This is a genomic window from Hydrogenophaga pseudoflava, assembly GCF_004353865.1.
GTDB classification, from domain to species: Bacteria; Pseudomonadota; Gammaproteobacteria; order Burkholderiales; family Burkholderiaceae_C; genus Hydrogenophaga; species Hydrogenophaga pseudoflava.
The window spans coordinates 2,222,405-2,280,075 of the sequence record NZ_CP037867.1; the positions used below are offsets into that span (position 1 = coordinate 2,222,405).

The 57,671-nt window shown below is 65.6% G+C and carries 43 protein-coding genes and 1 tRNA gene (2 of these 44 running past the window's edge); 22 read left to right on the plus strand and 22 right to left on the minus strand.

Annotated elements, in window-relative coordinates; translation table 11 throughout:
- From HPF_RS10800 to HPF_RS10810, 3 genes are all read right to left on the minus strand, one after another.
- Nucleotides 1-852: the start of an ExeA family protein gene (locus HPF_RS10800; protein ID WP_133156587.1), read on the minus strand. It extends 852 nt beyond the left edge of the window; only the first 852 of its 1,704 coding nucleotides appear in the window; the start codon lies at nucleotides 850-852; its stop codon lies beyond the left edge, outside the window.
- An 86-nt stretch (nucleotides 853-938) separates the two neighbouring features.
- Nucleotides 939-1,484 carry a bactofilin family protein gene (locus HPF_RS10805; protein WP_133156588.1) on the minus strand — a complete coding sequence of 182 codons (546 nt, stop codon included), beginning with the start codon at nucleotides 1,482-1,484 and terminating at the stop codon, nucleotides 939-941.
- 127 nt (nucleotides 1,485-1,611) lie between these two features.
- Nucleotides 1,612-2,508, minus strand: coding sequence for a crotonase/enoyl-CoA hydratase family protein (locus HPF_RS10810; RefSeq protein WP_127806933.1), 897 nt, complete (start codon nucleotides 2,506-2,508; stop codon nucleotides 1,612-1,614).
- A gap of 78 nt (nucleotides 2,509-2,586) precedes the next feature.
- Between HPF_RS10810 and HPF_RS10815 the strand changes: the two genes are divergently transcribed.
- The 5 genes from HPF_RS10815 to HPF_RS10835 all read left to right on the plus strand — a co-directional run bounded on the left by HPF_RS10815 (nucleotide 2,587) and on the right by HPF_RS10835 (nucleotide 8,458).
- The gene (locus HPF_RS10815) at nucleotides 2,587-3,429 is read left to right on the plus strand and encodes a helix-turn-helix transcriptional regulator (protein ID WP_066154096.1); all 843 of its coding nucleotides are present in this window, start codon (nucleotides 2,587-2,589) and stop codon (nucleotides 3,427-3,429) included.
- An 81-nt stretch (nucleotides 3,430-3,510) separates the two neighbouring features.
- A complete protein-coding gene (locus tag HPF_RS10820) occupies nucleotides 3,511-5,220 on the plus strand; it encodes an FAD-dependent monooxygenase (RefSeq protein ID WP_066154093.1) in 1,710 nt (569 codons plus the stop codon).
- Nucleotides 5,217-5,420, plus strand: coding sequence for a hypothetical protein (locus HPF_RS10825; RefSeq protein WP_066154090.1), 204 nt, complete (start codon nucleotides 5,217-5,219; stop codon nucleotides 5,418-5,420). Before HPF_RS10820 ends, HPF_RS10825 begins: the two co-directional genes overlap by 4 nt.
- Nucleotides 5,421-5,480: 60 nt before the next feature.
- Nucleotides 5,481-6,077: a GAF domain-containing protein gene (locus tag HPF_RS10830; protein WP_207959362.1), complete on the plus strand. Its 597-nt coding sequence runs from the start codon at nucleotides 5,481-5,483 to the stop codon at nucleotides 6,075-6,077.
- Nucleotides 6,078-6,172: 95 nt separating this feature from the next.
- The gene (locus tag HPF_RS10835) at nucleotides 6,173-8,458 is read left to right on the plus strand and encodes a YgiQ family radical SAM protein (RefSeq protein ID WP_133156589.1); all 2,286 of its coding nucleotides are present in this window, start codon (nucleotides 6,173-6,175) and stop codon (nucleotides 8,456-8,458) included.
- Nucleotides 8,459-8,561: 103 nt separating this feature from the next.
- Here HPF_RS10835 and HPF_RS10840 read toward each other — a convergent pair whose 3' ends face one another.
- On the minus strand, nucleotides 8,562-10,580 hold the full coding sequence (locus HPF_RS10840; RefSeq protein WP_165961685.1) for a PKD domain-containing protein: 2,019 nt from the start codon (nucleotides 10,578-10,580) through the stop codon (nucleotides 8,562-8,564).
- A gap of 1,115 nt (nucleotides 10,581-11,695) precedes the next feature.
- Here HPF_RS10840 and HPF_RS10850 point away from each other — a divergent pair.
- Entirely contained in the window at nucleotides 11,696-12,208 is a 513-nt protein-coding gene (locus tag HPF_RS10850; protein ID WP_066160971.1) for a bacteriohemerythrin, read from the plus strand.
- A gap of 15 nt (nucleotides 12,209-12,223) precedes the next feature.
- On the opposite strand, the gene HPF_RS10855 is transcribed toward HPF_RS10850, so the two are convergent.
- Both HPF_RS10855 and HPF_RS10860 read right to left on the minus strand, forming a co-directional pair.
- The gene (locus HPF_RS10855; protein WP_133156592.1) at nucleotides 12,224-13,003 is read right to left on the minus strand and encodes a PIG-L family deacetylase; all 780 of its coding nucleotides are present in this window, start codon (nucleotides 13,001-13,003) and stop codon (nucleotides 12,224-12,226) included.
- Nucleotides 13,000-14,178, minus strand: coding sequence for a glycosyltransferase family 4 protein (locus HPF_RS10860; RefSeq protein ID WP_165961686.1), 1,179 nt, complete (start codon nucleotides 14,176-14,178; stop codon nucleotides 13,000-13,002). The genes HPF_RS10855 and HPF_RS10860 overlap by 4 nt, the downstream gene beginning before the upstream one ends.
- 235 nt (nucleotides 14,179-14,413) lie before the next feature.
- Here HPF_RS10860 and HPF_RS10865 point away from each other — a divergent pair, with 235 nt between their 5' ends.
- Nucleotides 14,414-15,490 (plus strand): AI-2E family transporter, encoded by a 1,077-nt coding sequence (locus HPF_RS10865; protein WP_133156594.1) that lies wholly within the window; start codon nucleotides 14,414-14,416, stop codon nucleotides 15,488-15,490.
- Here HPF_RS10865 and HPF_RS10870 read toward each other — a convergent pair.
- A complete protein-coding gene (locus HPF_RS10870) occupies nucleotides 15,478-15,939 on the minus strand; it encodes an Lrp/AsnC family transcriptional regulator (RefSeq protein ID WP_165961763.1) in 462 nt (153 codons plus the stop codon). The two genes, HPF_RS10865 and HPF_RS10870, sit on opposite strands and share 13 nt — an antisense overlap.
- A 125-nt stretch (nucleotides 15,940-16,064) precedes the next feature.
- Here HPF_RS10870 and HPF_RS10875 point away from each other — a divergent pair, with 125 nt between their 5' ends.
- Nucleotides 16,065-16,757, plus strand: a complete 693-nt coding sequence (locus HPF_RS10875; protein ID WP_133156596.1) for an aspartate/glutamate racemase family protein — start codon at nucleotides 16,065-16,067, stop codon at nucleotides 16,755-16,757.
- Between the two features lie 12 nt (nucleotides 16,758-16,769).
- Here the strand turns inward: HPF_RS10875 and HPF_RS10880 are convergent, their stop codons facing one another.
- Together HPF_RS10880 and pobA are read right to left on the minus strand one after the other, a co-directional pair.
- A complete protein-coding gene (locus HPF_RS10880) occupies nucleotides 16,770-17,687 on the minus strand; it encodes a CoA transferase (protein WP_079365085.1) in 918 nt (305 codons plus the stop codon).
- Nucleotides 17,688-17,754: 67 nt separating this feature from the next.
- Nucleotides 17,755-18,927, minus strand: a complete 1,173-nt coding sequence (pobA, locus tag HPF_RS10885) for a 4-hydroxybenzoate 3-monooxygenase (RefSeq protein ID WP_133156597.1) — start codon at nucleotides 18,925-18,927, stop codon at nucleotides 17,755-17,757.
- A gap of 142 nt (nucleotides 18,928-19,069) precedes the next feature.
- Here pobA and HPF_RS10890 point away from each other — a divergent pair, with 142 nt between their 5' ends.
- Nucleotides 19,070-19,837, plus strand: coding sequence for an IclR family transcriptional regulator domain-containing protein (locus tag HPF_RS10890; protein ID WP_066160990.1), 768 nt, complete (start codon nucleotides 19,070-19,072; stop codon nucleotides 19,835-19,837).
- Between the two features lie 6 nt (nucleotides 19,838-19,843).
- On the opposite strand, the gene HPF_RS10895 is transcribed toward HPF_RS10890, so the two are convergent.
- The 6 genes from HPF_RS10895 to HPF_RS10920 form a co-directional block, all read right to left on the minus strand.
- The gene (locus tag HPF_RS10895; protein ID WP_133156598.1) at nucleotides 19,844-20,557 is read right to left on the minus strand and encodes an ABC transporter ATP-binding protein; all 714 of its coding nucleotides are present in this window, start codon (nucleotides 20,555-20,557) and stop codon (nucleotides 19,844-19,846) included.
- Entirely contained in the window at nucleotides 20,557-21,321 is a 765-nt protein-coding gene (locus HPF_RS10900) for an ABC transporter ATP-binding protein (protein ID WP_066160995.1), read from the minus strand. Before HPF_RS10900 ends, HPF_RS10895 begins: the two co-directional genes overlap by 1 nt.
- Entirely contained in the window at nucleotides 21,318-22,307 is a 990-nt protein-coding gene (locus tag HPF_RS10905) for a branched-chain amino acid ABC transporter permease (RefSeq protein WP_133156599.1), read from the minus strand. Before HPF_RS10905 ends, HPF_RS10900 begins: the two co-directional genes overlap by 4 nt.
- Nucleotides 22,304-23,167: a branched-chain amino acid ABC transporter permease gene (locus HPF_RS10910; protein ID WP_133156600.1), complete on the minus strand. Its 864-nt coding sequence runs from the start codon at nucleotides 23,165-23,167 to the stop codon at nucleotides 22,304-22,306. Before HPF_RS10910 ends, HPF_RS10905 begins: the two co-directional genes overlap by 4 nt.
- Nucleotides 23,168-23,261: 94 nt before the next feature.
- Nucleotides 23,262-24,449 (minus strand): ABC transporter substrate-binding protein, encoded by a 1,188-nt coding sequence (locus HPF_RS10915; protein ID WP_066161004.1) that lies wholly within the window; start codon nucleotides 24,447-24,449, stop codon nucleotides 23,262-23,264.
- 392 nt (nucleotides 24,450-24,841) lie between these two features.
- On the minus strand, nucleotides 24,842-25,147 hold the full coding sequence (locus tag HPF_RS10920; protein WP_066161007.1) for an RNA-binding protein: 306 nt from the start codon (nucleotides 25,145-25,147) through the stop codon (nucleotides 24,842-24,844).
- A 450-nt stretch (nucleotides 25,148-25,597) separates the two neighbouring features.
- On the opposite strand from HPF_RS10920, the gene HPF_RS10925 reads away from it, so the two are divergent.
- The 13 genes from HPF_RS10925 to HPF_RS10980 all read left to right on the plus strand — a co-directional run bounded on the left by HPF_RS10925 (nucleotide 25,598) and on the right by HPF_RS10980 (nucleotide 42,299).
- Complete coding sequence (locus HPF_RS10925; RefSeq protein ID WP_207959364.1) at nucleotides 25,598-28,390, plus strand: sensor domain-containing protein; 2,793 nt, start codon at nucleotides 25,598-25,600, stop codon at nucleotides 28,388-28,390.
- 79 nt (nucleotides 28,391-28,469) lie between these two features.
- Nucleotides 28,470-29,474: a UDP-glucose 4-epimerase GalE gene (gene galE, locus HPF_RS10930; RefSeq protein ID WP_133156602.1), complete on the plus strand. Its 1,005-nt coding sequence runs from the start codon at nucleotides 28,470-28,472 to the stop codon at nucleotides 29,472-29,474.
- A 494-nt stretch (nucleotides 29,475-29,968) separates the two neighbouring features.
- On the plus strand, nucleotides 29,969-32,149 hold the full coding sequence (locus HPF_RS10935) for a PKD domain-containing protein (protein WP_133156603.1): 2,181 nt from the start codon (nucleotides 29,969-29,971) through the stop codon (nucleotides 32,147-32,149).
- 219 nt (nucleotides 32,150-32,368) lie between these two features.
- Nucleotides 32,369-34,009, plus strand: a complete 1,641-nt coding sequence (locus tag HPF_RS10940; protein WP_133156604.1) for a PKD domain-containing protein — start codon at nucleotides 32,369-32,371, stop codon at nucleotides 34,007-34,009.
- A 186-nt stretch (nucleotides 34,010-34,195) separates the two neighbouring features.
- On the plus strand, nucleotides 34,196-35,092 hold the full coding sequence (locus HPF_RS10945) for a glycosyltransferase family 2 protein (protein ID WP_079365094.1): 897 nt from the start codon (nucleotides 34,196-34,198) through the stop codon (nucleotides 35,090-35,092).
- Entirely contained in the window at nucleotides 35,092-37,050 is a 1,959-nt protein-coding gene (gene asnB / locus HPF_RS10950) for an asparagine synthase (glutamine-hydrolyzing) (protein WP_133156605.1), read from the plus strand. The genes HPF_RS10945 and asnB overlap by 1 nt, the downstream gene beginning before the upstream one ends.
- A 299-nt stretch (nucleotides 37,051-37,349) precedes the next feature.
- A tRNA-OTHER gene (locus tag HPF_RS23645) sits at nucleotides 37,350-37,458 on the plus strand.
- A complete protein-coding gene (locus tag HPF_RS10955) occupies nucleotides 37,410-38,261 on the plus strand; it encodes a glycosyltransferase family 4 protein (protein WP_165961687.1) in 852 nt (283 codons plus the stop codon). The genes HPF_RS23645 and HPF_RS10955 overlap by 49 nt, the downstream gene beginning before the upstream one ends.
- 19 nt (nucleotides 38,262-38,280) lie before the next feature.
- The gene (locus tag HPF_RS10960; RefSeq protein WP_165961688.1) at nucleotides 38,281-39,324 is read left to right on the plus strand and encodes a polysaccharide deacetylase family protein; all 1,044 of its coding nucleotides are present in this window, start codon (nucleotides 38,281-38,283) and stop codon (nucleotides 39,322-39,324) included.
- A 78-nt stretch (nucleotides 39,325-39,402) separates the two neighbouring features.
- The gene (gene tnpA, locus HPF_RS10965) at nucleotides 39,403-39,741 is read left to right on the plus strand and encodes an IS66-like element accessory protein TnpA (protein WP_133155655.1); all 339 of its coding nucleotides are present in this window, start codon (nucleotides 39,403-39,405) and stop codon (nucleotides 39,739-39,741) included.
- Complete coding sequence (gene tnpB / locus HPF_RS10970) at nucleotides 39,717-40,070, plus strand: IS66 family insertion sequence element accessory protein TnpB (protein WP_133155654.1); 354 nt, start codon at nucleotides 39,717-39,719, stop codon at nucleotides 40,068-40,070. Before tnpA ends, tnpB begins: the two co-directional genes overlap by 25 nt.
- Nucleotides 40,071-40,154: 84 nt before the next feature.
- On the plus strand, nucleotides 40,155-41,669 hold the full coding sequence (gene tnpC / locus HPF_RS10975; RefSeq protein ID WP_424955194.1) for an IS66 family transposase: 1,515 nt from the start codon (nucleotides 40,155-40,157) through the stop codon (nucleotides 41,667-41,669).
- 24 nt (nucleotides 41,670-41,693) lie between these two features.
- Nucleotides 41,694-42,299 (plus strand): plasmid pRiA4b ORF-3 family protein, encoded by a 606-nt coding sequence (locus HPF_RS10980; RefSeq protein WP_133155652.1) that lies wholly within the window; start codon nucleotides 41,694-41,696, stop codon nucleotides 42,297-42,299.
- A gap of 130 nt (nucleotides 42,300-42,429) precedes the next feature.
- On the opposite strand, the gene HPF_RS10985 is transcribed toward HPF_RS10980, so the two are convergent.
- The 7 genes in view from HPF_RS10985 to HPF_RS11015 are tightly spaced (at most 40 nt apart) and all read right to left on the minus strand, a layout consistent with a single transcriptional unit that may run on beyond the window.
- On the minus strand, nucleotides 42,430-43,320 hold the full coding sequence (locus HPF_RS10985; RefSeq protein ID WP_133156608.1) for a hypothetical protein: 891 nt from the start codon (nucleotides 43,318-43,320) through the stop codon (nucleotides 42,430-42,432).
- Nucleotides 43,310-44,764: an undecaprenyl-phosphate glucose phosphotransferase gene (locus tag HPF_RS10990; RefSeq protein ID WP_133156609.1), complete on the minus strand. Its 1,455-nt coding sequence runs from the start codon at nucleotides 44,762-44,764 to the stop codon at nucleotides 43,310-43,312. The genes HPF_RS10985 and HPF_RS10990 overlap by 11 nt, the downstream gene beginning before the upstream one ends.
- Before the next feature lie 40 nt (nucleotides 44,765-44,804).
- Nucleotides 44,805-45,749: a hypothetical protein gene (locus tag HPF_RS10995; RefSeq protein WP_133156610.1), complete on the minus strand. Its 945-nt coding sequence runs from the start codon at nucleotides 45,747-45,749 to the stop codon at nucleotides 44,805-44,807.
- Complete coding sequence (locus HPF_RS11000; protein ID WP_133156611.1) at nucleotides 45,746-51,751, minus strand: non-ribosomal peptide synthetase; 6,006 nt, start codon at nucleotides 51,749-51,751, stop codon at nucleotides 45,746-45,748. The genes HPF_RS10995 and HPF_RS11000 overlap by 4 nt, the downstream gene beginning before the upstream one ends.
- Nucleotides 51,738-52,985 carry a glycosyltransferase gene (locus tag HPF_RS11005; protein ID WP_207959366.1) on the minus strand — a complete coding sequence of 416 codons (1,248 nt, stop codon included), beginning with the start codon at nucleotides 52,983-52,985 and terminating at the stop codon, nucleotides 51,738-51,740. The genes HPF_RS11000 and HPF_RS11005 overlap by 14 nt, the downstream gene beginning before the upstream one ends.
- A gap of 24 nt (nucleotides 52,986-53,009) precedes the next feature.
- Complete coding sequence (locus HPF_RS11010; protein ID WP_133156612.1) at nucleotides 53,010-53,729, minus strand: 4'-phosphopantetheinyl transferase family protein; 720 nt, start codon at nucleotides 53,727-53,729, stop codon at nucleotides 53,010-53,012.
- Nucleotides 53,729-57,671: the 3' portion of a MupA/Atu3671 family FMN-dependent luciferase-like monooxygenase gene (locus HPF_RS11015; RefSeq protein WP_133156613.1), read on the minus strand. It continues 686 nt past the right edge of the window; only the last 3,943 of its 4,629 coding nucleotides appear in the window; its start codon lies off the right edge, out of view — the gene reads right to left on this strand; its stop codon occupies nucleotides 53,729-53,731. The genes HPF_RS11010 and HPF_RS11015 overlap by 1 nt, the downstream gene beginning before the upstream one ends.

Sequence of the window (57,671 nt, forward strand, 5' to 3'; positions counted from 1 at the left end):
CTTGACGGGTGGTGGTGCGGACCGGGTGGCGGGCATGTCGAACACCTCGCTGGCCGCCTTGTCCACCATCGCGGGACCGATTTGCCGGCTGTCGGTGGCGTAGGCGCCCAGCAGTGCGCGGTCGCACAGCAGGTTGATGCGTCGGGGCACTCCCCGGGTGATCGCGTGGACGCGCGCGAGCGCTTCGGCGCTGAACGGCAGAGGCCCCTTGAGGCCTGCCACCTCCATGCGGTGGCGCACGTACTGCCGGGTTTCGGCCTCGCTGAGGGCGCCCAGGTGGAACCGCGCGATCACCCGCTGCGCCAACTGTTCCAGCTCGGGCTGGGCGAGCACGGCGCGCAGTTCGGGCTGGCCGATCAGCACAATCTGCAACAGCTTGCGTTCGTTGGTTTCAAGATTGGTCAGCAGCCGCAGCTGTTCCAGCACATGGGGCGTGAGGTTCTGCGCCTCGTCGATGATCAGCACGTTGCGCTGACCGGCGGCGTGGCTGCGCAGCAGGTACTCGTTCAGCGGATCAAGATAGTCCTTGATCGTGGCCGGCCCGATGCCTTCGTGCCGCACCTCCAGCTGGAACTCGTGGCAGATGGTCTTGAGCAGGTCGCCGACAGTGAGCTTGGGGTTGAAGATGTAGGCGACCCGGCAGTTCTCGGGGATCTGTTCGAGGAAGCAGCGGCAGACCGTGGTCTTGCCAGCGCCGATCTCACCGGTGAGCAGGACGAAGCCGCCGCCGCCCTGCACCCCGTACAGAAGCAGCGCCAGCGCCTCCCGGTGCCGCTCGCTCATCAGGAGGTAGCGGGGGTCGGGGGCGATGGAAAAGGGAGTCTGCTGGAGACCGAAATAGCCGGCGTACATGCCCAGAGGATAGCGGGGCCGCCGGGGCAGGCGCAAATGAACACCGCCCGCAGAAGCGGGCGGTGTGGTTCAGAGCGTGGTGATGCTCAGGCGGCGAGCGCCATGGAGGGCTTGGCCGCAGAGGAGGAAGACTTGGCGCTGCTGGCCACCGAGCACTCAATGTCGCCCGAGAGCTGACCGCCTTCCTCGATCACCACCTTGCCGTAACGGATCTTGCCGGTGACCTTGCCGGTGGCGTAGATCACGAGCTTCTGGCGCACGGTGAGGTTGCCGTCGAACACGCCATGGATCTCGGCGATGTCGATCTCGGCCGAGCCCTTGAAGGCACCTTGCTGGGCGATCTGGATCACGCGCGAGTCCATCGTGGCTTCGACCAGGCCTTCCACCACCAGCGTGTCGCAGTCGGTGATCTCCACGCCCTTGAGCTTGATGTTCGGGCCGACCGTGAGCTTGCTGCCGCCTTCAGGCACGGTGGTGCTGGCAGATGCCGCAGCCGATGCCGGCTGGCGGCTCTCCGGCTGATTGCTGGAGGAGGGCGTGTTCATGCTGCTGGCGCCGTAACGGGGGGAGTTGAGCCCTTGGTTGAGGGTGTTGGTGGGTTCGTTGTCGCGTTTTCCGAAATGCAGTGCCATGCGAGCTCCTTCTGAAAGTGAAGCGCTCATGCTAAGGACCATGCGGCTTACATTCGGAACGCTGCCGTAAGAGGGGTAACGAGATGAACCGTACGTCTGGTTGCGCCTGTTGCGTAACACGCGCTTGCTATTTGCGCGCGTCCATTTCCCGGATCAGTGCGCGTGCTTCATCGCCTTCGGGGATGGGCCGGCCGCTGTCGCGCCACTGCACCGCGGCCTTGAAGCCCTGTTCCTGGGCGTACCGGCGGAACCACAGGCCTTCGGGGTTGTGGCGCGTGATGCCGTCGAACACGGTGGCGAACATCTGGGTCTGCTCCAGACCCATGCTGAGCATGGCCTGGTTGACCACCAGCTTGTGCATCGCCAGGTGCGACGAGGGCACGCCCGCGATGCGCCCGGCCAGCCGCATCACTGCGTCCTCCAACTGTTCCGCCGGCACGGCTTCGTTGGCCAGCCCCCAGTCGGCGGCGGTGCGGCCGTCGATCACGTCGCCGGTGAACATCATCTGCTTGGCGCGCAGCGCCCCGAGCCGGTAGGTCCACATGGCCGTGGTCGGGCAGCCCCAGACGCGGGTGGGCATGTAGCCGATGCGCGCGTCCTCGGCCATCACCAGCAGGTCGCAGCACATCGCGATGTCGCTGCCACCGGCCACCGCGGCGCCATGCACCTTGGCGATCGTCGGCTTGGATGAGCGCCACAGGCTCATGAAGTCCTCGGTGTTGCGCTTCATGACGGCGTAGTCGGCCATCGGGTCCCAGGGGGGGGCTTCCTGCTGGCAGGGGTGTTCGATCCGCTGCTCGGCATAACCGGCGAGGTCGTAGCCGCCACAGAAGCCCTTGCCCGCCCCTTCGACCACGATGACGTGGATTTCCGGCTCGGCGTTGGCCCATTCCACCGCGGCGCGGATCTCGCCGGGCATGGCGTCGTTGATGGCGTTGTACTGCTCTGGGCGATTGAGCAGCAGGCGGGCGATGCGCGGCTGTTGCGGGTCGGGGGTGATGCGCAGGGTGCTGAATTCGGGCATCTCGGCTCCTCGATGACGATCCCGCATGCTAGGAGCGCTGCGCAACGCCAGGCCGTCGCCTGCGCTACAGTGCCTCGCATGTCCATCCCGTCGCGACGCCACTGGGTGCTGGGCTCTCGCCAGCCGCCTGCGCTGGACCTGCCGCTGGCGCAGGCCAGCGCGCTGCTGACCCACCTGGGCCAGGGCGCCAGGGACGCGGTGGCCGAAGACCTGTTGCGGCTGGTGGGCGCACACGCGCCACTGGCCCAGTGCACCATTTTTTCCTTCGAGCCCGGGCGCAGGCCCACCGTGGTGGCGGTGGGTGATCGTTCGCGCACCAAAGAACTACCCCACATCGCCGAGGCCTATGTCAACCGCTACCACCGGCTCGATGGGCTGGCCGCCGTGATGCAGGCCGAGTGGACTGCCGCGCAAAAGGCGGGCACCGAGCAGCCGCGCATCCTGCTGCACCGCCAGACCGGCGCCGACATCGCCCATGCCCCGTATCGCCAGACCTGCTACACGCTGCCGCAGGTGGCCGAGCGGCTGGCGGTGCTGGCGCTGTATGAGGGGCGGCGCTGGATGTCGGTGCACCTGTACCGTGGCACCGAACACGGTCCGTTCGACGACGCGGCGGTCGCCGTGGTCGAGGCCTTTGCGCCGCTGATCGTGCAGGCCGTGCGCCTGCACCACACCGGTCTGGCCGTCCACCAGGACCTGGGCGGGCTGCTGCTGGCGCGCGCCGTGCGGCGCTGGCCGCAGCTCACCCGGCGCGACCAGGACGTGCTGCAGGCGCTCATGGACGGCCTGGACACCAACACTCTTGCTGAACGCCTGGGCCTGACGCCTTCCAGCGCCCAGACCTACTGCCAGCGGGTCTACCGCAAGCTGGATGTGGCCGGGCAGCGTGAACTGTTCGCCGCGCTGCTGGCGTCGACCTGATCACTTGTCCCGGATGTCCTGAAAAAAGGACACCGATCGGCCCGTCGCTGCCTACACTGCGGCGCACTACAGGAGACACGCATGCACCAGCCCCACGCCGAGCCGCGGCGCTCGATCTACTACGACTACCAGGTCTTTGATGCCTGGGTGCCATCGCAGCACCCGGCGCAGCAGCACGCCCCGGTGGTCGTCGCCGGGGCTGGCCCCATTGGCTTGGTGACCGCGCTGGCGCTGGCGCAGCAGGGCGTGCGCTGCGTGGTGCTCGAAGCCGAGCGGCAGGTGTCCGAGGGCAGCCGGGCCATCGCATTCACGCGGCGCTCGATGGAAATCCTGCAGCAGGTGGGTGTGGCACACCGCGTCACCGAGAACGGCCTGCCGTGGAACTGTGGCAACTCCTTCTACCGGGGCCAGCGCGTGTTCCGGATGGAGAACCCGCACGACCCCGACGACCGCTTCGCCCCGCTGATCAACATCCAGCAGCAGTACCTCGAGCAGTACCTGGTGGAGGCCTGCGACGCCCATTCGCTGGTGGAGCTGCGCTGGGGCAACAAGCTGGTGTCGTTCGGGCAGGACGCCTCCGGTGCCACGTTGCAGGTCGACACCGCCGAAGGCCCGTACACGCTGGAAACCGACTGGCTGGTGGCCGCCGATGGTGCCCGCTCGGCGATCCGCGCCCTCATGGACCTCAAGCTCGAAGGAGCGTCCTACGAAGGCAAGTTCGTCATCGCCGACATCCGCGTGGACCTACCGCTGCCCACCGAGCGCCTGGCCTTCTTCGACCCCGACTGGAACCCGGGTAACACCATCCTCATGCACCGCGAGCCGCATGGCCTGTGGCGGCTGGACTACCAGCTGCCACCCGGCGAGACGCCCGAGGACGCGCTCCAGCCCGAATCGCTCAAGGCCCGCATCAATGCCCAGCTGGCCATGATCGGCCACGCCGGCGTGCCATGGGAAATGGACTGGTGCTCGGTCTATTCGGCGCGCGCGCTCACGCTGCCCGACTACGTGCATGGCCGCGTGCTGTTTGTCGGCGACGCTGCGCACCTGCTGCCCATCTTCGGGGTGCGTGGCGCCAACACCGGCTTCCAGGACGCCCAGGCCCTGGCTTGGCGGCTGGCGCTGGTGGCCCGGGGCGTGGCACCCGCGTCGCTGCTGCAGAGCTACAGCAGCGAGCGCGTGGGCGCGGCGCGCGAAATCATCGACGAAGCGGGCAAGAGCACCCGTTTCATGACACCGCCCACACGCGGTTTCCGGCTGCTGCGCGACGCCGTGCTCTCGCTCTCACTGACCCAGCCCTTCGTCGGGCCGCTCTACCACTGGCGCACCTCCCGACCGCACGAGTACACCCGCTCGCCGCTCAACGCGGTGAGCGACGACAACGCCGCGTTCGAGAGAGGGCCAGGCCACGGGGCACCGCCGCGCAACATCCGCCTGGACAACGATCGCTTCCTGCTGGATCACCTCGACCACCGCTTCACCCTGCTGTGGGCAACCGACAACGGGTCCAGCCTTCCTGACGATGTGCGCGCATTGGTCGACGAGGCACGAGCCCAGGGCCTGCCGCTGCAGGTGATCGCCGTCGGGGCGCGCCAGCCGGTTGCCGGTGCCGACCGGACCTTGCCCGACGCGGACGGCCACCTGAGACGGCGCCACGGCCTGAGCTCGGGTGGCGCCTACCTGCTGCGGCCCGACCAGCACGTCTGCGCCCGATGGGCCGCGCTGGACGCCAGCCGGCTGCGCGCCGCCCTCCACACCGCCATCGGATTGAACACAGGAGCCTCATCATGAGCAGCCAGCATGTCCCTCTGCAGACCCTGACGATCCCGGGCCTGGAGCAGGTCTACGACCAGCTCGCGACCGCCATCGATGTCATCGACCCCGCGAAAACCGAGTTGTTCCTCGTAAAGCTCGCGCTGATGAACGCCAACGCGCTGGCCGACCCGACCTTGTTCCAGGCGCACATCGATGCAGCGATCAAGGACCTGTGAACGGAAAAGGCTTCGTCTGAGGCGCTGCAAGGCACGTGGATTTGCCTTATAAAGCTGCGCATGAATCCACTGTTCGATCCGGGCTACCGGCCTGAAGACCTCGAAGTGCAGGTGTCCGAGCTGCTGGTGGCCACCGCAGACGAGTCCGATGAACTGATTGATCGGTCCATCTCCGATGTGCTGCGGCTGCTGCGTGACCGCATGAAGATGGACGTGGTGTTCGTGTCCCAGTTTGCCGAGGGCCAGCGGGTCATCCGGTATGTGGACACCGATCCCGGGAATCCTCTGTTGTCGGTCGGCGACGCTGATCCGCTGGAAGTGTCGTGGTGCCAGCGGGTGGTCGACGGGCGCCTGCCCGAGTTCATCCCCGATGCCCGGCGGCTGCCGGCCTCGGCTGCCCTGCTCAAGGATGTTCCCTTTTCCATCGGCACCCACATCAGCACGCCCATCGTGCTGGCGAGTGGCGAGGTCTATGGAACGCTGTGCACCTTCAGCCAGGCGCCCCAGGGCGATCCCGACCCCAACGACTTGAAGGTGTTGCGCTACACCGCGAAGCTGGCGGCAGGGAAGATCGAAGGCCGGCGAGTGCGGGAACGGCAGGGCGCAGGTGTGCCGGAACTGTCGCTGGTGCCGCTGGAGCGCAAGCGCTCCCTGTAGGGCGCCGTCAGTCTGGCGGGAGGCCCCAGGCCCACGCAGGGCAGGCTGGGACCCCTACACTTGCGGGTTCCCCCGAAAGTATCCAGAACGGCCCCATGAACGCGCCCATCGACGTCTCCTTTTTCGCGCGCAACGCCAAGCCGCTGACCAGTTACCGCCCGTACTGGGCCAAGCGCTTCGGCACCGCGCCCTTTCTGCCCATGAGCCGGGCGGAAATGGAGCAGCTCGGCTGGGACTCGTGCGACATCGTGCTGGTGACGGGCGACGCCTATGTGGACCACCCCAGTTTCGGCATGGCCGTGATCGGCCGGGTGCTGGAGGCGCAGGGTTTTCGCGTCGGCATCATCGCCCAGCCCGACTGGCAGAGTGCCGAGCCCTTCAAGGTGCTGGGCAAGCCCAACCTGTTCTGGGGCGTGACCGCGGGCAACATGGATTCCATGATCAACCGGTACACCGCCGACCGGAAGATTCGCAGCGACGACGCCTACACCCCCGGCGACGTGGGCGGCAAGCGGCCCGACCGCGCCGCCATCGTCTACAGCCAGCGCTGCCGTGAGGCCTACAAGGACGTGCCCATCGTCCTGGGCGGCATCGAAGGCAGCCTCCGCCGCATCGCTCATTACGACTACTGGAGCGACAAGGTGCGCCGCTCCATCGTGGTGGACGCGAAGTGCGACCTGCTGCTTTACGGCAATGCCGAGCGTGCGCTGGTCGAGGTGGCGCACCGCATCGCCGCGCGCGAACCCGTCGAACAGATCACCGACGTGCGCGGCACCGCCTTCGTGCGCCGTCCTGGCGACCCGACCGCCGATGGCTGGATCGAGCTGGATTCAACCGAGGTCGACACGCCGGGCCACGTTGAAGACCACATCAATCCTTACCAGACCACCAGCGAACAGGCGCAAGCGCGGGGCCAGAGCTGTTCCAAGGAAGAGGGCGCCACTCCAGAGTGCGACCCGCAGGTCAGACCCATCACCATCCACCGCCCGCAGGCCACGGGTGGTGTGGCCAGGCTGCCGCGCGACCGCACCGTCATCCGCCTGCCCAGCTACGAGCAGGTCAGGAGCGACGCCGTGCTTTACGCCCACGCCAACCGCGTGCTGCACCTGGAAACCAACCCAGGCAATGCGCGCGCACTGGTGCAGGCGCACGGCGAAGGCACCACGGCGCGCGACGTGTGGATCAACCCGCCGCCCATCCCGCTGACCACGGCTGAGATGGACTACGTGTTCGACCTGCCGTACGCCCGAGGCCCGCACCCCGCCTACGCCGACGAACACGGCCGCCACGACGGCGCGACCAAGATCCCGGCCTGGGAGATGATCCGCTTCTCGGTGAACATCATGCGCGGCTGCTTTGGCGGCTGCACCTTCTGCTCCATCACCGAGCATGAAGGCCGAATCATCCAGAGCCGCTCGGAAGATTCGATCATCCGGGAAGTCGAGGAGATGCGCGACAAGGTGGTGGGTTTCACCGGCGTGGTCAGCGACCTCGGCGGTCCCACCGCCAACATGTACCGCCTGGGCTGCCGCAGCCCGGCGATCGAGGCCGCCTGTCGCAAGCCCAGCTGCGTCTACCCAGGCATCTGCCAGAACCTCACCACCAACCACGACCCGCTGATCAGGATCTACCGCCGGGCGCGCGCGCTCAAGGGCATCAAGAAGATCCTGATCGGGTCCGGTCTGCGCTACGACCTGGCGGTCAAGAGCCCGGAATACGTCAAGGAATTGGTGCAGCACCACGTGGGCGGCTACCTGAAGATCGCGCCCGAGCACACCGAAAGCGGGCCGCTGTCGAAGATGATGAAGCCTGGCATCGGTAGCTACGACCGCTTCAAGGCCATGTTCGAGAAGTACAGCGAAGAGGCTGGCAAGAAGCAGTTCCTCATTCCGTACTTCATCGCCGCGCACCCGGGCACCAGCGACGAAGACATGATGAACCTCGCGCTCTGGCTGAAGAAGAACGGTTTCCGAGCCGACCAGGTGCAGACCTTCTACCCAAGCCCCATGGCCACCGCCACGGCCATGTACCACACCAGCCTGAACCCGCTCAAGGGTGTGCACCGCGACGACCGGGCCGAGCGCGTGGACATCGTGCGCGGTGAGAAGCGCCGGCGGCTGCACAAGGCTTTCCTGCGCTACCACGACCCCAACAACTGGCCACTGCTGCGCGAAGCGCTCAAGACCATGGGCCGCGCCGATTTGATCGGCAACGGCAAGCACCACCTGATCCCGACCTTCCAGCCAGTGACCGATGGCGGATACCAGAGCGCGCGCAAGAAGAACTCGACGCCGGGAGGGGGGGCGCCAGTGAAAGGACGCATGCTGACCCAGCACACAGGCCTGCCGCCGAGGCCCGGTACCAAGAGCAAGGGCCGGTAGCGCAGGCACAGGCACATCCTTTTCCTGCGACACCAGACCCGGAAAAGAAAACACCCGCTGGATGTGAAATCCAGCGGGTGTTTTTACAGGTGCTCGCTGTGTATCAGTAGTAGAACGGGCCCACCCAGTCGGCCGGCAGCAGCTGGTACGAGTTGCCGAACTGGTTGATGTTGGGCACGCCACCATCGGCGCGGGTATTGCCGCGCGACGACATGCGACGCCCCATCAGGATGAACTCGGTGTTCGTGTTCGGGCCGCGGTGGAACACGTTGTTCTCCAGCACCACGTCTTCCAGACCTTCCCGGCTGTCGGGACCGTTGTTCTGCGGTGCCGCACCACCGGTGAACGAGTTGTTGTCCGTGGAGTCTCCCAGACGGTTGTTGGCGATGACGATCTGTCTCGACGCCCAGGTGCTGCCAGAGATCCCATAGTTGTCGTCGTAGGCACCCAGCCCTCCGGAATGGATCTTCAGTGCGTGGCGGATGCCGTCAGAGGAACGCCCCCTCAGCGCATTGTGTGCGATGAAGCCTTTGTTCATGTTGTAGAGGCGGAGCGTGTGTTGCTGCGCGGTTCCCATGTCGTTGCCCATGATGACGAACTGGCTGCCGATCGCGACCATGTTGATGTGCGGGTTGGTCGTGCTGCCCCTCAACTGGTTCTCCACCACAAACAACTCGCGGGGCTGGATGTACTGACTGGGCGCCAGCGTGTGGTGTTCAACGACGTATTGCAGCGCACTTGCGAGGTTGACTTGCCCGACGGCCAACTCCCCGGTAGGAGCGTCAAACGTGTTGCGATAGAGAAGCAGGCGAGACATCGTGGCGTACTGCTCGAAGCGATGCAGGAAGTTGAGGTCCATGATCGAGATGTCGCGCGGGAACGACGACGAGTTGGGAGCCAGCGAGCCCACTTCGATGCTGCTGATTCTCGGTTTCGCCCCGGATCCAAAGGCGCCAATCTGAACATTCTGGCTTCCGTGAGGAATGCTGATCGAAGAGAACGTCTCTCCACGGCGAAGCAGCACGCGGCGGTTGTTGAAGCTCGCAGAGCCCGGCATGGCGGTCATCTGGGAAGCGCCTGCGGGACAACCAGCGAAGTTGGCCACCGCGGACACGCAGATGGTCTGGGTGCCGGCAAACACGGCATTGGGGTCTTGAACCTCGATCGATACCGTCCTGTCCGAGTAGCCGCCGGAGGGGTCGGTGGCGCGGACACGCACCTGGTAGGTGCCGGGTTGGTCGAATACGTGAGCGGCCAGCGGACCACCGGTCTGCACATTTTTCGGAAGACCAGAGATCGACCAGGTTTGACCCCGGTCGTCCCCGAAATTGAATGCGTAGCGCACATGGTGGAACGGGTGTTGGCCAGCTGCGCTGTAGGTTGTGCCTGTCGCATCGAATTGAACAGCCAGCGGTGCAGGGCCTGTCAGCCGGGTGGCCTCCAGTCGGGCAACGACCGACGTCGAAGGCTGTCCTTCGGGTGCGGGTGCTGGAGCCGGTGCGGGTGCGGGTGCGGGAGTAGGTGCAGGTGCAGGTGCAGGTGCAGGTGCAGGTGCAGGTGCAGGTGCAGGTGCAGGTGCAGGTGCAGGTGCGGGAGCGGGAGCAGGTGCAGTGGCCGTCATCATGTAGCAGGCTTTGGCCACGCCCGACAAAGGATCTCCAAAAGTGGTGTTGTTGCAAGCCACTCCGCCGGTGAACATGCGGGGAGCGGTCCAGGCGGTGCGGGCACCGTACACCACACTGGCGGAGCCGGTGAACCGACACTGATTCCATTCAGCCGCGCACAAGGTATAGCCTGCCGGCACACTCGAGGGAGCAGGAGCAGGAGCAGGAGCAGGAGCAGGAGCAGGAGCAGGAGCAGGAGCAGGAGCAGGAGCAGGAGCAGTGGCTGTTTGCAGATAGCAGGCTTTGGCCACTCCTGGCAAAGGATCCCCAAAAGTGGTGTTGGAACAAGCCACGCCGCCGGTGAAACTGCGCGGGGAAGTCCAGGTGGTGCGGGCTCCGTACACCACGTTGGCGGTGCCGCTGAACCGGCATTGGTTCCATTCGGAGGCGCACAGCACATAACCCTGGGGAGGGGTGTTCGAAGTCTGGGCAGGTGCCTCACCGAATGCGAGCAGCATGGCGCTACCCATCAGAACATGAAGGGTTGACTTTGCCGGAGACAATGGCAATACTGGCAGTAGCGAAAAAGAGCGCGGTGACATAACATTCCTTAAACAGTTTTGACTCCCAGCGATCAGCTGTTCTGTGGCGGAAGTTATCTCCTGACCTACAGTGAGCTGATTGCCCAGTCGCCTCGGTTGACGTTGCCTGGTGATCTCCGAGAAATCCGGTGATCACTTCATAAGTTCGCGACGACAAAACGGTCACAAGAGGGCTTGTGGCGGTAGTGCACGTTGCGATCTTGTCCCTCGGGACCCATGGCTGGATCTGTGCTCGGAGAGCCCGGGAGTTCCCGTCTCTCTCGTTTTTTGTCGTCCGAGTTTCCGGAAACTGAATGCGCAACTGGTGCACCGTTTCACAGAGTTACGTGCACTTCCAACGAGTTACCTGCTTGTTGTTCCTGGGTCTCATTTGTATGAGGCCCCGTTGTCGTTTAGCCTGTAACGAGAGCCTTCTGTCGCAAGCTTGTTGCTAGCACGGATGTGCCGTGATCGACTCGGTCGTATCAAAAAAAGGAGCGCACCAGGCGATGCCAGACACCTCATCGGTGATCGCAGGCTTGTCGACAATGTGCACGGGTTACACACCTTGGTGATCCGAGCGACTGCCGTTTTACCCGCTCACCCGACGATCTGTATGTGCGAGATGCTGCCGAAGGCTGGGCGCTGCCCGAACGAACGACCAAGGCCTGGGCCCGCAACGACCTGAAGGACCTGGAGAACTATCCCGAATGGTGCGGCTGCCTGACACGGTTGGTGAGCGGGATACGTATGGAAGGCTAGTGGATGGTCGCAACCGGGTCTGGCCGATGCGATCATCTGGCTGCATGCCGGCGTCAGTGTGTTCGCGGCAGTAGGTGCTCTGCACATGGTGGGCGCGCAGGGCTTGCCGGTGCTTTGCAGGCCAAAAGTTTCAAAACCCAGCGGGTGTTCTAGTGCTGCGGACTCAGTTGTCGGGCGAAAAATTGAGATAGGTCAGTAAGTGGCCGTTTTCCCTCACAGGGCAGAGGGAATCTGTACACAATTTGTCACTTCTCGGGTGACTTCCTGTCACCTGCCTGAGGACATCTGACATGGCACATCTGAACTGGACGCCGGACCTCGAAACCGGCATCCGTGAAATCGACGGGCAGCACAGGCGCATCGTCGACTACATCAACCAGCTGTACGACGCCCGCGATCACCATGATCGGGAGGCTGTGGGCGCCGTCATCGACGAGATGGTCGACTACACCCTGTCGCATTTCGCGTTCGAAGAATCGCTGATGACCGATGCGGGCTACATGTTCGCCGGCCCGCACAAGAAGATCCATGAGCTGTTCACCCGCAAGGTGGGCGAGTACCGCATGCGCTTCGAGGCGGGTGAGGACGTGGCTTCTGACCTGCATGCCATGCTCTCGCGCTGGCTGTTCAACCACATTCGCAACGATGACCGCAGCTACACGGACTCTGTGAAGGTGTACTTGAAGAATGTCGGGCATGGCGACACCGACATGAAGGCGCAGATCAAGGAGGAGTTGATCCGCGAACTGCACCTGAAAAAGAAACGCGGCTTCTTCGCCCGGCTGTTCGGCAGCGACGAGTGATTGCCTCAGGCCTCTTCAGGCCATGAGAAGACATTCCGCTCGTTCGAGCACCCGCCGCCGATAGGCCGGATTGGGGCCGAAGATGGGGTTCAGCTGCGACGCGTAGAGCTCGACCAGATGGGTCTTTTCAGAGGTGTCGTGGTGGTATTTCACCAGCTCGGTGTGGCAGCCCAGCAACCGGTACAGACGCTCCTGCAGAGCCCTGTTGCTGTGTGACCAGGCATATGGCAGCTCTGCATAGAAGCCCAGCCGGGCCTGGCTCCCCGACAAGGCCTGCCAGAAGAGATCGCGGGTCAACTCGTGCTCCCCATGCGGCATGCACCCCCATGGACGGCGGAGCAAGCGCCACGCCAGTCGCGAAAATGGGGTTGAGGGCGTCGGTCCACCGGCGCCTGCGGGAAGCAGCACCAGCGTGCGAGTGAGGCCATCGGGCCGGCTCTGGGTCATTGCGTCCACCGCCTGGGCGACCGAGTGGTCGTCAGCGTCTCCTGGACGACATCCAAGGTGCTGGAACCCGCATCCGAGCTGGCTCATGGCCAGCGCATCTTCCTGGCGCCGGGCCAGGTGTTCGGCGGCGCTGTCTGGAAAGCCCGTCATCCGGGCCCAGGCGTCGTTCTGTCCCGCCGATCCTTCGGTGAACACCGTGATCACTTCGGCCCGATCGCGACATGCGCCCAAGATCCCGGCGACCGAGAACACCGCGTCGTCCAGATGAGGCGAAATGACGATCATCCTCTCGACCCCGAGCTGTTCCAGCCAGGACCGCACCTCCGTTGCATGGGACAGGCTGGTCATGTCCGGAGCTCCGCAGCCTCGCAGAGCCGCTGGAGGTGAACGATGCGCCGTTCGAACTCGACCTCGAAGACGTGCTGGATGGCAAACTCGCGCGCGCTCATGGCCAGCGCCTTCAGTGCGTCCAGGTTGGTGGACAGCCCCTCGATTTCATCGGCCAGTGCCCCGGGACGCCCCAGGGCGCAGACCCGCCCGGCGGAGCTCAGCCGTTGAAGGCCGCGCCAGGCTTCGTTGGCATAGCCGACGATGGGGACCCCGGCGCACAGCGTTTCCAGGTAGGTGCAGGAGGGGTCACCTTGCAGGTGGGGGCATACGAAAAGATCAATTTCTTGCCGCAACATGGGCATCAGCTGGTCGTGAAAGTCCAGCGTCCCCAGCAGCCGGACTTGTTCATGCAGACTGTGTTGGGCGATTTGCGCCTCCAGCGTGGCCCGCAGCGGCCCGTCTCCCGCGATGCGGAGCTCGAAGTCGATGTTCCGGTCCCGGAGCCTGCGGGCCAGAGGCACCAGGTGGTCCACCCCTTTGATGGGATGCAGGCGCCCCGAGTACATCAATCGCAGGCGCCGTCGCCGGGACAGGGCTTCGCAACGAGCCTCGATCTCTTTCGGGGTTGCACAAAGCTCCGACGCCACCCGGTTGTCGAAGTAGAGAAGGGGGGTAGGGTTGTGCCTGCCGAACGCCTCGAATGTGGGCGTTCCGTTGCACTGCAGGCCCTGGGCCGACCGGATTTCCGCCAGTGCACGGCGGTGGTTGAGAAGCAGCCAGAGCCTGGTCTTGAGGAGCGAGAGCCCCCAGCCGTGAACCGACCGTGCAATCTGCAACTGGGTGGTCAGCGTCAATTCGGTGTTCGCGACCAGAAGGCCACCCTGTTCCCGGCAGCGCTGGCCCAGGCCATACAGCAGGTGGTTGGGCGTGACCAGCAGGATGGACCGTCGCAGCAACGGACCGCCGTTGCCTGCCAGTTCGCGGAAGTCCACGATGCGGACTTCAAACGGCAGTTCGCTGGGGTTCCATTGGCGGTTGTCCAGATCCCCGCTGGGCTCGTGCCCCGCCTGCAACCCCACCACCACGGTGCCGGTCCAGCGTTCCACGTACTGCTTCATGCCGTTGACGAACTTTGCCGGCAGCAGCCAGTGACCCTCAGCGCTCCGTATGCCGGGCAACGAGGACAGCACCACCAGGCGCCAGGCTGGCGCCGCGGCGGCGCGCGGGGTCGGGGCTTCGGGCATGGCGTAGCGCTGGAGGGGCATTGGGCGTCGTACGGGTCGGAAAAGCTTACGCCGGTGCATGTCCGGTGCGGAGTTGGGCTTACCCGAAGGTGTCTGTGTCCGATCCAGCGGCGTGCAGGTTCCGGCCGCAGAACGGGTGCCTGGCAGCGCCTGTGAGGTCGTGCACCCGTGCCAGAATGGCCGGATGCCTCCCGTCTTCAGTGCTTCCCTCATTACCCGCGGCTTGCTGCTGCTGATTCTTGCCGCCGGCATCTATTTCTTCCACGGCTTCCTGGTTCCCGGTTTGGCTGCCCTGATCATCGGGTTCGCCACCTGGCCGCTGTACCGCCGGCTGGTCGTCCGCTGCTCCGGCCGGACCACGCTGGCCGCCAGTCTGGCAATCCTGGTGGTGCTCGTGGTGCTGGTGGTGCCGCTGTCGGTGGCGATCCACTTCGCGATCGGCGAAGCGGGCGAGTTCGTGCGCTGGGCCATCGAGGCCAACCGCCACGGTGCCGCGGTGCCGGCCTGGATAGAGGCGCTGCCGCTGGTGGGCACCCAGCTGGCGGCGCTGTGGCGCGAACACCTGGGCGAACCGCATGCCCTGGGCGCCTGGATCCAGATGCTGTCGGGGCAGCATGTGGGCAACATCTCGCGCACCGTGCTGGCGGCGGCAGGCAACCTGGCGGGTCTGCTGCTCCTAGTGCTGTTCATGCTGATCACGCTGTTCTTCGTCTACAAGGACGGCGCTCACATCACAGACCAGCTCGACCGGGTGGGCGAGCACCTGCTGCCCGAGCGCTGGCAGCGCTTCTCGCGCGTGGTGCCGGCTACGGTGAGCGCCACCGTCACGGGCATGGGTCTGATCGCCATTGGCGAAGGGGTGGTGCTGGGTGTGGCGTACTGGATTGCAGGCGTGCCGTCGCCGGTGCTGCTGGGGGTGATCACCGGGTTCATGGCCATGATCCCGGGCGGCGCGCCGCTCTCGTTCACACTGGTGTCGCTCTATCTCGTCGGCTCGGGCGATGCGGTGGCCGGGCTGGCACTGTTCGCCTGGGGCTCGGTCGAGCTGTTCATCGTCGACAAGACGCTGCGCCCGCGCCTGGTGGGCGGGCCGGTGAAGCTGCCGTTCCTGCCGACCTTCTTCGGCCTGGTGGGCGGGGTCTCGACCATGGGCATGGTGGGCCTGTTCGTCGGTCCGGTGCTGATGGCGCTGCTGGTGGCGATCTGGCGCGAGTGGGTTCGCGGGCTGGACGACAAGCCCGAGCGCCCTCAGTCGGCGTAGTCCAGCGGCAGGGCGGTGGTGTTCTTGAGTTCCTCCATCGCAAAGCTGCTGCTCACGTCCGACAGGTCGACCGAGCGGATCAGGCGCTGGTAGACCCGGTCGTAGGCGGCGATGTCGGGCACCACGATCTTCATCAGATAGTCCACGTCGCCGCTCATGCGGTAGAGCTCCATCACCTCGGGAATGTCGCGCACCGCGTCGCGGAAGCGCTCGAACCAGGCCTGGTTGTGCTGGCTGGTGCGCACCGACACAAAGACCGTCACGCCCAGGTTGATCTTCGCGGCGTCGACCAGGGCGACGTGGCGCGTGATGAAACCCTGTTCGCGCAGGCGCTGGATGCGCCGCCAGCACGGGGTGGACGAGAGGTGCACGGCGGCCGCCACCTCGGCCAGAGGGGTTTCGGCGTTGCGTTGCAGGATGGAGAGAATTTGCCGGTCCGTGGCATCCAGTTTTCTTTTCATGGTCAATTTGAGCAAATCAATGCTCAATAGTGCCGTCCTGACGCCGAATTTGGCAAGCCATTTCTTCCAGGCAGATGGGAGACTTTCTCCATTCCACGAACCAAGGAGAACCCATGAAAACCATTGGCCTGATCGGCGGCATGAGCTGGGAGTCGACCACGCTCTATTACCAGATCATCAACCGCGAAGTGGCACGCCGCCGTGGCGGCCTGAGCAGCGCGCGCATGAACCTGGTCAGCCTGGACTTCCAGGACATCGCCCAGCGCCAGCGCGTGGGCGACTGGGACGGCATGGCCGGCATCCTGTGCGACGCGGCGCGGCGCCTTTCCGATACCGGCGCCGAGTGCCTGCTGATCGGCACCAACACCATGCACCAGCTGGCGCCGCAGGTGCAGGCCGCGACCGAGGTGCCGCTGATCCACATCGCCGACGTGACGGCCGACGCCATCCTCGCGCAAGGGCTGGACACGGTGGGCCTGATGGGCACGCGCTTCACCATGGAGCGGACGTTCTACGTCGAGCGGCTGGCCCAGCGAGGCATCCGCTGTGTGCTGCCGGACGAGGTGCAGCGCCAGGAGATCCACCGCATCATCTTCGAGGAGCTGTGCCGCGGCGAGCTGCACGAGGTCTCGCGCCAGTGGTTCACCGACTGCATCGCCGACCTGCAGTCCCGCGGCGCTCAAGGTGTGGTGCTGGGCTGCACCGAGCTGCCACTGATCATCCGTCCCGCAGACAGCCCGATCCCGACCTTCGACACCACGGCCTTGCACGCGTTGGCCGCGGTGGAGTTCTCGCTGGCGAACTGAAGCGTTGGCCCCTCAGCGGGCGAGCGTGTGCAGCGGGATGTCGCGGGCAACTGCCAGCGCGTCGAGCTGCTTGCGCGTCTGGCCGGCCAGGAACGTGGCGATGGCCTGGTGGGTGGCCGGCTGGAACAGCGTGCCCATGCCGTTCATGGTGACACCGGCGGCCGCGCACAGCGAGGCCGCGAAATGCGGCTCCAGCGCCGCCACGGCGACCCGGCCGTCCTTGCAGGGGTAGACCCGGTAGCCCGCGTGCGCGCCTCCGACGGCGCCCTTGGGTTGCGTCAGGCCCCAGCTGCGGGGCAGGGCCAGCCAAGCCGCAGCATCGCTGAGCGCGACTTCCTGGAACACGCCTTTGCCGCTGGTTTTCTGAGCCAGCACGGCCTTCAGCGTCGCCTCGCTGGCCATGAGCGCGCCCCCCATGTCGGCGAACAGCGTGGCGGGCAGGTCCAGGCCGGTCACCAGGCCGGCGTCGGCCAGATAGGTGAGGTCGTGACCCGGCTCTTCGGCGCGTGCGCCGGGCGCGCCGACGATGGCCACGACCGACAGCGCCGGGTAGGCCTTGTGCAGCGCCTTCCAGCCCAGGCCGAGCTTGAGCAGCGCCGACGGGCGGAACGAGGTCAGCAGCACGTCGGTGCGCGCCAGTGCCTTGTGGAGCTGTTGCTGCCCCTTGTCGGTCTTGAGGTCGACGGAGAGAACCTTGATGCCGCCGTGCATCGTGGCGTAGGCGGTCGGGTTGTACTGGCCCATCGGGTCGCCGCTGGCGCCCTGGGGGCCGGGCGGTTCGGCCTTGAGGCAGGTGGCGCCCATGGCCCTGAGGCGCATGAGTGCGGCCGGGCCGGGCAGGTTCAGCGCGAGGCTGAGCACGCGTACACCACGCAGGGGCTTGAGGGTGGCGGCGGGACGGGGGGAGGAGGGCAGGGTCTTGGCGGTCATGACCCGGTTGTACCCCGGAAGCCGGCCCGCAGGCCAGCGTCCGGGTGACAGTGGCGGTAGGTGCCGCTCAGAACGGCAGGCCGACGTAGTTTTCCGCCAGCGAGCCCTGTGCGCGCTCGGACGAGAACAGGTACTCCAGCTCGGTCTGCGACAGCTTCTGGTCGTAGGGCAGGCTGTCCGGGAAGGTGTGCAGCATGGTGGTCATCCACCACGAGAAGCGCTGTGCCTTCCAGACCCGGGCCAGGGCCTTGGCCGAGTAGTTGTCCAGGCCCGTGTCGTCGCCTTCCTTGTAGTGCGCGACCAGCGCGTGGTAGAGGTAGTAGATGTCGGACGCGGCGCTGTTCAGGCCCCGGGCGCCGGTGGGCGGCACGATGTGGGCGGCGTCGCCAGCCAGGAACAGGTTGCCGTAGCGCATCGGCTCGGCCACGAAGGAGCGCAGCGGGGCGATCGACTTCTCGATCGACGGCCCGGTGACCAGGCGCTCGGCCACGTCGGCCGGCAGGCGGCGCTTGAGTTCGTCCCAGAACTTGTCGTCGCTCCAGTCCTCGACCGTGTCTGTCAGCGGCACCTGGATGTAGTAGCGGCTCAGAACCTGCGAGCGCAGCGAGCACAGGGCGAAGCCACGCTCGTGCTTGGCGTAGATCAGTTCTGGCGACACCGGCTTGGTGCGCGAGAGCACGCCCAGCCAGCCGAAGGGGTAGACCTTCTCGTATTCCTTGAGCACGTCGCGCGGGATGGACTTGCGGCTCACGCCGTGGAAGCCGTCGGCGCCGATCACGTAGTCGCAGTCGATGCGCACCACCTCGTCGCCCTTGCGGTAGGTGACGTAGGGTTGGTCGCTCTTGAGGTCGTGGGGCTGCACGTCTTCGGCGTTGTGGATCACCACGCCGTTCATCTTGTCGCGGGCCTCGTACAGGTCGCGCGTCAGTTCGGTCTGGCCGTACACCACCACCGAGCTGCCGCCGCTGTGCTTGTGCAGGTCGACGCGGCGCATGTTGCCGTTGTCGGAGATGTAGAAGCCGTCGTGAATCTCGCCTTCGCGGTCCATGCGTTCGCCGCACTGGGCTTCGCGCATCAGCTTGGCAAATCCGTGCTCCAGCACACCGGCGCGGATGCGGCCGAGCACGTACTCGCGGCTCTGGCGTTCGAGCACGATGTTGTCGATGCCCTTGAGGTGCAGCAGTTGGGACAGCATGAGGCCGGAGGGGCCGCCGCCAATGATCGCGACTTGGGTGCGCATGGTTTGTCTCCTGGGAGGGGGTGGAACGGGTGACAGGCACTGTAGGCGGCCCATCCCCGGAACGCCATGCCTGCGAGACGAGTTTGCGCGCTCATTGGCCATGATGTGCGATGATCGCGCAACACTTCGCAGGAGACCCCGCATGGAAATCGCCAAGGCGGATTTCATCGAAGGCATGGCCAAAGGCATGGCGGTGCTGGAGAGCTTCGACACCGAGCGCCAGCGCCTGAACGCCACGCAGGCGGCTGAGCGCGCCGGCCTGACGCGGGCAGCCGCCCGGCGCCACTTGCTCACGCTGGCCTACCTCGGTTACCTGGACACCGACGGCACGCACTACTGGCTCTCGGCCAAGGTGCTGCGCTTCTCGGGCAGTTACCTGGCCTCGGCCCGGTTGCCGCGGCTGCTGCAGCCCACGCTCAACCGGTTGGCGGCGCAGACGCGCGAATCCTTCTCGGCCGTGGTGCTGGACGGTGAGGAGGTGGTGATCGTGGCGCGCAGCGCGTCCGTGGGCGGGCAACGGCTGATGGCCTACGGCCTGCACCTTGGCGCGCGGCTGCCGGTGCACGCCACGTCCACCGGGCGGGTGCTGCTGGCGGCCATGAACAAGACCGAATTCAGCGCCTGGCTCAAGGGCCGCGAACTGGCGCGCCTGACGCCCAGGACCACCGTCGATCACAAGGCCCTTCGTGCGATCGTGGCGCAGGTCAGGGCCGACGACTACGCCGTGGCCAGCGAGGAGCACGAGCTGGGCGTACACGCGCTGGCCGTGCCGCTGCGCAACATGAAGGGCCAGACGGTGGCGGCGCTGAACGTGGTGGCTTCGCCCGAGCGCCTGGTACCCGAGGTGATGCGCCAGGACCTGCTGCCGCTGCTGCTGGACGCGGCCCGGGAACTGCGTCCGTTGCTGTGAGCGGGCTCAGACGCCCAGGTACTGTTCGAGCAGTTCGGGCCTGGAGAGCAGCTCGTCCGACGAGCCCTCGAACACCACCTCGCCCTTGACGAGGATGACGTTGCGGTCGGTGATCTGCGTGACTTGCTTCCAAGCCTTGTCCACGATGATGCTGCTGATGCCGCTTTCGCGGATCAGGCCGCAGATGCGCCAGATGTCGCGCGCGATCAGCGGCGCCAGGCCTTCGGTGGCCTCGTCCAGGATCAGCACGTCGGGGTTGGTCATCAGCGCCCGGCCAATGGTCAGCATCTGCTGCTCGCCGCCGCTGAGTTGCTGCCCGCCATGGCCCAGGCGCTCGGCCAGGCGCGGAAAGGTCTCCAGCACGCGCTCGTAGGTCCAGTCGCGCTGACCCCGGGTGCCGGGGCGCGCGGCCATCACCAGGTTCTCTTTCACGCTCAGGTTGCCGAAGATGCCGCGGCCTTCGGGCACGTAGGCAATGCCCTGCCGCGCCACCTCGTAGGGGTTGGCGCCGGTCATGGGCTTGCCCTTGATGAGCACGCCGCCACCGCTGGGCTTGACGATGCCCATGATGGACTTGAGCAGGGTGGTCTTGCCCATGCCGTTGCGGCCCATCAGACCGATGGTCTGGCCTTGGCCGACGGTGAAATCGATGCCGCGCAGGATGTGGCTCTGGCCGTAGTGGGTGTTCAGGCCGATGGCCTGGATGAGCGGGGTGGTCATCAGTGTTCGTCCCCCAGGTAGGCGGCCTGCACCTGCGGGTCGGCGCGGACCTGGGCCGGCGTGCCGCTGGCGATCACCTGGCCGTTGACCATCACGGTGAGCTGGTCGGCCAGCGCGAAGACGGCGTCCATGTCGTGTTCGACCAGCATCATGGCGTGGTCCTTCTTGAGCTTGAGCAGCAGCTCGACCATGCGCTCGGCCTCCGCCTGGCCCATGCCTGCCAGCGGTTCGTCCAGCAGCAGCACGGTGGGCTCGGTGGCCAGGGTCATCGCGATTTCCAGCTGCCGCTGCTCGCCGTGGCTGATGGTGGCGGCGACGGTCTGCGCGCGGTGCGTCAGACCGGCAAGCTCGATGGCGCGCTCGCAGCGCTGGTTCACCGCCGTCATCTTGGTGGCGGACTGCAGCCAGTGCAGCGGGTTCCAGGGCGCGTGCCGCTCGCGCGACTGCGCGGCCAGGCGCACGTTGTCCCACACGGTGAAGGGAAGGAAGATATTGGTCTTCTGGTAGCTGCGGCCCAGGCCCAGGCGCGAGATCGACTCGGGCGTGTTTCCAGCGGTCTCTTCACCACCGAACAGGATCTTGCCGGAGGTGGGCTGCAGGTCGCCCGAGAGCAGGTTGGTCAGCGTGGACTTGCCGGCGCCGTTGGGGCCGATGACCGCGTGCAGGTGGTCGCGGTAGAGCTTGACCGAGACCTCGTTGACGGCGGCCAGACCGCCGAAGCGTTTGGTCAGCTTGTCGGCCGCGAGCAGGGCGACGTCACTCATTGGCCGGCCTCCTTGTTGCGGCTCAGGAACTTGTCGGCCAGGCCCAGCAGGCCGCGCGGCGCGACGATGACCACCAGCACGATGAAGCCGCCCATGAGCAGCTGCCAGTGTTTGGTCAGATCCTTGGCCAGGTGCAGCACGTACTCGAAGGTGAAGGCGCCGACGATGGCGCCCGCGAAGTTGCCCATGCCGCCGAGGATGACCATCATGATCGCGTGTGCGCTCATGTGAAACCCCATGAGCTCGGGGTTCACGAAGCCGGTCTGCGCGGCCCAGAGGTAGCCCGCCACGCCTGCGAGGGTGCCGGCCAGCGTGAAGGCTGCGAGCTTGTAGCCGAAGCTGCCATAGCCCACTGCGCGCAGGCGGTGTTCGTTGACGCGGATGCCGGCGAGCACGCGGCCAAACGGAGAGAACAGCACGCGGCGCAAGAACAGGTAGACCGCGATCAGCACCACGAGGGTGAAGTAATAGAAGTGGGTCTTGTTGTCCAGATCAAGGCCGACGGCCGTGGCGTCGGGCCGGAAGTTGACGTAGATGCCGTCGGAGCCGCCCAGCGCCTTGTTGTCGAAGAACAGGTAGAAGACCATCTGCGCGAAGGCCATGGTCACCATGATGAAGTAGATGCCTTGGGTGCGGACCACGAAGAAACCGATCACCAGCGCGGCCAGGCCGGCGCCTGCAGCCGCCAGCGGCAGGCTCCACCACAGCGCGATGGGAGTGTCGGCCGGCGTGATGAAGGCCAGTGCGTAGCCGGCCAGGCCGAAGTAGGCCGCGTGGCCCAGCGAGACGAGGCCGGTCACACCCTGCAACAGGTCCAGGCTCATCGCGAAGATGGCCAGGATCATCATCTGCGTGAGCATCTGCAGGTAGAAATCGGTGCTTTCCATCGGCACCAGCGGGAAGGCCGCCAGCGCGAGCACGCCGATGATCAGCACCACCTGCACAGACTTTGGCAGGCGTTCGAGTTGGGCTTTGGCCGTGCTCATTGTTTGAACAGCCCTTCAGGTTTGTAGAGCAGCACGGCGGCCATGAGCATGTAGACGGCCATGCCCGCGATCTGTGGCAGCAGCACCTTGCCGAAGGTGTCGACCAGGCCGACCAGCAGGGCTGCGACCATGGCGCCGCGCACCGAGCCGATGCCGCCGATGACCACCACCACGAAGCACATGATCAGCACCGAGCTGCCCATGCCAGGGTAGACGCTGGAGATCGGGGCGGCCACCATGCCGGCAATGGCGGCCAGTGCCACGCCGAGCGCGAACACCACGCCGTGGATCAGCCGGATGTTGATGCCCAGGGCCTCGGCCATCTCGCGGTTGAAGGCGCCGGCGCGGATCTTCATGCCCAGGCGCGTCTTGCTGATCAGGCCGTACAGACCCAGGGCCAGCACGATGCACACTGCAGACACCACCAGCCTGTAGACCGGGTAGGACAGATTCTCGGTCAGCTGGATCGACTGGCTCACCGCCTCCGGGACAGCGACCGAGTGCACGTCGTCGCCCCAGAGGATGGAACGCAGTTCTTCGAAGATGTAGATCAGGCCGAAGGTCAGCAGCACCTGGTCCAGGTGGTCGCGGTGGTAGAAGTGGCGGAACAGCAGCCACTCCAGCAGCCAGCCGAAGGCCACCGCCAGCAGGGCACCCACGACGATGGCCACGGTCAGGCTTTCAAACTGCGCTGTGAGTGCCCACGCGAGGTAGGCGCCCAGCATGTAGAAGCTGCCGTGCGCGAGGTTGACCACGCCCATGATGCCGAAGATCAGCGTCAGGCCGGCGGCCAGCATGAACAGCAGCAGCCCGTACTGCAGGCTGTTGAGCAGTTGAATGAGGAAGTTGGCGAAGTCCATGGCAGACCCAAGAGGTCAAGGATGCCGCCGAACCGGCTCTGCCGGGCGGCTGGCATCGCCCCCTGGGGGGTGATGCCGAAGGCAGCGCGGGGGGTTAGCTCAGTTTGCAGCCGGCGCCGGAATCGGCCACAGCCTTCTGCGCGATGCCGATCACCTTGTTTTCCTTGTTCTCGACCTTGCGCAGGTACATGTCCTGCACCGGGTTGTGGGACTTGCTCATCGTCCACTTGCCGCGCGGGCTGTCGATGGTTGCGCCTTCCATGGCGGCGTACAGCGCTTTCTTGTTGGCCAGGTCACCCTTGACCGCGTTGGCGCCCTTGACCATCAGCAGGCCGGTGTCATAGCCCTGTACGGCGTACACGTCGGGCTGCAGCTTGAAGGTCTTGGCGTATTCCAGGCGGAATTTCTTGTTGGCTGGGGTGTCCAGCGAGTCGCTGTAGTGCATGGTGGTCAGCACGCCGTTGGCGGCGTCACCGGCGGCGTCCAGCACGCCCTCGGTCAGGAAGCCCGAACCGTAGAGCTGGATGCTCTTGTTCAGGCCGGCAGCGGCGTAGTCCTTGAGGAACTTGGCCGCGCCACCGCCCGCGAAGAAGCAGGCGACTGCGTCGGGCTTGAGCGAGGCGATTTCGGTCAGCAGAGCCTGGAATTCGACGTTGGGGAAGGGCAGTCCCAGCTTCTTCACAATCGTTCCGCCTGCGGCGGTGTAGCTCTGCTCAAAGCCCTCGAAGGCCTCATCGCCAGCGGCGTAGTTCCAGGTGATCCAGACCGCTTTCTTGTGGCCGCGGTCGACCATGGCCTTGCCCAGCGCCAGCGTGGGCTGGGAGTTGCTGAACGAGGTGCGGAACACGTTGGGAGCACACTGGGCGCGGGTGGCGATGTGCACGCCGGCGTTGGGGATCAGGTTGAGCACGCCCGATTCACGAGCCACCTTGTGGATACCCATCTGCACACCGGAGTGCACCGTGCCGACCAGCACGTCGACCTTGTCGCGCTGCACCAGGCGCTGTGCGTTTTCGATGCCCTTGGCTGGGTTGGACTCGTCGTCTACTTTGAAGAACTCGATCTCGCGGCCACCCAGCTTGCCACCTTGCTCGTTGATGGCCATGCGGAAACCGTTCTCGATCGCCACACCCAACTGCGCGAAAGTGCCGGTGTAGGGCAGCATGAAGCCCACCCGAACCTTGTCGGACTGGGCGCGCACGATGGAGGGCAGCAGCAGACCGGACGAGGCGGCGCCGATCACGGCGGCGGAACGGGTGAGAACAAGGCGGCGGGTGGTCATGAAATGTCTCCTGTGATGTCGAACAAACTCACTTTAGGTGCGGGCTTTTCTGATGACGATCCAGAGTTACCCGTACTTTAGGCATGAAATATCTAGGAATGAATCGTGTGGATCCGGCAAAGTTCGCATTCGGTGCAAGATATTGCCTTCGCATGCAGTATCTTGCATGTTCTCGGGGGTGGGCACAGGTAAAAACCCTTGCTGTAAGGGCAGGGTTGCGAGCGAGCACAAAAGAGGCTTCGCGAGCCCGTTGAGGGGCTGGAATTGGAGCCAATACTGCCGAGAAAGGCTGGCTTGCACCCTTGGGGCGGTTTTTTCCTGAAAAGAGAACCTAAGCGCTAAGACTGCGGGTGCGGTGCAGTATGCGAGTAAGAGGAGAATGGCGGCTGTGTCTAGAAGAAATTCGACTCTGCCCACTGAGACGACGGGCCGTCTTCTTCCGCTGTCACGGGGACATTGAGGTCCAGTACAAACACCACCTCGCCACCGAAGCGGCCGACCCCCAGCGTCTTCATGAGCGTCTGTTCCTGCTCAGGGCGCTCCATTCGCATGAAGCAAATGGCTTGCTTGGTGCCTTCATGCATGGCTGTAAGGATGTCCAGTCGCGTGATGCGGCCAAACTGGCCGCACAGCTCATGCAATGCGGACCTCAGGCTGTTCACATCACGGTGTTGCCGGAGTTCTGCCAGTGCGCTCACTTTTACCCTTTCTGTCGTCGGGCCCGTTCCCAATGCTGAATCATTCGGTGGGGTTTCTGACGTGGGTCAATGTTAATACGGAAGCTACAAGTTGCAACCGTCCTGTTACGTCTTTCCTTCCCCAAAACAGGGGGCTTGCCAACTAGTCCACAGCTGGCCCGCCTTTCAGGCCGATTGCAGATCCGAGGCGACCGCGTGCGAGGCGGTATGCTTGATCCACCAACCGATGAAAGCGGGCGCCCCATGCAACAAGGACACCGTGCAGACCCACACGATGAAGCCGCACCCTTGACAGCACACCCAAGCCCGGTGGCGTCCAGTGTGGAATGGACCCAGATCACCCAGCTGACGACCCACATTGGCCAGGTGTCAACAGCGCTGCTGGTGAGGTCTCATCCTGATGGTCTGCTCTTGGTGGCTGCCAGCGGGTTGCCCTCAAGCGGTCAGGCCATGGCCGCAGAACTGTGCGCCGAAGTGATGGCCGACCCCGAACTGGCTGGGACGTGCCACGACCTGACGGCGGTTGCGGCCTGGGCACACCATCCACTGGTCGCTTCGCTGCGAACCCGCTTCTGCCTGGTGCTTCCGCTCCCGGCCAGTGAGGCGTACAGCGACACTTGGCTGGCGTTGCTGGACGGCGAGCCGCGAAACGCCGAACAGGTGAAAGCCATGCTTCCGGCCTTGCAAGCCCTGGCAATTCACGTGGGGCAGTTGCAGGAACTGGTCTATCAGCAGCAGCAGTCGGCACATCTGACCCAGGGCAGGGAAGAGCGGCTAGGCAAAGCGCTGCACGAAAGCGAGAGCCGGTTGAACCTGACCGAACACACAGCGGGCGTGGGCAGCTGGTCGGTGGACATCAATACCGGGCACATTCAACACTCTGACGAGTACGGCAGCATTCTGGGGTTAGGGCCTGGGGAGACGGTCGAAGACCTGGCCGCAATGGTGCTGCGCTACACGCCCGAATGGCGCACCGGTATTCGCCAACGGCTGGAGCGCTGCGCCCAGATGGGTGAAGCATTCGACGAAGAAATCCAGGTGCAGGTGCCTGGTGCGAGTCCGAAATGGGTTCGCACGGTTGGCAATGCCGTGCGTGACGCACAAGGGCGCATCGTTCGCATCCAGGGGGCTGTGCAGGACATCTCCGCTCAGAAGCAGGCGCAGCAGGAAACACTGCGTCTGGCCATGCGGCTGACCACCACGCTGGCGAGCATCACCGAGGCCTTTGTGACACTTGATCGCCAGTGCTGCTTCACCTATCTGAATCAGGAAAGTGAGCGGCTTCTCCAGAAAACCACGGCCGAATTGCTAGGCAGGGAGGTCTGGCACGATTTCAGCGACGGATTGGCGCAGCGGCTGCGAACACAGCTCGGCGTAGCGTTGAAGACCAACCGGCGCGTCGAGCTGGAGGATTTTTTCCCAACACTGGGCAAATGGCTGGAGGTGCGCGCGTATCCGTTTGCCGAAGGACTGGCCGTCTACTTCCGTGACGTCACAGAGCGCAGGCGTTCGCAGGAGCAGCTGATGCTGCTGGAGACCAGTGTGGCCCGCTTGAACGACATTGTCGCGATCGCCGAGGCAGGCTCCGGCCCCGAAGGCGAGCCGCGGATCGTGTTTGTCAACGACGCTTTCGAGAAACAAACGGGCTACAGCCGAGACGAGGTCCTGGGACAGACCCCGCGCATCCTGCTGGAACTCGATCCTGCGATGTTCAAACTGCTGGAAAAAGCGCGCGGGCTGAGGGAAACCCGCCAGGCACGCACCGAGCTGATGATTCGCCGCAAGAATGGGGCTTCATTCTGGATTGAACTGGAGGTCGTGTCGGTCCAGGCCAGCGCCGAGGAGGTGACGCACTGGGTGGCGGTGGGGCGGGACATCACACAGCGCAAGAACGCCGAAGACATGATCCGGCACCTTGCGTTTTACGACCCTCTGACGGACCTGCCCAATCGCCAGCTGCTGCTGGACCGGCTGCAGAAGGCGCTGTCGCAGAGCGCACGCTCCGGTCAGTTCGGTGCGCTCATGTTCATCGACCTCGACAACTTCAAGATCCTCAATGACACGCTGGGTCACCATGTCGGGGACCAGTTGCTGCAGCAGGTGGCCCAGCGCCTGACCAAGAGCGTGCGCAAGACCGATACCGTGGCGCGTCTGGGGGGCGATGAGTTTGTGGTGATGGTCGATGACCTGAGCACGGACGCCGCCGCCGCCGCCGGCAAGCTGCGCACCCTGGCGGAAAAAGTGCTGAATGTGTTGCGGGAGCCATTCCAGATCGCCGGGCACCAGCACTTTGCGACGCCCAGCATCGGGGCTACGTCGTTCAATGGCGACCAGAGCGACGTGAGCGAACTGCTGAAGCAGGCCGACCTCGCCATGTACCAAGCCAAGGGGTTGGGACGCAACACCTTGTGTTATTTCGACCCGGACATGCAGGCCTCGGTAAGCGCCAACGCGGCGGTAGGAGCCGCGCTGCGCGTGGGCCTGCGTGAAAAGCAGTTTGTGGTGCACTACCAGCCGCAGGTTGATCGGCAGGGTGCCATCACGGGGGTGGAGGCGCTGGTGCGCTGGCAACATCCCGAAAAGGGACTGGTCAAGCCCGCCGATTTCATTCCGGTTGCCGAAGACACCGGGCTCATTCTGCCGCTGGGTATGTGGGTGCTGGAAACCGCCTGTGAGCAACTTGCCGCATGGGCCTCACGTGAGCAAACCGCCCATCTCAGCATTGCCGTGAACGTGAGCGTCTACCAGTTTCGGCATCCAAACTTTGTAGACATGGTCATGGCCGCTATCCAGCGCACAGGCATTCGCCCGCACCGGCTGAAGCTGGAACTGACCGAAAGCCTGCTCGCCGACCGCATGGAAATCACCATCCAGAAGATGGGCATGCTCAAAGAACTGGGGGTCACCCTGTCGCTGGATGATTTCGGAGTGGGCTACTCCTCGCTGTCGTGCCTGAAGCGGTTGCCGCTGGATCAGCTGAAAATCGACAAGGGCTTTGTGGCCGATGTGCTCACCGATCCCAACGACGCCGCGATCTCCCGCGCCATCATTGCGCTGGCACAAAGTCTGAGCCTGCAGGTGGTGGCCGAAGGGGTGGAAACGCAGGAGGCGCGGGATTTTCTCGCCTACCTCGGGTGCGATCAGTTTCAGGGGCACCTGTTTGCGCCCGCCCTTCCTATTGAGACGCTGGACGCATTTCTCCGCAACCCGTCGCCTGACATGATGCCCATGGTGGTGGGGTAGGTTGACTGGAGATCTCGTTTACGGGTTGGCCGCTTGCATGGCTTGTTTTGTTGTGTGTATTGGATGGATGTGAATCGTCATGAATGTGTTATTAACCGGTGGGTGTGGGTACATTGGCAGTCATGTGGCTGTGGTGTTGATGTCCGCAGGCCATCGTGTGGCCATTCTCGATAATCTGACCAATAGCCATCGGAGTGTGGTGGACAGGGTTTCTGAAATTGCCGGGGCATCTCCAGCGTTCTATTGCGGAGATGTGGGTGATGTGGGGCTGGTGCGAGACATCATTCGAGAAAACAAAGTTGACTCGGTCATTCATCTTGCAGGATTTAAGTCTGTTGGTGAATCGGTTCAGGTGCCGCTGAAATACTATCAGAACAATATCTGCGGGGCGTTGGGTTTGCTTCAGGCAATGGAGGCTGAATCAGTTTCCCATCTGGTGTTCAGTAGCAGCGCCACCATCTACGGTGATCCGCAGTATCTTCCGGTAGACGAAACGCATCCCCAGCATGTCGTCAATGCTTACGGGCGCAGCAAGTTGCACATCGAGGACATGCTGCGGGATGTCAGCGCATCTCGCCCATCCCTCGGGGTCGTATGTCTTAGATATTTCAATCCTGTAGGCGCCCACTCGAGCGGATTGATTGGCGACCGCCCGAGAGGGATTCCAAACAACCTGATGCCTTATGTGGTCCAGGTGGCATCGGGAGAGTTGGAGCGGTTGAAGGTTTTTGGTGGCGACTATCCGACACCTGACGGAACGGGGGTCCGGGACTATATCCACGTCATGGATCTGGCCGAAGGTCATGTGGCCGCTCTGAATTACCTGTCGTCGCGCAGCGGCTGGCGCGCATTTAATCTGGGAACGGGTCGAGGATACAGTGTCCTGGAAATGATTCGTTCTTTCGAGGCGCAATCCGGCCGCTCCATTCCTTTCGAAATCACTGGCCGGCGACAAGGGGATGTGGCCTGCTCATATGCCGATACCCGTTCTGCAGAACAGGAACTGAATTGGCGGGCCACGAGGTCGCTGGAGGATATGTGCTCAAGCGCCTGGGCGTTCCAGAGCCGCTTTTTGGCGGGGTGAGGTGGCATTGGCTGCACCGCCGGTCGGTTCGTACCGATTCGCCCGGAGGACATCATTGATCAACTACATGATGTTACATCCATTAACTTGTCGAGATATTGTGATCGACCCTACACGGTCGCTTACGCATTGATACCCCGTTGGATCGCTGCTTGACGCCGCCTGTCCTCTACGATCTCCGGGGGGGTGGGGCCTGAGTGACACTGGCCTAGAACCGCGCGCCTCATTCGGATTGCCATAAAGATTGAGCGACGGGCACTAAACCGACGAATCTCGAAATCAGTCTCTTGGGCATCTTCATGACCACCATGCCATTCTTTCCGCGGTTTTTGTTCGCGTTGCCAGCATCTGTCTCTGCTCTCCGTGATGCAGAGCCTCTGTGGGTCTGACCCCGCGTCCGGTGCCACCACTTTTGTGATGTCAGGCCCGAGGCGCAACCGCCATGCCTTGCATGGTCGCTGTCCGGTTTGGTCATACCCTCCAGGAATCAATACATGAACACACTTTTCAACGGATTGGTGAAGGCCAGCCTTGCCTGCTCCTTGGCCGTGTTGCTGGCGGCATGCGGTGGTAGCGAGCGTCCCGGCACCGCCGCCAGCAACACACAGCCCAGCTCCACACCGGCCAGCCCATACCTAAGCGATGCGGGGTCCTCGTCATCTTCCACCACCGTCCCGGATGCCGGGTTGACGGCAGATGCCCTTGCGAAGGCAGAAACTGAAGCCCTCCGGGTTGATCCGTCAATGCCACTTGAGGCGCTGCCCACTGGGGGTATCGCAAGCAAGCAGTCCTACGCGTCAGGTGTGATTGCCCGAAAGGCAGCAGCTGTCGGGATTCCGGCCTATCGCTTCTACAACTCGAGTACAGGGGCACACTTCTACACCAACAACATTCTGGAGGCCGACAGTCTGCTGGCCAACTTCTCATCGGCCTTCCGTCTGGAAGGGGCTGCTTTCTGGGTGGCTGGGTCCATGTCGTCCGGTCTCTCGCCGGTGCACCGGTTCATTGGTGTCCGAAGCGGTGTTCATTTCTACACCATTAGTGAGGCAGAGCGTGCCAGCCTGCAAGCTGCGTCGTCGCAATACCGGTACGAAGGTGTGGCCTACTATGCCAGCCAGGTGGCTGGTGAGGGTCTGGTGCCGCTGTATCGTTTCTATGTGCCGAGCAAGGGGTTTCACTTCTACACCACCAGTGAAAGTGAGCGGGCCAGCATTCAGGCCAACCTCAGCGCTGTCTATCGTTTTGAGGGGATCGCTTACTACGTGCTCGACAGTGGTTCGCAAGCGCCCGCGCCGGATCTCGGCCAAACTTCTCAGTCGGTTTCGGCACGCTTGGAAGCTACACGCTTGAGTGGTCCGGCGCCGCTGGCGGTGCAGTTTGATGCCGCGGGCACCACCTCCAGTCTGGCTGGTCAGCACCCGTTCCACCAAGTGCGTTATTCGTTCAACTTCGGTGACGAGCGAGGGCAGATCTGGCCGATCTCCGGCTTGCCAAAGAACGTTCAGACCGGTGGTCCACTGGCCGCTCATGTGTTCGACCAGCCTGGCACCTACCAGGTACGTGTTCGCGCAACGGATTTGGCAGGGGGCTACTCGGAGCGCTCGGTCAGCGTAGAGGTGCTCGACCCCAACGCGCTCTACGCTGGGACGGGAACGATCTGCGTGTCGGCCGCGGGCAACTTCTCGGATTGTCCGGCTGGGGCCTCGCGCGTGACGACCATGCCCAGCTCGGCGACGTTCAATGGTCGCCGGGTGTTGCTTCGCCGAGGCGAGACGTTCGGGTCCATCGAGATCGGACATGGCAGCCAGAACGTGCAGGTGGGAGCGTTCGGGACTGGTGCGAAGCCGCGGGTCGGGAACATCCTGGTGGGCGCTATCGGCCCCTCTTCTTCCGCGTTTCCTCGCGACATCACGTTCATGGACCTGAACATCCTGCAGCGTTTTGAGCAGTTCGTGACGATGTCCCGTCTTCTGCTGTACCGCAACACCTTTGAAGTACCGACTGGAGAGTCCGTGGTGGCTCAGATCAATCTGGCCAGTGCGCTGCAATACGTCGTTGAACACCACACGCTGGCGCCGAGCCAGTACTACCAGCCACGCGAGCTGTTCGTGGTGGAGAACCAGCTGCGCGGCAGCACAGCCAATCCGCATCTGAACATGGCGGGCGAAGGCAGCCGCTTCGTCATCATGGGCAACGACATGGGCACGGCCCAGCAGCACACGGTGCGTCTGTGGCGCATGAACAAAGGCTTCATCGCACACAATGCGCTGAGGGGGCGTTCCTCTGACGGCATCCGCCACGCACTGAAGATCCATTCCGGAGGGCTGGGTGCCTACGACGACAACTATGGGATCTCTGGCAGCACCTGGGCGTCGAGGCAGATCGTCATCGCCAACAACCGCTTGGGAGACGCCACGGACAACAACTCGTTCACCGGTGGTGCGGCACCGCAGAACAACGGTCCCGACAGCCGGGAAGGTCTGGAAGACGTGGTGCTGGAGAACAACGTGTTCCACCGCGGCCCGAACACGAACACCGAGTTCATCCTGATGGGACGCCGCATGTCGTCGCGCGGCAATACCCGCGCCGATGGTGGTGTGCCCAACATCAACCAGTTCGGCAATTCGTACCAGTTGCTTCCGTCCGACTGGGTGGGGCCGTTCTACCTCCAGTGAGCAAGGATGGCACTGTTGCATTTCGTCCGTAGTACCTTTTGTGGCAGAGGCCTGCTGGTCTGCTGCTCCGGTCTTTCCTTCGAAGTGATCGTCTCAGAAGACTGCTGTCGTTCTTCATAGAATGGGCTCAGTTGCTGATGGTGTGTGTGCTGCCGCCCTGCACCCAGCTCTTTCGGGCCAAACGACACCGGGGCGACACAGCCCCATGGGAAGGAACAAATGCCGATCCCTGCCAGTTCGTGTCTCTCCATGTTGCTGGCAGCGTTGGCCAGCGTGTCGATGTTGGCTGCCTGCGGTCCAGCACAGTCGGGAGTCAGTTCCCCGGGCCTAGTTGAGACCCTTGCCAGCAAGTCCGATCTGGTAGCGTCGCCGGAGCCCTGGGATCGCAAGTCTCTTGGCGGATTGGGGGCATCGTCGACGGGGTCTGGCACTCTCACGCAGGTGGTCTATCGCGCCACCGACCAGCGGAGCGAAACGCCGGGCAGCGCTCAGTCATCCCGCACGGTTGCGGCAAGCCTGGACGCCACGCGCTTGAGTGGTCCGGCGCCGCTGGCGGTGCAGTTTGACGCCACGGGCACCACCTCCAGTCTGGCGGGTCAGCACCCGTTCCACCAAGTGCGTTATTCGTTCAATTTCGGTGACGAGCGGGGCCAGACGTGGGCGATATCGGGTCTGCCAAAGAATGTGCAGTCGGGTGGTCCGCTGGCTGCGCACGTGTTCGATCATCCGGGTACTTACCAGGTGCGTGTTCGTGCAGCCGATCTGGCAGGGGGGTACTCTGAGCGCTCGGTCAGCGTGGAGGTGCTCGACCCCAACGTGGTCTACGCGGGGACGAAAACGATCTGCGTGTCGACGGTGGGCAACTTCTCGGACTGCCCGGACGGGGCGTCGCGCGTGGTGATGGTGCCCAACTCAGCAGCGCTCAACGGCCGCCGGGTGTTGTTGCGCCGAGGCGAGACGTTCGGGTCCATCGAGATCGGACATGGCAGCCAGAACGTGCAGGTGGGGGCGTTCGGAACCGGTGCGAAGCCGCGGGTGAGTCGTGTGCTGGTTGGGTCGATAAGACCTTCTTCTGCGGCGTTCCCTCAGGACATCTCCGTGATGGATCTCCACATTCTTCTGAATTTCGAACAGTTCGGGACGATGTCTCGTCTGTTGCTGTACCGGAATACCTTCGATGTGCCAACGGGTGATTTCCTGGCTGCCCAGATAAGCCTCGCGAGTGCGCTGGCCTACATTGTTCAACACCACAAGCTGGCACCGGACCAGTATTTCCAGCCACGCGAGCTGTTCGTGGTGGAGAACCAGCTGAGGGGAAGCACAACGCTCCCGCACATCAACATGGCGGGCGAAGGCAGCCGCTTCGTCATCATGGGCAACGACATGGGCACGGCCCAGCAGCACACGGTGCGTCTGTGGCGCATGAACAAGGGCTTCATCGCGCACAACGCGCTGCGGGGACGCTCATCCGACGGCGTCCGCCATGCCTTGAAGATCCACTCTGGTGGACTGGGCGCCTACGACGACAACTATGGCATTTCGGGGTCCACCTGGGCATCAAGGCAGATCGTCATTGCCAACAACCGCTTGGGAGACGCCACGGACAACAACTCCTTCACCGGCGGAGCAGCTCCTGAGAACAACGGCCCCGACAGCCGCCAAGGCCTGGAAGACGTGGTGCTGGAGAACAACGTGTTCCTCCGCGGCCCGAACACGAACACCGAGTTCATCCTGATGGGGCGTCGCATGTCGTCGCGCGGCAATACCCGCGCCGATGGTGGCGTGCCCAACATCAACCAGCTTGGCAACTCCTACAAGCTGCTACCGCCCGACTGGGTGGGCCCGTTCTTCACCAAGTAGCCGCTGCGCCTTGCCCATTGACCGGCTGGCGACCCCAAAACGCAGGCCTCATATCCGGTCGCTGTGGGGCGGGCGATTGCGCTGGAACAGGTACAAATTGTTGCGTGTACCATCCGTTCCAGTACCCAGCTGAATACTGCCGACTCAGTTGCGGGGCCCAAAACCCAAGATGTGCACAACCCAGATATGACACAGCGTTATGTTTTGATCTCGCCGTGCCGCAACGAGGCGAAGTACATGCGCCAGACGCTGGACACCGTGGTGGGCCAGTCTGTTCGCCCGGCCCGCTGGGTCATCGTCGATGACGGCTCCAGCGATGCGACGCCGCAGATCCTGGCCGAGTACGCTGCCCGCCACGACTGGATCCAGATCGTCACCCGCCAGGACCGAGGTCATCGCGCGGTAGGCCCGGGCGTCGTGGACGCCTTCTATTCCGGATACGCAGCGATCCATCCGCAGGACTACGAGTTTGTCTGCAAGCTGGATCTGGACCTGCGTCTGCCACCCAGGTACTTCGAGATCCTGATGCAGCGCATGGCCGACGATCCCCGTATAGCCACCTGCAGCGGCAAGGCCTATGTGGAGGAGGGTGGGCAGCTCATTCCAGAGCGCCATGGCGATGAAACGTCGCTGGGCATGACCAAGTTCTACCGGGTCAGCTGCTTCGAGGCGATCGGCGGCTTTGTGCGCGAGGTGATGTGGGATGGCATCGACTGCCACCAATGCCGCATGAAGGGCTGGATCGCCTGCAGCTGGGACGACCCCGATCTGCGCTTCGTGCACCTGCGACCCATGGGCTCCAGCCAGGACAGCATCTACACCGGCCGCATGCGCCACGGCTACGGCCAGTACTTCATGGGGACCGGCTTCCTGTTCATGGCGGCGAGCGCGTTGTCGCGCGTCAACCAGAAACCCTACGTGCTCGGCAGTGCAGCCATGTTGTGGGGCTGGCTGAAGGCGGCCCTGCAGCGCAAGCCGCGCTACGACAACCCGGAGTTCCGGCGCTTCCTGCGCGCCTACCAGTTCCGGGCGCTGCTGGTCGGCAAAGCCCGCGCGGCGCGCGAACTGACGGGGCGTGCCTGATGTGCGGCCTGGCTGGAATCGTCGGACGCGTCGGTGAGGCGAACCGCCTCGCGCTGCAACGCATGACGGATGCCATGGCGCATCGAGGACCGGATGGCGACGGCATCTGGATGGGGCCGGCGGACGCCCGTGGCTGGGGCGTCATGCTCGGGCACCGGCGGCTGTCGATTCTCGACCTCACGTCGGCAGCCTCGCAGCCGATGACGGACCCCGAGCGCGGCGACGTCACCGTGCTCAACGGCGAGATCTACAACTACATCGACATCCGCAGGGCGCTCGGCGCCCAGGGCCAGACGCTGTGGTCGAGCGGTGACACCGCGGCCATGCTGCGGCTCATCAGCATGCATGGGTTCGACGCGGTGCAGGAGCTGCGCGGCATGTTCGCGCTGGCCGTGTGGGACCCGCGCCGCAGCGAACTGCTGCTGGCGCGCGACGCGCTGGGCATCAAGCCGCTGTACTTCATGAGGAATCATGACGCCTCGGGCGACTGGACCTTCGCGTTCGCGTCCGAGGTGCGCGCGCTGCTGCGTTCCGGTCTGCTGCGCAAGCCCCGCCTGCGCCGGTCTGCCGTGGCCAGCATGGTCTGGAACGGGTTCACGGTGGCGCCGGAAACCATCGTCGATGGCATCGAGTCGCTATGGCCGGGCGAGATGAGGGTCTACTCCCAGGACGGTCGCGAGTTGCGGCGCAAGCGCTACTGGACGCAGGCCGCGCTGCCGCGCAATGGTGAATCGACCGACCAGGACGTGGCCATGGCGCTCGAGGACAGCGTGCGCCGGCATCTCGCGTCCGATGTGCCGCTTGGGGTCTTCCTCTCGGGCGGGGTGGACTCCTCCGCCATAGCCAACGTGGCCAAGCGCGTCTCCCGCGATCCGGTGCACTCGTTCACGCTGGCATTTGCCGAGCAGGAACGCAACGAAGGAGAGATTGCCCGGGCTGTCTCCAGAGCGATCGGCACGCAGCACCACGAGATCGTCCTGCGCCAGGAGGGCTTTGTCGACCGGCTGGACGAGGCCATGGGCAGCCTGGACCAACCGAGCTTTGACGGGCTGAACTCGTTTTTCATGTCGCAGGCCGTCGCACAGGCCGGTTTCAAGGTGGCCCTGGTGGGCAGCGGAGGCGACGAGCTGTTCGGTGGCTACACCTCGTTCCGCGACCTTCCTGCGATGGCGGCATGGTCGCGCCGCCTTGGCTTCGTTCCGGGCGCTCTGCGCAACGCCGGCGCGCGGGCGTTTGCGCGCTGGAAGGCGCCCAATGGCGGGGCTTTCCGGCCCCAGACCCGCTGGGCCAAGCTGCCGACCATGGTCGAGGCCGGGGACGACCTGCTGGCGCTCTACCAATGTGCCTACGCGCTGTTTCTGCCCGACACCCACCGCAGCCTGCTGGGCACGGCGGCGCAGGGGCTGGACGCGGGCTACATGGGCTTGTCCGCCGACGTGGTGGCGGCGCTGCGCGCGGAGGTGGAGGGCCGCAGCGATCTGTCGTCCATCGCTGCGCTGGAGCAGCGCCTATTCCTGGGCGAGCGTCTGCTGCGCGACGCCGACTCGACAAGCATGGCCGCCTCCATCGAGACCCGCCTGCCCCTGGTCGATCAGCAACTGCTCGAAGCGGTGGCAGCGTTGCCGGACGATGTCCGTTTTCACCCCGTGCGCTCCAAGGCCATGCTGCGCAGCGCGGGGCTTCAGGGGCTGGACCCAGCCCTGTTTGACCGGCCCAAATCGGGCTTCGAGCTGCCCTACGACCACTGGCTGCTCGGCGCGCTGGGATCGGAGGTGGGCGAGGTGCTCACGGACCGCGACCTGATGGCCAGCGTGGGGCTGGCGCCGACCGTGGTGGCCGACCTCTGGCGTGCCTACCGGTCGGGCGCCCCGGGTCTCTACTGGACGCGGATCTGGTGCCTGTACGCGCTGGCATCGTGGGCGAGGCGGCACGGCTTGTCCGTGGAGTCCGCGCCATGAGGGTGGCCTACCTCATCAGCGAGTATCCGAAGGTCAGCCACAGTTTCATCCGCAGAGAAATCGCAGCGCTGGAGCGGCAGGGTGTCGAGGTGCTGCGTTTTGCGATCCGAGGGCCGTCGGACGGAAGCCCCGACTCAGCGGACGTCGAGGAACTGCGGCGCACGCGCTACGTGCTGGGCGCGGGCGCCATGTCCACGCTCGCCCACGTGATGGCGGCCGTGGTGCGACGGCCGAGGGCCTTCATGGCCGCGGCCCGTTCCGCGTGGCGGCTGTCCCGCCGCGCGGAGCGCAGTCTGCTGCACCATGTGGCCTATCTGGTTGAGGCCTGTATCGTCGGGAACTGGATGCACAAGGAAGAAGTGCCGCACCTGCACGCGCACTTCGGTTCGAACCCTGCCACGGTGGCCATGCTGGCGGCACAGATCAACGGCGGCACCTTCAGCTTCACCGCGCACGGCACTGTGGAGACGGACGCTGCGCAGTTCATCGGCATTCCCGAGAAGGTGCGCCGTGCGGCGCATGTGGTCGCGGTCAGCGAGTACGGACGAAGCCAGCTGTGCCGCTGGGTGGAGCCCTCTCACTGGAAAAAGATCTCGGTGGTGCACTGCGGACTGGACGAGGGCTACCGTGCGCCTCCCGCGCAGCCGTTCAACGCGGTGCGGCGCTTTGTCTGCGTGGGGCGATTGAGCTCGGAGAAAGGGCAGTTCGTGCTGATCGACGCGCTGGGCGAGCTGCGTCGCCAGGGCGTGGAGGCCGAGCTGGTGCTGGCTGGCGACGGCGAGCTCCGGTCCGCCATCGAACAGCACTGCCAGCTGCGCGGGGTGGCGGACCGGGTGCGCATCACCGGCTGGATTTCGGGTGCCGATGTGCGCAAGGAGATCGAGGCCTCGCGCGCGCTGGTGCTCAGCAGCTTTGCCGAGGGCTTGCCGGTCGTGCTGATGGAGGCCATGGCCTGTGCGAGGCCGGTGATCGCCACACGCGTGTCTGGCATTCCCGAGCTGGTGCGCGATGGTCAGGACGGCTGGGTTGTGGCGCCCGGCAACGCCCTGGATCTGGCGCAGGCCATGCGCCGCTGCCTCGAAACGGAGGCCCCGCAGCTCCAAGCCATGGGCGAAGGGGCGCGGGCGCGGGCGCTGGAGCGGCACGATGTCGACCGGTCGGCGCAACAGCTGCGTGAGATCTTTGCTCCGCTCGCCGGGGCCAGCGCATGAGCGCGCGCAGGGAGTTGCCATGAGCGCGGTCTCGACCCTCAAGGCCCTGGTCCGGGACACCTGCGGCCTGGCGCTGTCCATGACCCGCGTGACCGCACCATCGGTCCGGCTCGGGCAAAGGCTCTCCGTCGTCACCTTCCACCGCGTCCTGACCGAGCCGCAGCGGCGGCTCTACCCGCTGCCGGGCCTCGCCGTCACCCCGGACGAACTGGACGACCACCTCCGGTTTCTCACCCGCCATTTCCAGTGCCAGTCGCTTGATGCGGCCCTCGGGCTGTGGGAACAAGGTCGCATCGCCAGCCGGCCACTGCTGGCGATCACCTTCGACGATGGCCAGCTCGACAACTACGAGAACGCGCTGCCCGTCTTGGAAAAGAACGGCGTGACCGCCAGTTTCTACGTTCCCAGCCAGGTGCTGGAGGACGCCACGCCGCTGTGGCACGACACCATGGCGGTCTCGGTCGCCTGGCTGGTGAACCATCTGTCAGAAGGGGGCGTTCGGTCCGGATCCACGGAGCGCGGCGCGGCGCTTGCGTTGTTCGCCGAACTGCACCCTGGCGGGGAGCTGGGCGGTGTGGCGGGCCACCTCACCGTTGAAGCCGCGCTGGAGCACACGAAGCGCTGGAGCCCCGCGCAGCGTGAGGACTGGATGCGGCGCGCCAGCGGCGTGCTGCCCCCCGCGCAGCGGCCCCGCTGGGATGGGTTCATGAGTGTCGAGCAGATGAAAGACCTCGTGGCCCGCGGTCACGAGATCGGCAGCCACTCCCACTCCCACGCGCTGCTGCCGCAGTGCACGGACGACGAACTGCGCGCCGAGATCGCCGGTTCCCGCCAGAAGCTGGAAGCCGTGCTCGGCACGCCAGTGACCACCTTCTGCTATCCCAACGGGTCTTTTGATTCGCGGTGTGTGGCACAGGTCCGCGAGGCCGGCTACCGGGCGGCCGTCACCACCCGCTGGGGCAGCAACGCACCCGGTGCAGACCTCTTCCGCCTGCAGCGCTTCAACATGAACGCGCAGCATGCGCAGGACCGGAACGGGCGCTTCTCCGAGGCCCGTCTGTAAGCGCGCGGTCATCCCACCCTTGAAGGGATTGGTCTAAGCGGCAACGATGGTGTCCACCAAGCGATTTAGGTGGACACCATGAATGAAGCCAAGAAGAAGACCCGCCGGCGGCACAGCGCCGAGCTCAAGCAGCAGATCCTCAGTCAGTGCGCCGAGCCCGGCGCATCGGTGGCCAGCATCGCCTTGTCGCACGGCATCAACGCCAATGTCGTTCACAAATGGCGCCGCGGAGCGGGTGGCTCGCTGCCTGCACTGCAGGCCCCTGCATTCGTGCCGGTAGCTTTGCCGCCCGCGGCGTACGCGCCTGCACCAGACATCCGCATCGATCTGCGCCGTGGCGCCACCACCGTCTCGGTGACCTGGCCCCTGGCGGCGGCCGATCAGTGCGCCGTATGGATGCGAGAGCTGCTCAAGTGATCCGGGTGGATGCCCTGTGGCTGGCCACCGAGCCGCTGGACATGCGAGCGGGCACCGAGACGGCGCTGGCCCGTGTGGTGTTGGTCTTCGGCGCAGCGCGCCCGCACCACGCCTACCTGTTCGCCAATCGCCGCGCCAACCGCATGAAGGTGCTGGTGCACGACGGCATCGGTGTGTGGCTGGCAGCGCGGCGCCTGAACAGCGGCAAATTCGTCTGGCCGCGTGATACGGCAAGCACCGCCTCGCTCACCCGCGCCCAGTTCGATGCGCTGGTGCTGGGCCTACCCTGGCAGCGCCTAGCCGACGGTGGTGTCATCACCGTGGTCTGACTCTGAGGGGCAGACCAGGGCTTGCCAATTGGGGCATGCGCCAATGGTGCGGGTGTGCCAGTGCTGGCACAGTGAATGCCCATGGTGGTCGAGCCTCAATCCCTGCAGAGCCTGAGCGCAGAAGAGCTGCGTGAGCTGACCTCGCGCCTCATGACGCAGCTGCGCCACCAGAGCGCGCTGCTGGACAAACTCACGCACGAGAACGCGCTCTTGAAGCGCATGAAGTTCGCGGCCCAGTCCGAACGCTTCAACCCCGAACAGAAGAGCCTGCTCGAAGACGAGATCGAGGCCGACCTGGCGGCCGTGGCCACGGAGATTGACGCGCTACAGGAAGCGCAAGCGCCGGCCAAGCTGGAAGAGAAGAAGGTGCCCAAACGCGCCCCTCTTCCCGCCAACCTGCCGCGGCGCGAGATCCGCCACGAGCCCGACTCGACCACTTGCGCCTGCGGCTGTCAGATGAAGCGCGTGGGAGAGGACGTAGCCGAGAAGCTGGACTACGTGCCTGGCGTGTTCACGGTGGAGCGCCACATCCGGGGCAAGTGGGCCTGCGCGAAGTGCGAGACCATTCACCAGGTACCCGTCGATCCGCACATCATCGACAAAGGCATCCCCACCACCGGGCTGCTGGCGCAGGTGCTGGTGACCAAGTACGCCGATCACCTGCCGCTGTACCGTCAGGAAGCGATCTTCGGCCGCGCCGGTTTGGCGATTCCGCGCTCCACACTCGCTCAATGGGTGGGCTCATGCGGCGTGCAATTGCAGCCACTGGTCGATGCCATGAGACACGAGCTGCTGCAACACCGCGTGCTGCATGCCGACGAGACGCCGGTGTCCATGCTCAAACCGGGCAACGGAAAGACACATCGGGCCTACCTCTGGGCCTATGCCACGGGTGCCTTCGAGAACACCAAGGTGGTCGTCTACGACTTCTGCGAATCGCGCTCGGGCGAACATGCCCGGCGCTTCCTGGGTGACTGGAGAGGCAGCCTCACCTGTGACGACTTCAGCGGCTACAAGGCCTTGATCGCCAGTGGCGTGACCGAGGTTGGCTGCCTGGCGCACGCACGGCGCAAGTTCTTTGATCTGCACGCGGCGAACCAGAGCCAGATCGCAGAGTTCGCGCTCCAGCAGTTCGGCCGTGTCTACGAGATCGAGCGCGAGGTCAAGGAGCTCAGCGCCAATCAACGCCAAGTCATCCGGCAACAACAAGCGAAGCCGCTGCTCGATGCCCTGCACCAGTGGATGCTGCTGCAGCGCCAGAAGGTGCCCGAGGGTTCAGCGAGTGCCAAGGCGCTGGACTACAGCCTGCGGCGCTGGGAGGCTCTGACACGGTTCGTCCACGATGGGCAACTGCCCGTGGACAACAACTGGATCGAGAACCAGATCCGCCCGATTGCCATTGGTCGAAACAACTGGCTCTTCGCTGGCAGCCTGCGTGCGGGCCAGCGGGCGGCTGCCGTCATGAGCTTGATTCAGTCAGCGCGCATGAACGGGCATGACCCCTACGCCTACCTGCGCGATGTGATGGCAAGCCTGCCCATGCAGCGCGCCAGCCAGATCGGTGAGCTGCTGCCGCACCGTTGGCAGCCCATGAGCTGAGTCGCAGACTGGTAGCCTTGGGGCATGAGCAAGCCCAAGATTGCCAAGCGCTCCACCGTCGTGCAGCGCGTCTACCAACTGCACATCCAGCTCGAATACCTGGAGCCAGCGATTTGGCGCCGGCTCTGGGTGCCCGATACGGTGACGCTGGACAAACTTGATCGCGTCATTCAGACCGCCATGGGCTGGATGAACACGCACATGCATGCCTTCGACGTGAGCGCAGTGCGCTACGCGATACCCGACCCCGATTGGCCGTCCAGAGTCGAGACGAGGGATGAACGGGTGTTCGATCTCAGGGCGGTGCTTGCCGACGGCACCACCGAATTCATCTATACCTACGACTTTGGCGACGACTGGCGCCACCGGATCCATGTCGAGGCGGCCTTGGAGCCCGGCGCGAAGAACACTCGCCCGCTTTGCGTAGCCGGAGCCAACGCCTGTCCGCCTGAAGATGTGGGCGGGCCACCGGGCTACAGCGACTTCTTGCAGGCCATCGTCGATCCCGTGCATCCGGAGCACTTGCATCCGGAGCACTTGGCGATGTGGGAGTGGAACGGCGGGCCGTTCGACCCTGCAGGCTTCGACCTCAATGCCGTGAACGCCGGGATGCGCAAGCTGCGCCTATAGAGCCCCGTCAAGATGGGGCGGCCAGACGCTTACGCCCGTCTGGCCTGGCGCATGAGCGGACTGCACCCGGGACTGGACAGGGTGAGCCAGGACCCTTGCGGCGGCGACGCCACGTGACTTTGCAGGCAGCTCAGTCTTTTCTGGGCGAAAAACCCATCACGGCGGGGTGATCCAGCCGGTGCAGCAGCGCCTGCATGGAGGCGATGCTCTGGAAGCGGCCAACGAACTTGCCGAACAGCGAGCGCTTGAGCAGCGGGAAGCCGGCGTCGATCATCTGTTCCGGGCAATTCAGGCACAGGTCCAGATGGCGTGAGCCATCTGCGTACCAGTAGGCGCCCACGCTGACGTGGGGGCTGGCCACCCGGGCCAGCAGGGTCTCCTGCAGCAGGATGACCGATTCGGAGGAGTCGTAACACCACTCGGTGGAAATCACCGGCGCGATCACTTTCAGCAGCTCCGCGTCGACCTGCCGGGCGATCAGGGCAAAGGACTGCAGGTGGTTCTCTTCGAGCGCGTTGGCGCTCAGGCCCGCCACCCGCCAGGGGGCCTGCTCGACAAAGGGAGTCAGCGGGGAAAACGGACCGAGCACGGAGTCGTTGAACATCAGCACATCGGAGCCTGGAGCCCGTTGTGCCAGCTCGTTCAGGCAGATCGCGTAGGCCGAGAAGTCAAAGCCATCCGTCCCTTTCCAGTACAGCGCATCGCAGTGCCGCTTCAGCTCATCGAGCACCGGGTGACCGGGGGGGCAGGCGCACACGATCATCACCGAGGCATCCTCTGATGCGAGGCGTTGGAGCGTGAACCGGTGCTGGGTCGACAGCTGACCCTGGGGCGCGTACAGGAAGTACATGAGCCAGCGGCCGGCTCCGCTGGCCGGGACCACAGGCTTCCAGACCGGGGGCTTCTGTCGCGTCCGGCGGGCCCTCCAGCGGGCCACGATGATGCGCGGGCGCGGCTGGCTGGGTTCGTAGTTCCAGAAGGTCTGTGCCCCTTCCACCGGCCTGGCGAGTTCAGTACGCATTCTTGCCCGTCAGTGCACCCAGGGTGCGCAGCAGGATGGAAAAGTCGAGCCAAAGGGACCAGTTGTTGATGTACTCGATGTCCGCCTCGATGCGCGCCTGCATGCGCTCGATGTCGGTGGTCTCGCCTCGAAGGCCTCGCACCTGGGCCAGTCCCGTGATGCCTGGTTTGATGTTGTGGCGGGCAAAGTAGGCGTTGATGCCCTTGGAGTACAGCTCGTCGTGCTGTACGGCGTGTGGTCTGGGCCCCACCAGCGACATCTCGCCCATGAGGACATTGAAGACCTGCGGAAGCTCGTCCAGACTGGTCTTGCGGAGGAAGGCACCCACGCGGGTTACCCGGGGGTCGTTGCGGGTGGCCTGGCGAATCACGCCGGCCTCGGGCTGGTGCACGTACATGCTGCGGAACTTCCAGATGTGGAACACCCGCCCGCTCCATCCCATGCGCGCCTGCCGGAAGAACACGGGGCCCTGGCTGTCGAGCTTGATGGCCGCGGCGATGATCAGCAGGACCGGCGAAATCACCATCAGGATCAGCAACCCCAGGATGCGGTCTTCCAGGGCCTTGAGCAGGAGCCGGGTGCCCGTCAGCGGGGTTTCAGACAGGGTCAGCACGGGCAGTCCCGCGATTTCCCGGACGCTGTGATTGACCAGCAGCAGCGAGAAGATGTCCGGCACCCAGTGCACCGACACATGGCGGTCCAGCAGCTGGAAATACAGGTTCTCGATCAGGTCGGACTCGCCCAGGGGGATGGCGAAATACACCGTGCGCACGTCGTGGCGCTCGATGATGGACAGCATCTGGTCGAGCGGTCCGATGATGTTGAGCTCCTTGAGCGATGCGAAGTCCGAGCTTTCGTACAGGGTGGCGCCCGCCCTGGCCTCGCTGCCCTGCGCGGCCGAGGGCAGCTCCAGACAGCCCACCACCTTCTGGTTCAGCCACGGGTTGCCCGAAATCTTGTTCTGCAGATAGCTCGCGAGCTTGCCCGTTCCGACGATCAGCACGTTCTCGGCAGGCAGAGCGTGGACCATGACCCGGATCTGGATCTCGCGGCTGAGGTACTGCAGAAAAACCTGCAGCAGATAGCCCGCGATGAACAGCTGCCCCAGCAGCAGGCGGGAAAACACATCGGTCTGCTTGGTCACAAAACCGACGACCAGCAGGAAGCCGAATGTCAGCGACCAGGCCTTGAAGAGGGTCAGGGCCTTGCGCGTGAAACTGCTGTTGCTGCGGTAGACGCCGAACTGGTTGTAGGCGAACACCATCACCATGGCCAGAAGGAGCAGCAGCACGGAATAGGGCGTGGTGACGGTGCCGATGTGTTTCTGGATCAGCAGCAGGGACAGGGTCATCACGGCCACCACGTCCACCACGGCCTGCACCGCCGTGGAGATGCTTCCGCGGCGCTTGAGGATGGATCGATGGGGTCTCTTCGAGAGTGCCATGGAACAAATGTATCGGGTTACGACGAGCGGGCGACCCGCATCAGCTGCCGCGCTGTGCCACGCCGGTCTTGGGGTAGCTGGTCACCACCGACCAGATCACCTCGCTCATCAGTCGGGCCAGTTCCGGCGAGATGGGGGGCAGCTGCGTCCCGTCGACCAGCCGGATGGTCTGCGGCTCTGCCGGAGGCGGGCGGTGATAGAGGACCGCGTAGTGGGTGAGGGCGACGAGGTAGTTGCCCAGCGCACTGAGATGAATCATGTCGCGTTTGCCCTCGTCGCTGATGTAGAACAGGTCTTCGCGCGATCGCAGCCGGTCGACGCCACCGCGGGCTTCCACCTCCCGCACCAGACGGGCCATCACCTGGCCGGCGGGAATGACGTACACCGGACCGCCGGTGTCGCCGTGCGCCAGGCCCCTTGCCAGGAGCACACCCTCCCAGTAGAGGCTCAGGTCCTCGTCCAGCCGTTCCAGCCAGCCTTTGGGGTCGTTCAGTTCGTGCCAGAGCTCGTAGAGGTAGACCCGGATCTTGGGATTGGCTGCCCGCGCTGCCCGTGCCCACTGGCGGATGTATTGCGGGCTGTCGTGGTGCTTGATCGCGTCTTTGATCTCCACCGACTCCGTCAGGACCAGTACGTCGAACTGGCCGCTGTTGACGGCCTGGTGCGCGTCCTGGTAGCGGGGGTGCGCGTTCTCGATCTCGAAGCCGTTGACCGGAACGTCAGGTTCCCAGTGCGACCTCAGCGAGGCGCCCCATCCCAGCTGGGAGCGGTGGTCGTGGCCTGCGCCGGCCAGCTGCTCCAGCATCATGGGGATGTCCTTGTTGACCAGGCTGTGGCCGATGTGGAAGACGCGCAGCGGCTTGTCAGGCGGCGACAACGGCTGCGTGTACAGGGCCGAGAGTTCGACCGGGTCGAGCGACTTGTGCCATCCGCAGGCGGTGAGTGCGAAGGCCAGCAGGTATTTCAACGAGTGTTTCAGCATCATGTGGTGGAGGCACGGGTTGAAGAGGGCGACGCAGTATGACCGGTCTGGACCGGGGAAGTGCCCATGCGTCTGGCGTCGGCGAGGTGCGGGCGCATCGCTGCGGCCAGCACCTCCACATGGGGTGGCTCCAGGATGGCCATGTGTTTTCCAGGCACGCGTTCGATGGTCAACCGTGGCAGCAGCGAGCGCCAGCCATAGGCCGGCGCCGTGGACAGGTCGTCACCGGCTTGCAGGAAGACGGCGGGCAGGTCACAGGGTGTGGCCTCGTGGTCGCGCATGGCCTTGGCATAGACCTGGATGCGCCGACTGCCGGGTTCGTGTCGGTGTTCGGTCTGGTGCCGGAACACACGGTAGACGTGCAGGACGTGCCCCAGCCCCCCGCGCCGGAGCAGGCGCAGGCGCCTGACCACCCCCGCCACCAGGTGCCTGAAGCCATGTCCGGGCAATCTGGAGTCGAGCAAGGCGATCAGGCCGATGGTTTCGCCTTCTGTCTGCAGCTGTCGTGCCACCTCGAACGCCAGCAAGCCGCCGATCGAAAAGCCACCGAGGAAATAGGGGCCGTGCGGCTGGATGCCTCGGATCAGATCCTTGTATTCCCGGGCCAGCGTCTCCACGGTCACCGCGGGAGGCGCCAACTCCATCGGCTGTTCCAACAAGTCGATTTCGGTCTGTGAGAACACGCCGTACACCGGCATGCCCGGATCAAGCAGCTGCGCCAGCCGCCTGTACATCTCCGCGCCTGCCAGCAGGAAGAGGCCAGGACCCTGACCAAGGGGTTGCAGCACCGCCACCGGGATGTCCTTGTGGTCCCCGGGCGAGGTCTGCGACAGCGCCTCGGCCAGCTCCGCCACCGTGGGATGCTTGAACAGCAGGGCCAGCGCGCAGGGTCGTTGCAGCGCCGACTCGATGCGGCTGACCACCCCCACGGCCAGGATCGAGTGCCCGCCGAGGTCGAAGAAGTTGTCGTGGATGCCGATCGTTTCGGTCTGCAGGGCGGCTTGCCAGATGGATAGGATGACCGTTTCGGTGGGGTTGCGGGGCGGGGTCAGCGAGGTGCGCCCTCCCGAAGGATTGACGGAGGGCGCTGGAAGCGCACGGCGGTTGGTCTTGCCGTTGGGCAGCACCGGGATGCTGTCCAGTGCGACAAACAGGCCGGGCACCATGTGGTCCGGCAGCCAGCGGCGCAGGTGCTCGCGCAGCTCGTCGCGAGAAGGCAGAGGCCCTCTGGGGACCACGTAGGCGACCAGCCGGGGCTGACCTGGCGAGTCCTCGCGCAGCATGACCACCGCACGCGCGATGGCCTCGTGGCAGAGCAGCCGGGACTCGATTTCCCCGAGCTCCACCCGGAACCCGCGCAGTTTGATCTGGTCGTCCAGCCGGCCGCCATGCTCCAGCGACCCGTCGCACCGCCAGCGCCCGCGGTCCCCCGTGCGGTAGATGCGGGTGACGAGCGGGTCCGGTGCATCGGGCTGGTCGATGAAACGCTCGGCGGTCAGTGCCGCCTGCCGGTGGTAGCCGACGGCCACGCCGGTGCCGCCGATGTAGATCTCACCCGGTACGCCGATGGGGCAGGGTTGCAGGTGCGGGTCGAGCACCTGGATCGAGGTGTTGAGCACCGGGCGGCCCAGGTCAATGGCCTGGACGGCGCCCGGAGACACCCGCCAGCAGCTGGACCACACCGTGGTTTCGGTGGGGCCGTACATGTTCCAGACCTCGCCGCAGCGGGCGAGCAGCTGGCTGGCAAGATCGGGCGTCAGGGGCTCGCCGCCCACCAGCGCCTTGAGCCGCGGGTTGCCAGCCCAACCTGCGTCGAGCAGCAGGTGCCAGCGCGACGGTGTGGCCTGCAGCACGGTGATGTCCTCTCGCGCCAACAGCTCGGCCAGCGCCCGACCATCGGTGGCGTCGGCCTGGCTGGCCACCACCACGGTGCCGCCCATGCCCAAGGGGAGAAACAGCTCCAGGACGGCGATGTCGAAGCTGGGGGTGGTCACGGCCAGCAACCGGTCGTGCACGGTGCAGCCGGGCGCGCGCGCCATGCTCTCCAGCAGGTTCACCATGGCCCGGTGTGGCACGGCGACCCCCTTGGGCCGACCGGTGGAGCCGGAGGTGTAGATCAGGTAGGCCGGGTCTTCCGGGCGGGCATCGAGCAGGGCATCGTCCGGCAGCCGGTGCGGTGCGGCCGCGTCGATCTGCGCGCGGTCCCTATCGACCAGCAGGCGGGGGGTCTGGTCCTCGTCCAGCACCACCGAACTGTGGCTCACCAGCAGCGCCAGCTCGGCGTCCAGCATCTGGTCGCTCAGCCTCTGCCGGGGGTAGTCGGGGTCCAAGGGCACGTAGGCCGCGCCTGATTTGAGGATGGCCAGCAGCACGATCACCAGTTCATGACTGCGGGGCAGGCAGACGCCCACGCGGCAACCCCGCGCAACGCCGCGCTGGCGCAGCAGCCTCGCCAGCCGGTTCGAAGCCTCGTCCAGTTCGTGGTGGGTCAGCCGCGCAGCGCCGTGGACCAGCGCGGGCCGCTGGGCCGACTGCAGCAACCCCCGGGTCACCCAGGCGTGCGCCGATGCGGCGACGGGTGCCTCGACGGGGCCATGCGACCACTGGTTCAGGTGCTCGCGTTCGGCCTCGCCCAGCAGCGGGAGTGTGGCCACGCGGGAGTCCGGCGCCTGGATGGCGATGCGCAGGATCTGCAGCAGGTGCTCGCCCATGCGCTGCACCGTCTCCGGCACGAACAGGTCGGTGGCGAACTCGATCGTGAAGGCCTGGTCGTACATCACGTCGACCACCACACTCAGGTCGAACTGGGTCGACGCCCGGTCGAAGTCCAGCCGCGACCAGGTCAGGCCTTCGAAGTGGCAGTCCCGGGCCTGCGTGTTCACCATGTTGAAGAGCACGTTGAACAGCGGCTGGCGGCTGCTGTCCGGCCGGGCCGCGAGTTCGCGGACCAGCACCTCGAAGGGCATGTCCTGGTGCGAAAAGGCCTCCAGGGAGACGGTGCGCACGCGCGAAAGCACCGTGAGGAAGTCCGGGTTGCCGTCCAGATCGGTCCGGAACACCAGGGTGTTGACGAAGGTGCCGATGAGGTTCTCGGAGGCCAGATGGTGCCGGTTGGCAATGGGCACGCCGATGCCGATGTCGGTCTTGCCCGTGTGCCGATGCAGCAGCACATTGAGTGCCGCGATCAGCACCATGGACAGGCTGGCCCCGTGCGCCGCGCCGAGCGCGCGCAGGCCGGCGATGTGCTCGTGCTCCAGTGGAAAGCGCAACGCCGCACCGCGGAAGCTCTGCTCCAGGGGGCGTTGCAAGTCGTTGTTCAGCGGCAGCAGCTCCAGGCCGTTCAGCCGCTGCGACCAGTACGCGAGCTCGCTGCTTCGCCGCTCGGTTTCAAACCAGTCCCGGTGCCAGACCGCGTAGTCCGCGTACTGGATCGGGAGCTCGGGCAGGCAGGCCTCGGACCCGGACACCAGGGCGCTGTAGTGCGCCGCCAGCTCGCGCCCCAGCTCCGCGAACGACCACTGGTCGCTGACGATGTGGTGCATCACGATCAGCAGCACCGCATCGTGTTCGGCCAGGTGGATGAGCTGCGCGCGGAGCAGCGGGCACTGGTCCAGCACAAAGGGCTGGCAGGTGACATCGGCCAGATGGCGGCGCAGTACCCCGTCGGGCACACCGCGTCCCTCGGTGGCCAGCCGCAACGGCTGAAGGGGCACGGCCGGTGGCGGCACCACCTCGGCAAACACTCCGTCAGCGGTCTTGACAAAGCGTGTGCGGAGGACTTCGTGGCGCTCGACCACGCGATCCATGGCCTTCTGCAGGGCCGCCACCTCCAGCGGCCCCTTCAACCGCATGGCCAGCGGGATGTTGTACGCGCTGCTCTGCGGTGCCAGTTCGTGCATGAACCACATGCGCTCCTGGGAGAACGACAGGCCCAGCCGGCTGCCAGGGCCGCGCGCCGCTGAAGGTGTGGCCGCGGCCGGCACCGATGGGCTCGCCACAACGCTGTCCGGCGTGGGCGACAACTGCATCAGCCGCTCGGCGAGTCCGCGCACCGTGGGCGTCTCGAACACCGCGCTGATGGGCAGGTCGAGGCCAAGCCTCGTGCGCAGACGCGAGACCAGCTGTGTGGCCAGCAACGAATCGCCACCCAGGTCGAAGAAGTTCGCGTCGTGGTCGATCACCTCGTGCCCGAGGATCTCGGACCAAAGCAGGGTCAGGCTGTCCAGCAGCGCGGCATTGGCGGAGTGGTCCGTCGCCGTGTTTGTGGAGGATTGGGCCGACAGGCGCAGGGGCTCCAGCCGCCCCTCCAAATAGAGGCGCCGCGCCGCGCCGCGCTGCGGCTTGCCGCTGGAGGTCCGGGGCAGGGTGCCGGTGCGCAGGGGAACGATGTCGTGCAGATCGACCTGGTGCTCCGCGGCCACCCGCTTGTGGACGGCATCGACCAGCTGCCGCACCACGTCCGGCGAGGGGCGCCGGCTGCACTCGACCAGCATCACGACCGCTTCCCGGTCTCCCTTGTCCACCGAAATGGCGATGACGCCACCGCCCCGGATGCCGGGGTGCGCCGATTCGGCTGTCTGCTCCAGGTCCTGGGGGTAGAGGTTGCGGCCGTTCGCGATGATCAGGTCTTTGCGGCGGCCGGCGACGAACAGCTCGCCGCCGTGCAGGAAACCCAGGTCGCCGGTGCGCAGGTAGCGCGTGGGGTCGGCAACTTCGGGGGCAAGGGTTCCGCCAAAGTGCTCGGCGGAGACGTCGGGCTGTCCCCAGTAGCCCTGGCCCACGCTCGGTCCGGCCACCCAGATCTCGCCGATCCGGTCGGGGGCGCAGGGCGTCCTGGTGTCGGGATCGACGATGCGCAGCTGGAAACCCGGCAGCGCCGAGCCGCAACCCACCAGCGTTCTGGTGCCGGTCGCTTCATGGTCGGCTGGTCGCACTTCGTGGCGTTCGATGGCCTGCGCATCCAGCGTGATCTGTTGCAGCGGTGTGGCGGCATTCTTCACGGTGACTGCGAGCACCGCTTCCGCCAGTCCGTAGGATGGCGCCAGCGCCGCACGGTGGAATCCGAAAGGCGTGAAGGCCTGCGAGAACGCGTCCAGCGTGGTGGCACGCACCGGTTCCGCGCCGCAGGTGGCGTATCGCCAGCTGTCCAGACGGGCGTTCCATTGCGGTGCGCGGGCCAGTGCCTGCACGCAGGCGGCGTAGGCGAAGTTGGGTGCCCCGCTGTGGGTGACGCCATGCCGGGCAATGGCCTCCAGCCACTTCAAGGGGTGCAGCAGGAACTGCACGGTGGACATCAGGAACGAGGTGCCACCCGAGTACAGCGGCTGGAGCACTCCGTGCACCAGGCCGTAGTCGTGGAACCAGGGCAGCCAGACCAGTGCCTTCATCCGGGGCGTGTCCACACTGCTCACCAACGAGCGGCACTGGGCCAGCACGTTGTCGTGGGTGATCTCGACGCCCCGCGGGGCGCTCGTGGACCCGGAGGTGTACTGCAGATACGCCACCGGGTTCTCGTCCAGGCCTTCGGGTGACGGCGCCACCGCGTCGGTCTGCAGCGGTTCGTTCAGAAGGGTGTCCAGCGTGCACCAGGTGCGTTCGGGGATCTGGGTGCGGCCGGCTTCGATGTGTCCCTCGTCGGTCACGGCCAGCGCGACATCCGCATTGTTGGCAATGCCCAGCAAACGCGATTCGCTGTTCCGTGCGTTCCTGTTGTCCGGCGCAGGCGCTGGGACGGGGATGGCGCCGGCCAGGATGCAGCCCCAGAACAACTGCACAGCGTCCAGGTGGTTGTCGAACGCGAGCAACACCCGATCCCCTGGCCCGATGCGCGCACGCAGACGCTGCGCGATGGTTTCGGCCGACTGGCCCAGCGCGGCGTAGCTCAGCGAGTGGCTGGTTTCCAGGCCGTGCCCCAGGAACACGTAGGCCGCGTGTTCCCCGTAGTCCGCCACACGCTTGCGCAGCAGTTCGCGCAGATGGGCGTACTGGACATCAGAGGTGGGCACGGATCACCTCGCTGCGGTGCCTGAAGACGGCGACGTCGTTGAAGGGGTGGCCATCTTGCGCGGCCCGGCCAATCAGATCCGCGAGCCGCTGGCGATCCCGCGCCAGGCCGGCCAGACTGTCCGCCAGTGCGCCGACGTCGTCTTTGGGGGTCAGTAGGCCGCCGCCGTGGGCGGAGATCAGGTCCTTCGGGAACGGGCTGTCGTAGCCGACCAGCGGGGTTCCGGACACCAGCGCTTCGATCAGGTTTCTCGGTGACTCCGGGGTCTTGTGGCAGAACACGAACACCTGGGCCTCGCGCAGTACCTTCAGGATGGCCGCACGGTCCCTGATGAAGCCGGGCAGCGCGACCTGCCCGGTCAGTCCCAGGCGCTCCACCTGCGCCTTCATCTCGGGCAGACGTTCGCCGTCCCCCCACCAGGTCGCGCGGAAATCGACGCCGGCTTCCTTCAGCGAAGCCATCACCTGGATCCAGTCGTCGGCGCCCTTCATCACGTCGGCCCGGCCGAGATAGCAGATGTGCAGCGGGCCTTCCATGACACCCTGCAGCTTGTTGCGGAGGGCATCTGGCGGGATGCGGTCCTCCTCGCGGAGGTGGATGTCGTGGACGATTTCAGCCTGTGAGGCGTAGGGCGCGTAGGTGGCGTAGGTTTCGGCACCATGGAACAGCCCCAGGGCCGAGCGCCGGATGATGGCCCGCTCCAGTGCGGCCATGGGCCGGTGGTACAGCGATGCTTTCAGCCGCGCCCGGCGGGTGCGGGCCGCACGGGCTTCGTGCCGCACCACTTCGGACTCCACCCGGTCGGTCCAGACGGCAAAACGCCGACCCTTGCGGTGGGCTTCCAGAGCGGCCACCGAGCCCCAGTCGCCGAAGAGCCCGCCAATCGAGAACGACAGGTAGTCCGCTTCGTCGATCAGCTGGGCAATCTGGCGCCGCACCGAGGGGAGGAAGCGGAAAAAGCGGTCGGGGCGGTAGGCCGACGGCAGGGCGACGAGGTGCACGCGCTCCAGGTCGATCGCCGACGAACGCACCGGAATCCAGCTCGGCGGCGGGGTGCCGGGCTCCAGCGGGTGCATCACCGTGACCTGTTCGAAGTTTTCGGCCCAGAGGCGCAGTCCGTTGCAGGCCTGGTCTTCCAGCAGGTATCCGTCTTTTCCGGCGTAGAGCGGCACGGGTGCATACAACAGCAGGCGGCTGCCGGAGGTCTTCATGTGGGTGCTTTCAAGGTGTTGCATGGCTCGTCGGCGCGCAGCAGTCGTTCATGAGCCCGACCCGGCAGGCCCGAGCATCCAGGCCAGGACCAGGCCATCGCGTGCGAGCAGGGTGCCTTGCCCGGTGCATCGGGTCACCGGGGTGTCGCTGGAGGCGGCGCGCACCACAAAACCGGTGGCATCCGCCGAGAACGTCACCTGCACATCGAGGAAGTCCAGCAGGCGCCCGGTCTGCGGGTACTGCCACTTGTAGAAGGCCTCCTTGGCGCAGAACAGCCGGGTCACCCGCCGTCCCCGCTCGTGTGGTGGCAGCTGATCGAGCAGGGCCCGTTCTTCGGTGGTGCAGAGGCTCGGCCAGAGGTCGGACGCCATGGCCCGGTCTTCTTCGATGTCGATGCCCACCGCGTGCACCTGGTGCCGCCGGCCGACCACCGCCACGCACACCCGGCCACCGTGTGCAATGGACCCGGTCAGTCCGTCGGGCCAGACCGGTGACCGGTCGGGGGCACTCGGAATGGCTGCGGGAACACAACCGATCTGCTGCATCGCAGCGCGTGCCGCCTGCCGCCCGGCGGCGTACTCGCTCTGCCGGGCCGGCACCGCTTTCAGGATGGCCGCGCGTTCGGCGGGCCAGAGCAGGTCTGGCTCGCCATCAACGCCGGTGCAGGCCACGCCAACACCCGCGCCAAGAGCCTGCGCCAGCTGCAGGCGCAAGGACTGCAGCAGCGGGAGCTCTGTGGACGATTGAAGGCATTCGAGCGCGTGCATCAGTCCTGCGGCAGCTTGCCCGAGCGCATCGCGCGCCGGCGCGACATCGCGTCGGCCCGCATCTGCGCGCGTTCCGTGGATTCCGCCGCGGTCTCGGCGGTCTCGCGGGGCTTGTCGTCCAGGTGCTGCGCCAGCGCCGAGAGGGTCGGGAAGCGGAAGATGTCGGTGATGCTCAGCCGGGTGGTGTTGAGCGCCTGCTTGATTTCGCGGTGGGCCTGAACCGCCAGCAGCGAATGGCCGCCCAGGGCGAAGAAGCTGTCCTTGGACCCGATCTGTGGCACGCCCAGGATGCGGGACCAGATGGCCGCGATCTTCTGTTCGACCTCGTTCTCGGGAGCGACAAAGGCCTCGGTGCGCTCGCGCTGCGTGTCCTGCGAGGGCGCGGGCAGGGCCTTGCGGTCCACCTTGCGGTTGGGCGTGAGCGGGAACTCGTCGACCATGACGAAGTGCGCGGGCACCATGTGCTCGGGCAGCCGGGTGGCGGCCCACTCGTGCAGCTGCTCGGTCGACACGCCTGCGTCGGCGCGCAGGTAGGCCACCAGGCGCACGTCGCCCGGCTGGTCTTCGCGCGCCACCACCACGGCCTGCTGCACACCGTCGCACGATTCGAGCACCGCCTCGATTTCACCGAGCTCGATGCGGTAGCCGCGGATCTTGACCTGGAAGTCGGCGCGCCCGAGGAAATCGATGCGCCCGTCCGCGCGCCAGCGCGCCAGGTCGCCCGTGCGGTACATGCGGGCTCCACCAGGGGCGGCGCACTCCGGACGCACGAACGGATCGGCCGGGAAGCGCTCGGCGGTGAGGTCGGGGCGCTGCCAGTAGCCGCGGGTCACCCCGTCGCCGCCGATGTACAGCTCGCCCGGCACACCCACCGGCACGGGTTCCTGGTGCTCGTCCAGCACGTACATCTGCGTGTTGGCAATCGGGCGACCGATGTTGACGATGTTCTCGCCAGGCCCCGCGGTTTCCGTGGACGACCAGATGGTGGTCTCGGTGGGGCCGTACATGTTCTCGATGGTGGCCGCACCGAGCTGGGACAGTTCGGCCACCAGCGAACCGGGCAGGGCCTCGCCGCCGATCATCAGGTGTTGGACCTTTCCAAGCGCCAGGCGGGCCTCGTCGTTCATGGCGATCATGCGCGCCATGCTGGGCGTGCACTGCAGATGGGTGACGCTGTGCCTCACGATCTGGGCCGCGATGGAGAAGTCGTCAGGTGCCGGGCCGGCGCCCTCGTTGGACCTGCGCAGCACCTCCGCCAGCGGGTAGAGGCCTTCCATGACCTTTTCGGACGGAATGCCGTAGTCGATCAGACAGGCGATTTCGTGCACGCCAATGCGCTTGAGCTGCTCCACCCGGTCCAGACAGTCCTCCACCGTGCCGAACAGGCCGGAATCTTCGAAGTAGCGCTGGAATGCGAACTCCAGAATGCCTTCGAGCTCCTCGGCGTCGAGGGTGCGGATGTCGATCTCGGCCGGGTTGGTGACGCCTTTTGGTTTTTTGAAGGCGGGGAAGGCCCAGGCGTACTGCTTGATCAGGCCGGCGGCGCTGCCCAGGTAGTCCTTCATCGGGCCACGCGCGGTCTCGCGGGCCTGCTCGCGGTCTCGGGCCACATAGGTGTGCAGCATCAGCGTTACCGTGAACTTGGCCGGGTCGTGGCCGGCCTCACGCAGCGCGTCGTGGTAGAGCCCAATCTTCTCGGCGACTTCCTCGATGGTCTGGCCCAGCAGATGGGTCAGCACGTTGGCGCCGACCCGTCCGGCGTCGCGCCAGGTCTCGGGGTTGCCCGCCGTGGTCACCCAGATCGGCAGCTCCTTCGAGACGGGGCGCGGTTGCGTCTTGACCGCGAAGGTGCCGTCCTTGGTGGGGAAGTCCACCGCCTCGCCCCGCCAAAGGCGCCGGATCTGTTCGGTGGCATCGAACAGGGCCTGCCGGTTGGCGGGCGGTGTGTTCTCGGGGCGCAGCACGAAGTCGTCCGGGTGCCAGCCCGAGGCCACCGCGAGCGCGGCGCGGCCATTGGTCAGGTTGTCGATCACGGCCCACTCTTCGGCGACGCGCGCAGGGTGGTGCAGCGGCACCACGCAGCTGCCGGCGCGCACGCCGATGTTCTTGGTGACGGCCGCCACCGCGGCGCCGGTCACCGAGGGGTTGGGGTAGGGGCCACCGAAGGCGTGAAAGTGGCGCTCAGGCGTCCAGACCGCGCAGAAGCCATGCGTGTCGGCAAACTTGGCGCCTTCCAGCAGCAGCTCGTACTTCTTGGGGCCGGCGCCATCGTCGTTGCCCCAGTAGTAGATGGAGAAGTCCATCTTCTGGCCGCTGGCGATGCGCCCGGACGACACCAGCGCCCGGTTCTCGTCGCTGCTGAGCACCAGCTTGAACCCGCGCGCCAGCGTGTAGAACAGTTCGAGCACCGAGATGTCGAAGGACAGGCTGGTGACGGCCAGCCACACGCCCGGCGGGTCGTGCCGGATGCGGTCGTCCATGCCGCGGAAGAAGTTGGCCACGTTGCGGTGCTCGACCATCACGCCCTTGGGGCGGCCGGTCGAGCCCGATGTGTAGATCATGTAGGCGATGTCGGACACGCTCACGCCGCTGGCCGGGTCGGTGTCGGGCTGGCTGGCGATGGCGGGGTCCTGGTCGATCACCAGCACCTGGGCCTGGTGGGCGGGCAGGCTGTCCACCAGCGTGGACTGGGCAACGATCACTGGCGCGCCGCTGTCCTCGATGTAGAGGGCAATGCGGTCGGGCGGGTAGGCCGGGTCCAGGGGCACATAACCACCACCCGCTTTCTGGATGGCCAGGGCGCCGACCAGCAGGTCGAGCGAGCGGGGGGTGTACAGCCCGACCAGGGTGCCGGGCAACACGCCCATGGCGATGAGGCGGTGGGCAACCTGGTTGGCCCGGCGGTTGAGCTGCGCGTAGCTCAGCGACTCGCCTTCGAACACCACCGCTGTGGCGTCGGGGGTGCGCTGCACCTGCTGCTCGAAGAACTGGTGCACGCAGGTCTGGCGCTCGTAGTCGCAGCGGGTGTTGTTCCAGCCGTAGAGCACCTGCTCGCGCTCGGCCTCGCTCATGACGGGAAGCCGGCCCAGCCGCGTGTCCTGGGCGCTGGCGTCGCTCAGGGCATCCAGCACGCGTTGCAGGCGCTGGCACAGGGTGTTCGCGGTCTCGGCGTTCAGGCGTGTTTCGTCGTACCAAAGGCTGAGGCCGCCCTGCGCGGCGACCTGGATCGTGAGGGCGGTGCCGTCGATGCCGGCCGAACCGTGGCCCGTGGCCAGACCGACCTGGGGTACGGTGAGGGCTTTGATGGCCGGGTCGCGGGCGACCAGGTCGAGTGCAAAGGCGGGCGCCTTCCGTGCGGCCGCCAAGGCGTCGCTGCACTGGACCGAGAACACCGAGAACGGGGTGTCCCCGGCGGCGTCGAGGCGCAGCGGCACCCAGGTTGACAGGAAGCCTGGTGCCTGCGGGATGTCTGCGTCCCGGTAGGCCAGGTCGAAACGGTTCTTGCCGCTGACGCGTGCGACCCAGGCCGCGACGGCGGCCAGCTGGCGGTCGCCGCCGAGGCTGGCGGGCGCGTTCAGCTGCAACGAGCGCCAGAGGCTGGGGCCGGCCGCTGCGGACACCAGCGGCAGATCGACCCCCTCCGGCGCCTGCAGGCACTTGCGCCAGGCGCCTTCACCTGCGACGACGCGTGCCATGGCATCGGTGAGGGCCGCCGCGCTGGCGGCGTCGGGCAGCGGCAGGCGATCGCCCGCCTGTGCCACGGTCGTCGGGCATACGGCGGCGCCCTGGGTGTCGCGCAGGCCGGCCAGGCGCACCGGGACCGACCCCGTGCCCACCACCAGGCCGCCCATGGTGGCTTCCATCACCTCGCCCGGGGCCGCTGTGGCGCCAGCCTCGACCGTGGCCGTGGCCACCAGCAGCACCCGGTTGCCGACCACCAGC

Bases quoted from the DNA above. Each gene is read 5' to 3' on its own strand.
- HPF_RS10960 (WP_165961688.1), top strand. From the start codon at position 38,281: ATGAGCGCGGTCTCGACCCTCAAGGCCCTGGTCCGGGACACCTGCGGC.
- HPF_RS10890 (WP_066160990.1), top strand. From the start codon at position 19,070: ATGGAAATCGCCAAGGCGGATTTCATCGAAGGCATGGCCAAAGGCATG.
- HPF_RS10935 (WP_133156603.1), top strand. From the start codon at position 29,969: ATGAACACACTTTTCAACGGATTGGTGAAGGCCAGCCTTGCCTGCTCC.
- HPF_RS10905 (WP_133156599.1), bottom strand. From the start codon at position 22,307: ATGAGCACGGCCAAAGCCCAACTCGAACGCCTGCCAAAGTCTGTGCAG.
- HPF_RS11005 (WP_207959366.1), bottom strand. From the start codon at position 52,985: ATGCAACACCTTGAAAGCACCCACATGAAGACCTCCGGCAGCCGCCTG.
- HPF_RS10865 (WP_133156594.1), top strand. From the start codon at position 14,414: ATGCCTCCCGTCTTCAGTGCTTCCCTCATTACCCGCGGCTTGCTGCTG.
- HPF_RS10940 (WP_133156604.1), top strand. From the start codon at position 32,369: ATGCCGATCCCTGCCAGTTCGTGTCTCTCCATGTTGCTGGCAGCGTTG.
- asnB (WP_133156605.1), top strand. From the start codon at position 35,092: ATGTGCGGCCTGGCTGGAATCGTCGGACGCGTCGGTGAGGCGAACCGC.
- HPF_RS10900 (WP_066160995.1), bottom strand. From the start codon at position 21,321: ATGAGTGACGTCGCCCTGCTCGCGGCCGACAAGCTGACCAAACGCTTC.
- tnpB (WP_133155654.1), top strand. From the start codon at position 39,717: ATGGATGCGAGAGCTGCTCAAGTGATCCGGGTGGATGCCCTGTGGCTG.
- HPF_RS10825 (WP_066154090.1), top strand. From the start codon at position 5,217: ATGAGCAGCCAGCATGTCCCTCTGCAGACCCTGACGATCCCGGGCCTG.
- HPF_RS10945 (WP_079365094.1), top strand. From the start codon at position 34,196: ATGACACAGCGTTATGTTTTGATCTCGCCGTGCCGCAACGAGGCGAAG.
- HPF_RS11010 (WP_133156612.1), bottom strand. From the start codon at position 53,729: ATGCACGCGCTCGAATGCCTTCAATCGTCCACAGAGCTCCCGCTGCTG.
- HPF_RS10840 (WP_165961685.1), bottom strand. From the start codon at position 10,580: ATGCTGCTCGCATTCGGTGAGGCACCTGCCCAGACTTCGAACACCCCT.
- pobA (WP_133156597.1), bottom strand. From the start codon at position 18,927: ATGCGCACCCAAGTCGCGATCATTGGCGGCGGCCCCTCCGGCCTCATG.
- HPF_RS10915 (WP_066161004.1), bottom strand. From the start codon at position 24,449: ATGACCACCCGCCGCCTTGTTCTCACCCGTTCCGCCGCCGTGATCGGC.
- HPF_RS10805 (WP_133156588.1), bottom strand. From the start codon at position 1,484: ATGGCACTGCATTTCGGAAAACGCGACAACGAACCCACCAACACCCTC.
- HPF_RS10850 (WP_066160971.1), top strand. From the start codon at position 11,696: ATGGCACATCTGAACTGGACGCCGGACCTCGAAACCGGCATCCGTGAA.
- HPF_RS10895 (WP_133156598.1), bottom strand. From the start codon at position 20,557: ATGACCACCCCGCTCATCCAGGCCATCGGCCTGAACACCCACTACGGC.
- HPF_RS10995 (WP_133156610.1), bottom strand. From the start codon at position 45,749: ATGATGCTGAAACACTCGTTGAAATACCTGCTGGCCTTCGCACTCACC.
- HPF_RS10820 (WP_066154093.1), top strand. From the start codon at position 3,511: ATGCACCAGCCCCACGCCGAGCCGCGGCGCTCGATCTACTACGACTAC.
- HPF_RS10855 (WP_133156592.1), bottom strand. From the start codon at position 13,003: ATGACCAGCCTGTCCCATGCAACGGAGGTGCGGTCCTGGCTGGAACAG.
- HPF_RS10830 (WP_207959362.1), top strand. From the start codon at position 5,481: ATGAATCCACTGTTCGATCCGGGCTACCGGCCTGAAGACCTCGAAGTG.
- galE (WP_133156602.1), top strand. From the start codon at position 28,470: ATGAATGTGTTATTAACCGGTGGGTGTGGGTACATTGGCAGTCATGTG.
- HPF_RS10815 (WP_066154096.1), top strand. From the start codon at position 2,587: ATGTCCATCCCGTCGCGACGCCACTGGGTGCTGGGCTCTCGCCAGCCG.
- HPF_RS10880 (WP_079365085.1), bottom strand. From the start codon at position 17,687: ATGACCGCCAAGACCCTGCCCTCCTCCCCCCGTCCCGCCGCCACCCTC.
- HPF_RS10835 (WP_133156589.1), top strand. From the start codon at position 6,173: ATGAACGCGCCCATCGACGTCTCCTTTTTCGCGCGCAACGCCAAGCCG.
- HPF_RS10810 (WP_127806933.1), bottom strand. From the start codon at position 2,508: ATGCCCGAATTCAGCACCCTGCGCATCACCCCCGACCCGCAACAGCCG.
- HPF_RS10925 (WP_207959364.1), top strand. From the start codon at position 25,598: ATGGCCGCAGAACTGTGCGCCGAAGTGATGGCCGACCCCGAACTGGCT.
- HPF_RS10910 (WP_133156600.1), bottom strand. From the start codon at position 23,167: ATGGACTTCGCCAACTTCCTCATTCAACTGCTCAACAGCCTGCAGTAC.
- HPF_RS10980 (WP_133155652.1), top strand. From the start codon at position 41,694: ATGAGCAAGCCCAAGATTGCCAAGCGCTCCACCGTCGTGCAGCGCGTC.
- HPF_RS10985 (WP_133156608.1), bottom strand. From the start codon at position 43,320: ATGCGTACTGAACTCGCCAGGCCGGTGGAAGGGGCACAGACCTTCTGG.
- tnpA (WP_133155655.1), top strand. From the start codon at position 39,403: ATGAATGAAGCCAAGAAGAAGACCCGCCGGCGGCACAGCGCCGAGCTC.
- HPF_RS10990 (WP_133156609.1), bottom strand. From the start codon at position 44,764: ATGGCACTCTCGAAGAGACCCCATCGATCCATCCTCAAGCGCCGCGGA.
- HPF_RS10875 (WP_133156596.1), top strand. From the start codon at position 16,065: ATGAAAACCATTGGCCTGATCGGCGGCATGAGCTGGGAGTCGACCACG.